Origin of the sequence: Ralstonia sp. AU12-08 (assembly GCF_000442475.1) — a bacterium.
Lineage (GTDB): Bacteria > Pseudomonadota > Gammaproteobacteria > Burkholderiales > Burkholderiaceae > Ralstonia > Ralstonia insidiosa.
Genome location: NZ_ASZV01000005.1, coordinates 57,672 through 112,932, shown reverse-complemented (window position 1 = coordinate 112,932; position 55,261 = coordinate 57,672). Strand labels below are relative to the sequence as shown.

General features: G+C 65.0%; 59 protein-coding genes and 1 riboswitch (2 of these 60 only partly in view). Of the genes, 36 read left to right on the top strand and 23 right to left on the bottom strand.

Going from position 1 to position 55,261, the window contains the following annotated elements:
* The 4 genes from C404_RS33490 to C404_RS33475 all read right to left on the bottom strand — a co-directional run.
* Window positions 1–506, bottom strand: the 5' portion of a protein-coding gene (locus C404_RS33490) for an alpha/beta hydrolase family protein (protein ID WP_021193061.1). It extends 505 nt beyond the left edge of the window; 506 of the gene's 1,011 nt are visible here — the first part of the coding sequence; its start codon is at window positions 504–506; the stop codon falls past the left edge of the window.
* Window positions 507–658: 152 nt separating this feature from the next.
* Entirely contained in the window at window positions 659–1,210 is a 552-nt protein-coding gene (locus tag C404_RS33485) for a hypothetical protein (RefSeq protein ID WP_021193060.1), read from the bottom strand.
* Window positions 1,211–1,289: 79 nt separating this feature from the next.
* Window positions 1,290–2,297: a serine hydrolase domain-containing protein gene (locus C404_RS33480; RefSeq protein ID WP_021193059.1), complete on the bottom strand. Its 1,008-nt coding sequence runs from the start codon at window positions 2,295–2,297 to the stop codon at window positions 1,290–1,292.
* Window positions 2,298–2,338: 41 nt separating this feature from the next.
* Window positions 2,339–3,082: an alpha/beta hydrolase family protein gene (locus C404_RS33475; RefSeq protein WP_031328787.1), complete on the bottom strand. Its 744-nt coding sequence runs from the start codon at window positions 3,080–3,082 to the stop codon at window positions 2,339–2,341.
* Between the two features lie 173 nt (window positions 3,083–3,255).
* On the opposite strand from C404_RS33475, the gene C404_RS33470 reads away from it, so the two are divergent.
* On the top strand, window positions 3,256–3,717 hold the full coding sequence (locus tag C404_RS33470; RefSeq protein ID WP_021193057.1) for a GFA family protein: 462 nt from the start codon (window positions 3,256–3,258) through the stop codon (window positions 3,715–3,717).
* A gap of 102 nt (window positions 3,718–3,819) precedes the next feature.
* Here C404_RS33470 and C404_RS33465 read toward each other — a convergent pair whose 3' ends face one another.
* Complete coding sequence (locus C404_RS33465; protein ID WP_232317435.1) at window positions 3,820–5,223, bottom strand: sensor domain-containing diguanylate cyclase; 1,404 nt, start codon at window positions 5,221–5,223, stop codon at window positions 3,820–3,822.
* A 274-nt stretch (window positions 5,224–5,497) separates the two neighbouring features.
* On the opposite strand from C404_RS33465, the gene C404_RS33460 reads away from it, so the two are divergent.
* The 3 genes from C404_RS33460 (at window position 5,498) to C404_RS33450 (ending at window position 8,433) form a co-directional block, all read left to right on the top strand.
* A complete protein-coding gene (locus C404_RS33460) occupies window positions 5,498–6,412 on the top strand; it encodes a DMT family transporter (protein ID WP_021193055.1) in 915 nt (304 codons plus the stop codon).
* A gap of 123 nt (window positions 6,413–6,535) precedes the next feature.
* Window positions 6,536–7,450, top strand: a complete 915-nt coding sequence (locus C404_RS33455; RefSeq protein ID WP_021193054.1) for an amino acid ABC transporter substrate-binding protein — start codon at window positions 6,536–6,538, stop codon at window positions 7,448–7,450.
* A gap of 5 nt (window positions 7,451–7,455) precedes the next feature.
* Complete coding sequence (locus C404_RS33450; RefSeq protein WP_031328784.1) at window positions 7,456–8,433, top strand: threo-3-hydroxy-L-aspartate ammonia-lyase; 978 nt, start codon at window positions 7,456–7,458, stop codon at window positions 8,431–8,433.
* Window positions 8,434–8,447: 14 nt separating this feature from the next.
* Here the strand turns inward: C404_RS33450 and C404_RS58720 are convergent, their stop codons facing one another.
* A complete protein-coding gene (locus tag C404_RS58720; RefSeq protein ID WP_021193052.1) occupies window positions 8,448–10,304 on the bottom strand; it encodes an alpha/beta fold hydrolase in 1,857 nt (618 codons plus the stop codon).
* A gap of 179 nt (window positions 10,305–10,483) precedes the next feature.
* Here C404_RS58720 and C404_RS0129500 point away from each other — a divergent pair, with 179 nt between their 5' ends.
* Window positions 10,484–11,143, top strand: coding sequence for a helix-turn-helix transcriptional regulator (locus C404_RS0129500; protein WP_232317436.1), 660 nt, complete (start codon window positions 10,484–10,486; stop codon window positions 11,141–11,143).
* Window positions 11,144–11,166: 23 nt separating this feature from the next.
* Here C404_RS0129500 and C404_RS33440 read toward each other — a convergent pair whose 3' ends face one another.
* On the bottom strand, window positions 11,167–11,349 hold the full coding sequence (locus tag C404_RS33440) for a hypothetical protein (RefSeq protein WP_152524396.1): 183 nt from the start codon (window positions 11,347–11,349) through the stop codon (window positions 11,167–11,169).
* Between the two features lie 110 nt (window positions 11,350–11,459).
* Complete coding sequence (locus C404_RS33435; RefSeq protein ID WP_031328781.1) at window positions 11,460–12,395, bottom strand: GlxA family transcriptional regulator; 936 nt, start codon at window positions 12,393–12,395, stop codon at window positions 11,460–11,462.
* Between the two features lie 144 nt (window positions 12,396–12,539).
* On the opposite strand from C404_RS33435, the gene C404_RS33430 reads away from it, so the two are divergent.
* On the top strand, window positions 12,540–13,226 hold the full coding sequence (locus tag C404_RS33430) for a DJ-1/PfpI family protein (RefSeq protein ID WP_021193048.1): 687 nt from the start codon (window positions 12,540–12,542) through the stop codon (window positions 13,224–13,226).
* Window positions 13,227–13,312: 86 nt separating this feature from the next.
* Window positions 13,313–14,122 carry a 5'-methylthioadenosine/adenosylhomocysteine nucleosidase gene (locus tag C404_RS33425; RefSeq protein WP_021193047.1) on the top strand — a complete coding sequence of 270 codons (810 nt, stop codon included), beginning with the start codon at window positions 13,313–13,315 and terminating at the stop codon, window positions 14,120–14,122.
* Between the two features lie 10 nt (window positions 14,123–14,132).
* Here the strand turns inward: C404_RS33425 and C404_RS33420 are convergent, their stop codons facing one another.
* Window positions 14,133–14,735, bottom strand: coding sequence for a DJ-1/PfpI family protein (locus tag C404_RS33420; RefSeq protein ID WP_021193046.1), 603 nt, complete (start codon window positions 14,733–14,735; stop codon window positions 14,133–14,135).
* A gap of 114 nt (window positions 14,736–14,849) precedes the next feature.
* On the opposite strand from C404_RS33420, the gene C404_RS33415 reads away from it, so the two are divergent.
* The gene (locus C404_RS33415; RefSeq protein WP_021193045.1) at window positions 14,850–16,187 is read left to right on the top strand and encodes an aminotransferase-like domain-containing protein; all 1,338 of its coding nucleotides are present in this window, start codon (window positions 14,850–14,852) and stop codon (window positions 16,185–16,187) included.
* Window positions 16,188–16,268: 81 nt separating this feature from the next.
* Window positions 16,269–17,120: a c-type cytochrome gene (locus tag C404_RS33410; protein WP_021193044.1), complete on the top strand. Its 852-nt coding sequence runs from the start codon at window positions 16,269–16,271 to the stop codon at window positions 17,118–17,120.
* A 4-nt stretch (window positions 17,121–17,124) separates the two neighbouring features.
* Here C404_RS33410 and C404_RS33405 read toward each other — a convergent pair whose 3' ends face one another.
* On the bottom strand, window positions 17,125–18,162 hold the full coding sequence (locus C404_RS33405) for a GlxA family transcriptional regulator (protein WP_232317437.1): 1,038 nt from the start codon (window positions 18,160–18,162) through the stop codon (window positions 17,125–17,127).
* A gap of 169 nt (window positions 18,163–18,331) precedes the next feature.
* On the opposite strand from C404_RS33405, the gene C404_RS33400 reads away from it, so the two are divergent.
* Window positions 18,332–19,459, top strand: a complete 1,128-nt coding sequence (locus C404_RS33400; protein ID WP_021193042.1) for a DJ-1/PfpI family protein — start codon at window positions 18,332–18,334, stop codon at window positions 19,457–19,459.
* Window positions 19,460–19,693: 234 nt separating this feature from the next.
* Window positions 19,694–20,827, top strand: a complete 1,134-nt coding sequence (locus C404_RS33395; RefSeq protein ID WP_021193041.1) for a helix-turn-helix transcriptional regulator — start codon at window positions 19,694–19,696, stop codon at window positions 20,825–20,827.
* A gap of 1 nt (window position 20,828) precedes the next feature.
* Here C404_RS33395 and C404_RS33390 read toward each other — a convergent pair whose 3' ends face one another.
* Complete coding sequence (locus tag C404_RS33390) at window positions 20,829–21,338, bottom strand: DUF1697 domain-containing protein (protein WP_021193040.1); 510 nt, start codon at window positions 21,336–21,338, stop codon at window positions 20,829–20,831.
* A gap of 205 nt (window positions 21,339–21,543) precedes the next feature.
* Here C404_RS33390 and C404_RS33385 point away from each other — a divergent pair, with 205 nt between their 5' ends.
* Both C404_RS33385 and C404_RS33380 read left to right on the top strand, forming a co-directional pair.
* A complete protein-coding gene (locus C404_RS33385; protein WP_021193039.1) occupies window positions 21,544–21,972 on the top strand; it encodes a hypothetical protein in 429 nt (142 codons plus the stop codon).
* A gap of 175 nt (window positions 21,973–22,147) precedes the next feature.
* Complete coding sequence (locus C404_RS33380; RefSeq protein ID WP_021193038.1) at window positions 22,148–23,527, top strand: FAD-containing oxidoreductase; 1,380 nt, start codon at window positions 22,148–22,150, stop codon at window positions 23,525–23,527.
* Window positions 23,528–23,546: 19 nt separating this feature from the next.
* Here C404_RS33380 and C404_RS33375 read toward each other — a convergent pair whose 3' ends face one another.
* Window positions 23,547–24,257 (bottom strand): SDR family NAD(P)-dependent oxidoreductase, encoded by a 711-nt coding sequence (locus C404_RS33375; protein WP_021193037.1) that lies wholly within the window; start codon window positions 24,255–24,257, stop codon window positions 23,547–23,549.
* Between the two features lie 191 nt (window positions 24,258–24,448).
* Here C404_RS33375 and C404_RS33370 point away from each other — a divergent pair, with 191 nt between their 5' ends.
* Window positions 24,449–25,360, top strand: coding sequence for a LysR family transcriptional regulator (locus C404_RS33370; protein WP_021193036.1), 912 nt, complete (start codon window positions 24,449–24,451; stop codon window positions 25,358–25,360).
* Between the two features lie 19 nt (window positions 25,361–25,379).
* Here C404_RS33370 and C404_RS33365 read toward each other — a convergent pair whose 3' ends face one another.
* Both C404_RS33365 and C404_RS33360 read right to left on the bottom strand, forming a co-directional pair.
* Window positions 25,380–25,844, bottom strand: coding sequence for a RidA family protein (locus C404_RS33365; RefSeq protein ID WP_021193035.1), 465 nt, complete (start codon window positions 25,842–25,844; stop codon window positions 25,380–25,382).
* Between the two features lie 142 nt (window positions 25,845–25,986).
* On the bottom strand, window positions 25,987–26,700 hold the full coding sequence (locus C404_RS33360; RefSeq protein WP_021193034.1) for a cytochrome c biogenesis CcdA family protein: 714 nt from the start codon (window positions 26,698–26,700) through the stop codon (window positions 25,987–25,989).
* Between the two features lie 383 nt (window positions 26,701–27,083).
* Between C404_RS33360 and C404_RS33355 the strand changes: the two genes are divergently transcribed.
* Window positions 27,084–27,824, top strand: a complete 741-nt coding sequence (locus C404_RS33355) for a response regulator (RefSeq protein ID WP_021193033.1) — start codon at window positions 27,084–27,086, stop codon at window positions 27,822–27,824.
* Complete coding sequence (locus C404_RS33350; protein ID WP_021193032.1) at window positions 27,821–29,134, top strand: sensor histidine kinase; 1,314 nt, start codon at window positions 27,821–27,823, stop codon at window positions 29,132–29,134. The genes C404_RS33355 and C404_RS33350 overlap by 4 nt, the downstream gene beginning before the upstream one ends.
* A gap of 18 nt (window positions 29,135–29,152) precedes the next feature.
* Here the strand turns inward: C404_RS33350 and C404_RS33345 are convergent, their stop codons facing one another.
* Window positions 29,153–30,235 carry a calcium:proton antiporter gene (locus C404_RS33345; protein WP_021193031.1) on the bottom strand — a complete coding sequence of 361 codons (1,083 nt, stop codon included), beginning with the start codon at window positions 30,233–30,235 and terminating at the stop codon, window positions 29,153–29,155.
* Window positions 30,236–30,458: 223 nt separating this feature from the next.
* Complete coding sequence (locus C404_RS33340) at window positions 30,459–31,301, bottom strand: spherulation-specific family 4 protein (RefSeq protein WP_021193030.1); 843 nt, start codon at window positions 31,299–31,301, stop codon at window positions 30,459–30,461.
* Window positions 31,302–31,364: 63 nt separating this feature from the next.
* Window positions 31,365–31,456, bottom strand: a riboswitch (cyclic di-GMP riboswitch).
* A gap of 268 nt (window positions 31,457–31,724) precedes the next feature.
* Here C404_RS33340 and C404_RS33335 point away from each other — a divergent pair.
* The gene (locus C404_RS33335; protein WP_021193029.1) at window positions 31,725–32,699 is read left to right on the top strand and encodes a D-2-hydroxyacid dehydrogenase family protein; all 975 of its coding nucleotides are present in this window, start codon (window positions 31,725–31,727) and stop codon (window positions 32,697–32,699) included.
* A 415-nt stretch (window positions 32,700–33,114) separates the two neighbouring features.
* Window positions 33,115–33,561 (top strand): GNAT family N-acetyltransferase, encoded by a 447-nt coding sequence (locus C404_RS33330; protein ID WP_021193028.1) that lies wholly within the window; start codon window positions 33,115–33,117, stop codon window positions 33,559–33,561.
* A gap of 15 nt (window positions 33,562–33,576) precedes the next feature.
* Here the strand turns inward: C404_RS33330 and C404_RS33325 are convergent, their stop codons facing one another.
* Window positions 33,577–34,083, bottom strand: a complete 507-nt coding sequence (locus tag C404_RS33325; protein ID WP_021193027.1) for a DUF2938 domain-containing protein — start codon at window positions 34,081–34,083, stop codon at window positions 33,577–33,579.
* Window positions 34,076–34,942 carry a class I SAM-dependent methyltransferase gene (locus tag C404_RS33320; protein ID WP_021193026.1) on the bottom strand — a complete coding sequence of 289 codons (867 nt, stop codon included), beginning with the start codon at window positions 34,940–34,942 and terminating at the stop codon, window positions 34,076–34,078. Before C404_RS33320 ends, C404_RS33325 begins: the two co-directional genes overlap by 8 nt.
* A gap of 74 nt (window positions 34,943–35,016) precedes the next feature.
* On the opposite strand from C404_RS33320, the gene C404_RS33315 reads away from it, so the two are divergent.
* Together C404_RS33315 and C404_RS33310 are read left to right on the top strand one after the other, a co-directional pair.
* A complete protein-coding gene (locus C404_RS33315; protein WP_021193025.1) occupies window positions 35,017–35,463 on the top strand; it encodes a helix-turn-helix domain-containing protein in 447 nt (148 codons plus the stop codon).
* Window positions 35,464–35,517: 54 nt separating this feature from the next.
* Window positions 35,518–36,156 (top strand): LysE family translocator, encoded by a 639-nt coding sequence (locus C404_RS33310; protein ID WP_021193024.1) that lies wholly within the window; start codon window positions 35,518–35,520, stop codon window positions 36,154–36,156.
* Window positions 36,157–36,184: 28 nt separating this feature from the next.
* On the opposite strand, the gene C404_RS33305 is transcribed toward C404_RS33310, so the two are convergent.
* Window positions 36,185–37,078 carry a LysR family transcriptional regulator gene (locus tag C404_RS33305; protein ID WP_021193023.1) on the bottom strand — a complete coding sequence of 298 codons (894 nt, stop codon included), beginning with the start codon at window positions 37,076–37,078 and terminating at the stop codon, window positions 36,185–36,187.
* 85 nt (window positions 37,079–37,163) lie between these two features.
* On the opposite strand from C404_RS33305, the gene C404_RS33300 reads away from it, so the two are divergent.
* The 5 genes from C404_RS33300 to C404_RS33280 all read left to right on the top strand — a co-directional run bounded on the left by C404_RS33300 (window position 37,164) and on the right by C404_RS33280 (window position 40,774).
* Window positions 37,164–37,940: an NAD(P)H-dependent oxidoreductase gene (locus tag C404_RS33300; RefSeq protein ID WP_021193022.1), complete on the top strand. Its 777-nt coding sequence runs from the start codon at window positions 37,164–37,166 to the stop codon at window positions 37,938–37,940.
* A 102-nt stretch (window positions 37,941–38,042) separates the two neighbouring features.
* Window positions 38,043–38,828, top strand: coding sequence for a sulfite exporter TauE/SafE family protein (locus C404_RS33295; protein ID WP_021193021.1), 786 nt, complete (start codon window positions 38,043–38,045; stop codon window positions 38,826–38,828).
* Between the two features lie 37 nt (window positions 38,829–38,865).
* Complete coding sequence (locus tag C404_RS33290) at window positions 38,866–39,261, top strand: carboxymuconolactone decarboxylase family protein (protein ID WP_021193020.1); 396 nt, start codon at window positions 38,866–38,868, stop codon at window positions 39,259–39,261.
* 145 nt (window positions 39,262–39,406) lie between these two features.
* Entirely contained in the window at window positions 39,407–40,222 is an 816-nt protein-coding gene (locus C404_RS33285) for an alpha/beta fold hydrolase (protein ID WP_021193019.1), read from the top strand.
* 6 nt (window positions 40,223–40,228) lie between these two features.
* The gene (locus C404_RS33280) at window positions 40,229–40,774 is read left to right on the top strand and encodes a cysteine hydrolase family protein (protein WP_021193018.1); all 546 of its coding nucleotides are present in this window, start codon (window positions 40,229–40,231) and stop codon (window positions 40,772–40,774) included.
* Window positions 40,775–40,923: 149 nt separating this feature from the next.
* Here the strand turns inward: C404_RS33280 and C404_RS33275 are convergent, their stop codons facing one another.
* The gene (locus tag C404_RS33275; protein ID WP_021193017.1) at window positions 40,924–41,436 is read right to left on the bottom strand and encodes an acyl-CoA thioesterase; all 513 of its coding nucleotides are present in this window, start codon (window positions 41,434–41,436) and stop codon (window positions 40,924–40,926) included.
* Window positions 41,437–41,442: 6 nt separating this feature from the next.
* On the opposite strand from C404_RS33275, the gene C404_RS33270 reads away from it, so the two are divergent.
* From C404_RS33270 to C404_RS33235, 10 genes are all read left to right on the top strand, one after another.
* A complete protein-coding gene (locus tag C404_RS33270) occupies window positions 41,443–42,030 on the top strand; it encodes a DUF2946 family protein (RefSeq protein ID WP_232317438.1) in 588 nt (195 codons plus the stop codon).
* A 98-nt stretch (window positions 42,031–42,128) separates the two neighbouring features.
* Complete coding sequence (locus tag C404_RS59050; protein ID WP_080981232.1) at window positions 42,129–42,503, top strand: hypothetical protein; 375 nt, start codon at window positions 42,129–42,131, stop codon at window positions 42,501–42,503.
* A gap of 10 nt (window positions 42,504–42,513) precedes the next feature.
* A complete protein-coding gene (locus C404_RS33265) occupies window positions 42,514–43,920 on the top strand; it encodes a TolC family protein (RefSeq protein ID WP_021193015.1) in 1,407 nt (468 codons plus the stop codon).
* A gap of 2 nt (window positions 43,921–43,922) precedes the next feature.
* Window positions 43,923–45,230 carry a multicopper oxidase family protein gene (locus tag C404_RS33260; RefSeq protein WP_031328775.1) on the top strand — a complete coding sequence of 436 codons (1,308 nt, stop codon included), beginning with the start codon at window positions 43,923–43,925 and terminating at the stop codon, window positions 45,228–45,230.
* 36 nt (window positions 45,231–45,266) lie between these two features.
* Window positions 45,267–45,764, top strand: coding sequence for a cupredoxin domain-containing protein (locus C404_RS33255; RefSeq protein WP_021193013.1), 498 nt, complete (start codon window positions 45,267–45,269; stop codon window positions 45,762–45,764).
* A gap of 34 nt (window positions 45,765–45,798) precedes the next feature.
* Complete coding sequence (locus C404_RS33250; protein WP_021193012.1) at window positions 45,799–46,125, top strand: copper-binding protein; 327 nt, start codon at window positions 45,799–45,801, stop codon at window positions 46,123–46,125.
* Window positions 46,126–46,546: 421 nt separating this feature from the next.
* Window positions 46,547–47,617, top strand: coding sequence for a glycosyltransferase family 90 protein (locus tag C404_RS0129495; RefSeq protein ID WP_232317439.1), 1,071 nt, complete (start codon window positions 46,547–46,549; stop codon window positions 47,615–47,617).
* A gap of 125 nt (window positions 47,618–47,742) precedes the next feature.
* The gene (locus tag C404_RS33245) at window positions 47,743–48,546 is read left to right on the top strand and encodes a phytanoyl-CoA dioxygenase family protein (protein ID WP_021193010.1); all 804 of its coding nucleotides are present in this window, start codon (window positions 47,743–47,745) and stop codon (window positions 48,544–48,546) included.
* Between the two features lie 219 nt (window positions 48,547–48,765).
* Entirely contained in the window at window positions 48,766–49,215 is a 450-nt protein-coding gene (locus C404_RS33240; protein ID WP_021193009.1) for a DUF2141 domain-containing protein, read from the top strand.
* Between the two features lie 20 nt (window positions 49,216–49,235).
* Window positions 49,236–50,768: a carotenoid oxygenase family protein gene (locus C404_RS33235; protein WP_021193008.1), complete on the top strand. Its 1,533-nt coding sequence runs from the start codon at window positions 49,236–49,238 to the stop codon at window positions 50,766–50,768.
* A gap of 16 nt (window positions 50,769–50,784) precedes the next feature.
* Here C404_RS33235 and C404_RS33230 read toward each other — a convergent pair whose 3' ends face one another.
* The gene (locus C404_RS33230) at window positions 50,785–52,356 is read right to left on the bottom strand and encodes a M20/M25/M40 family metallo-hydrolase (protein WP_232317440.1); all 1,572 of its coding nucleotides are present in this window, start codon (window positions 52,354–52,356) and stop codon (window positions 50,785–50,787) included.
* Between the two features lie 124 nt (window positions 52,357–52,480).
* On the opposite strand from C404_RS33230, the gene C404_RS33225 reads away from it, so the two are divergent.
* On the top strand, window positions 52,481–53,392 hold the full coding sequence (locus C404_RS33225) for a LysR family transcriptional regulator (RefSeq protein WP_031328772.1): 912 nt from the start codon (window positions 52,481–52,483) through the stop codon (window positions 53,390–53,392).
* Between the two features lie 9 nt (window positions 53,393–53,401).
* On the opposite strand, the gene C404_RS33220 is transcribed toward C404_RS33225, so the two are convergent.
* Both C404_RS33220 and C404_RS33215 read right to left on the bottom strand, forming a co-directional pair.
* A complete protein-coding gene (locus C404_RS33220) occupies window positions 53,402–54,883 on the bottom strand; it encodes an AMP nucleosidase (RefSeq protein ID WP_021193005.1) in 1,482 nt (493 codons plus the stop codon).
* A 58-nt stretch (window positions 54,884–54,941) separates the two neighbouring features.
* A protein-coding gene (locus tag C404_RS33215) for an amino acid ABC transporter permease (RefSeq protein WP_031328771.1) crosses the window boundary here: on the bottom strand, window positions 54,942–55,261 show its end. It continues 442 nt past the right edge of the window; the window shows 320 of its 762 coding nt (coding positions 443–762); its start codon lies off the right edge, out of view; its stop codon occupies window positions 54,942–54,944.

The following is a 55,261-nucleotide window of genomic DNA, read 5'->3' as shown; positions in this document are numbered from 1 at the left end:
GCGGTATAGCCACCGGCCGAGTATCCGATCATGCCAATGCGGCTGGTATCGGCGTGTGCGGAGAACCGTGGATCAGCAAGAACGGTATTGAGCGCGGCCTCTGCTTGCCGGGGGCGATCCATCAGTATCTGCGCCTGGGACTGCGCTCGGGGGAGGCCTGAAGCATCGCCAACGTGTGTTGGCAAGACGACGATCAATCCTGCCCGAGCCAGCGCCGTCGCCAATTCACGGTGGCTGAACGGGCTACCGGCTCGGCCGTGTGAAATCAATACGACGGGGAAGCGCTCGTCGGGTGCGGGGGCGGCATCGCGTGTTGCCTCGATCGTGAAGGGACCCGCTTGCCACGGCACCTCACGCGCACGCGTGGGGTAAAAGACCGCCGTGTCGAACGTAGCAGCCCCATCTGCCACCGTGAGGCGAACGACGCCCACGTTGAATGCGGCCGGTTCCGCCAGCGCGGGGCACGTGCATACGATTGCCATCACAAGGGGCACAATCCAACGCATGTCTTCACTCCTGGCTGGCTAGAACGCGCGGCGAGATTATCAGAGCGCTTGGGCATGTTTGATGACCGAGGGGTGTCGTTTGTCGATCGCCTGTAAACCCCCAAAACGGTGTGCGCTGCTGCAACTGCTCAATCCCCACCCTCAAAGCATCCCTAACCCCGGTACTTGCCGACAAAGTGCTCGCACTTGCCAACGCGCCTCACATTGGCCGCCCATTGGTACAGCGCTTCGACAAGGCCCTTGTTCACCGTCACCGGCTGGTCATCCACGCGACCAAGCAGTGCCGCTTGCTCCGAGTAGGGCTTCTCAAGCAAGAGCCGAATCTGGCCGCCGCCGCTCAGCGTCAGATAGATCGCTTCCCGTGGCTCGAACTGCGGCGAGAACGTGGCGTGGCGCAAGCCGGCGCTGTCCACGGCTTCCACGAGCTTGGCAATGAGCGCGGCATCTTCGGTGGTGTATTCGCAGCCAGCTTGCTTCAGGCGGTCTTCGTCCATGGCCCTGAGCGGCAGCATGCCGGGGTCGGTCAGGTACAGCGTGACGGCCGTCGCCTTGTGCATGCGCGCGCTTAGCCCATCGAGTGCCCAGTAGTCGTGGTTGGCCTTGATAACGGGCTCCGTGCTGGCCAGCTCGGTTGTGGTCTGCGCGAATGCCGCCTGGCTCATGGCGCAAGCGCAGGCCAAGACCAGAGAGATGATCTTTTGCATCAAGTTTCGCCCCCCGAAACGTGCAATGTTGTCGTGCCGTGGATCTTAGACCGACGACGCGAAGGATTGGGTTACGGACTCACAACTTCCCAATCTGCAGCCACTGCACAGAGGGGTGGTCTCCCGGCACTGCCTCCGGAAGCACGGTATGCGCCAGTCGCAAACCGCGTGCGGAATTGGCAAGCCACACCACCGCATCCCGAGTCGCGCGGTTGCCGACCACGTAAGCGCGGAAACCGGGGCTGTGCCCCCAATGGAAGAAGCACTGCTGCGCCGGCTCCAACCCCCAGCCCAGTCCCCAGGCCACGTTCGGGTCGGGTGGGTTGGCGCCCGACAAGTCTTCAGCGTTGTCGCCCTGGCGCACCTGCACCGCAGGTGAAAACCACTGCGCGTAAGAGCGGCCGGAGAGGCCCTCCGCATCCAGCACGGCGCAAACAAAGCGCAGGTAGTCCGATGCGGTGGTCAGCAGCGACCACGATGCCTGCGCGGCTTCCACACGGCGCTTGGGCACGGGTTCACCCTCCCACTCGTGCCCTTGGGCGTGATTGGCGGCAAAGCGGTCTTGCCATTCCAGGCTTGAGTACGCCATGCCAACCGGTGCAAAGACACGCTCCCGGGCCAGCGCTTCAAGCGGACGATCTGCGACGGTCTGCATCGCGCGCTGCAGCCAGGCGAATGCGCTGCTGCCATAGCTGAAACGCTCACCCGGCGCGAAATAGGTCTGCAAAGGCGCGGTTTCCCGCACGATGTTGGGCAGTCCGCTGGTGTGCGTCAGCACGTGCCGGCTCGTGATGCTGTGGGCGCGGGTGTCGTTGGGCACGTATTCGCCGCAGAGATCCTGCAGCGGCGCATCCAGATCCAGCAATCCCTCGTCAACAAGCTGCAAGGCAATGAAGGACACCAGCGGCTTGGTGAGTGAGGCGGCCTCGAACACGGTCTGCGCGTCGACGGGGCTTGGGTCGTGCGTGCCTCGAATCCCGAAGCAACGTTCCGTGATGACGTTGCCCGATCGCAGGGTGGCGATCGACACGCCGGGGATGGTGCCGGTAGCCGTCGTTGCTTCGAGCCATGCATCCAGGGTGGTCATTGCGGAGCCGGGGTTCGTGGGGACGGGGGCGTGCATTGTCGTTACGCCAGATGTTCTGCAAAGAACGCCGACAGCCGAGCATCGCGAACCATCGTGGCCTCTGCAGACAAGATGTGATCCTCTCCGGGAAACGCCAACAGCTCGGCAACGCGGCCCCCGGTGGCATACCGGTCGGCAAGTCGCCAGCTCATGGTGGAAGACCACGTGGTGTCGTTCCCGGCGGCACTGATGAGCAGCGGGCCAGGGTACCGTTCAATCTCGATGGGCTGCGTTGGGAGCAGAGTTTCCGATGTGCCTTTCCACGTCCAGGCGCGTCGTGCCGGGTCCCACGCTTGCCAGCCTGGGTCACCGGGGTCTCGCCATTCTTTTGCGTTGAACGCGCCACAGATGACGTCGGGCGCGGCATGGACTGCAACCGCGTCGGGCGCGTGCATGGTGCCGTCGGTGGCCATCAGCACCGCTAGCAAGAGCGCATGCTCTGCGCCGCGTGATGCGCCGTAAGCCCCGACCTTGCCGGTCGTTCTCGGGCGGCTGCGCAATGCATCCAACGCGGCGGCGGTTCTGTCGATGGGCACGTTCTCGATCTGGCCTGCGTTCCAGCCATTGCCGCCTACGCTGTACCCAAACGGCAGTGCCGCAATACCCCTGGCAGCAAAGCCGGCCGCTTGCAGGTGTGCAAAGCCGGACCACGCGCCTTCCGACCCGTGCAGCACCAGCACATGGGGCACGCGGGCATTGCCAGGGGGCTCGTAGAGGCGGCCAAGGCCGGGGAGGTCCACTATCATGAACGGCTGCGCTGCCATGAGATCGCCGGCGTTGTTGGGCGGTTGCAAGTGGGCCTCCCTATCTATTGGACATTGGATTGAAGCAATCGTGACCGATACGACCGATACGACCGATACGTTCGCGCGATTCTGCTGCCAGCCTGTGTCGATGTCACGCTCCACGTGAGTCCAACATGCACCCACCCTATCCAGGCAGTTGCCTGTGCGGCAGCGTCAAGTACCAGCTCCTTGCCGATCCGCTCACGTTCTACATCTGCCACTGCACCATGTGCCAGCGCCGGACCGGCGGTGCGGCGCTCCCGGTGATGTGGGTCCGGCGCACGGATCTGGAGATTCTGGAAGGCCTGGCACCGCTCGCCGAGTTCGACCTCGGCAACGGCCACACCCGGCGCGCCCGCATCTGCCCGCGTTGCGACACGCGCCTATGGGCCGAGCCGCTGGATAAACCGGATATCGCCCTGCTCAGGCCCGGCACGCTGGAGCATCAGCAAGCCTTTGAGCCGATCGCACACGTGTACACGCGCAGCAAGCAGCCGTGGTTTCTCATCCCGCCTGAGGTGGCGCAGTTTGAGACGTATCCGGCAGAGCAGGGGGAGTTGGTGCGGTTGTGGCGGGTGGCTCGGGGAGTGGCTTGACGTTGCCCAGAAGTCAGTCAGGCGAATCCAATTCGTAGTCGATCGTCGACCGTGATGGTGGGGCGGCCGGGGGTGGGCGTTGCGGTGGCAATCACGCTTGCCCTACACCGCCACAACCCCCCGCCCCAACTGCGCAGGCACCGGCACCACCACCACCCGGTTGCCTCCATCCCCCTTGGCCATCTGCAGCGCGCTGTCTGCCACCTTGGTGAGCACCTGCGGCAACACGCCTTCCTGCGCCCAACCGCTCGCCACCCCCACACTCACGGTCACGTAGCCTGCCACGCTGGAGCTTGCGTGCGGAATGGCCAGCGCGGCCACGGCGTCGCACAGGCGCTGTGCGGTCTTCGCTGCCGTTGCCATGTCGATGTTCGGCTGCAGCACGGCAAACGCATCGCCGTTGTAACGGGCGACGAGGTCGGCCTCGCGCCGCATCTGTTTGGCTAGACACTGCGCAACGGTGGTCAGGCATTGGTCGCCCAGGATCGGGCCGTAGTGCTCATTGAAGTCTTTGAAGGCGTCGATATCGATGGTCAGCAGAGACAGCGGTGCCTCCCAGTGCGCACCGCGCCGCCAGGCTTCGCTCAGGGCAGCTTCAAAGGCACGGCGGTTGGGGATGCCGGTGAGCGGGTCGGTGGCGGCCAGGCGTTTGAGTTCTGCGCGGGCGGCGGCCAGGCGCGAGTGCAGGACGCTGTTCTCGATCAGCAGCAGCAACAGGACGAAGCTCGCGCCCAGCAACCCGAACGCGCGCCCGACGTAGAAGCCGAGGTCATAGCGCCCGGCGTTGAGCACGGCGCTGAGCGCGACGTCGCAAAGCCACACGCACAGCACCACCATCAGCCAGACGTCGATGGTCAGGTGCGGCTTGCAACGCCACAGCACGATCAGAGCGGCCATGCAGATCAGCCATGTCGTGCCGGCCACCGCCATTTGCGCGGGTCCATAGCGATTGCCCGCCATGAAGGCCGGCAGCAGGTGTTCGCCCGCTGTGGCCAGAGCCACGCACGCGGCAGAGGCCGCCAGCACGGCAGTGATGACGAGCAGGACGGTCCCGCGCGTGAGCGGGGTTTCGATATACCGATCGGGCTCCCGGTCTTCACGCACTTTCAGCACGGCATACAGCATCACGAACAACGGAAAGCCCGCATGCCAGAACATGTAGATCCAGGCGGTGCTTTGCGGCCCTGCGCCCAGCAGGCCGCCGTGAGCAAACAGCCCGGGGAACGACAGCAGGTGGCCGACGGCAGTGGTTGCCGTAAACAGGTAGCCGCTGGCCAGCGCCAGCATGGCGCGTGAACGTGTGATGGCAAATTGCCCGAACAGCAGAACGGCTGTAATCAGGTCATTGAGAATGAGCGCTGATTCGTAGGTGGGGATGAACGAGGGCAACTGTGCCAACTGCACCTTGGCAAATGGCAGAGCAGAGATGAAGACCACCAGCGACAGCAAGGCCACTGCCTGTGCCGTCAGATAGGTCCTTCGCCCCGGTGACAGGCTCAGCAACAAGCCCGGCTGCACTTCAAGATGTCCCGATCTCAAAATGGCCCCCTTGCAGCGGTGACTGCGTCACTCGTCTTGTTGCATCGCGCGGCTATCGTTGTGCGGGGTGTCTGTTCCCCCAAGAGCCTTGCGTGTCGTTGATTCCCACTCATCGGTGATAGTCACGCGGGTGGCCGATGTCAACGCGCAGCGTGATGCACGCGCAAAGCGCATGAGGGTGGGGGTATGATGCGTCGCACCAGCGACACACCCACCCAGCCCGCTCTCGGAGTCGACCACCTTGCGTCGTGCCCAACACCCTCTGCAGGGGATCGCTTTTCTGATTGCAGCGGTCGCGTTCTTTGCCGCGTTCGACACGCTCACCAAATATGTCAGCACCACCGTGCCGGTGGCCATGGCGCTCTGGTTCCGCTACCTGTTCCAAACGGTCACGACGGGCGTGACACTGCTGCCCAGCAGGGGGCGCTCCTTGCTGCGTACGCGCCGGCCCCGGCTGCAGGTGCTGCGCGGGGTGCTGTTGCTGTCGGTCAGCCTGTTTGCGTTCCTCAGCCTGCGGCAGATGCCGGTGGGCGAGGTGACGGCCATCGTGATGCTGACCCCGCTGGTCATTACCCTGGTGGCAGCCCTGCTGTTGGGCGAGCAGGTCTCCGCCGTGCGCTGGGTATTCATGGCGGGCGGGTTTCTTGGCGCCATGATGGTGCTCCGGCCCGGCGGCGGCACCTTTGGCTGGAACATGTTGCTGCCGCTGGGTCTGGTGGCTGCCAATGCCGCCTTCCAGATTGTCACCAGCCGGCTGGCCAACGTGGACGAGGCGGGTACCACCCACTTCTATACGGGCGCCGTCGGCACGCTGTGCCTGACCTTTGCGCTGCCGTTCGGCTGGCAGGCGCTGGGGTGGACGTGGTGGCTGCTGCTGATCCTGATGGGCGTTGTCAGTTCGGCCGGCCATGCCCTGCTCATCCTGGCGTACACCCGCGCGCCGGTGGCAATGCTCACGCCTTACCTGTACATGCAGATCGGCTTTGCCATGATTGGCGGCTGGCTGGTCTTCTCGCATGTGCCAGATGGCTGGTCGGTGGCGGGCATCCTAGCCATTGCGATGTGCGGGGCGGCGGGCACCTGGGTGGCGGCGCGGGAGCGGCGCATGGCGATGGCGCTGTCGTCCGCTGCATCGCCGTCATCGTCGGGCGGCTAGCGCCACGCGCATATGCGAACGACGTATATGCACATGCCCTGCCACGGGATGCTCATATAGCCAATCGATCGTTCGCCCCCACGGGGCCGGTGACTATCCTTGCCGCTTTCGTCAAGGATCACCATGTCGTCTTCCGCATTGCCGATCGTTTCGCGCGCACTTGCCGCGCTGCTGCTGCAGCTGTCGATTGCGGTGGCCACACCGGCGCAGGCCCAGAGCCCGACGCCCGTTCTCGACCAGATCCGCCAGTCCGGCACCATCACCCTGGGTTACCGCGAAGGCGCGGTGCCGTTCTCGTTCTCTGACGCCAAGGGCCAGCCCGCCGGCTATGCGGTGGACCTGTGCCTGCGCGTGGCCGAAGCGGCGCAGCGCCGCCTCAATCTGCCGGAACTGAAAGTGCGCTGGTTGCCGTTGACCGCGCAGAGCCGCGTGCCGGCGGTGGTCAATGGGCTGGTCGCCATTGACTGCGCGCCCAACACCATTACGGCCGAGCGCAAGAAGCAGGTGGATTTCAGCCTGGCGTACTACGTCTCGGCAGTGCGCATGCTGGTGCGTACGGATTCGGGCATTCAGTCGTTTGACGACATGCGCGGCAAGACCGTGGTGACCAGTGCCGGCTCCACCAGCGATCGCCACGTGCGTCGCCTCAAGGATCAGTACGGCTATCGCGAGGTCTACGCCAAGGACCACGTTGAATCGTTCCTGATGCTCGACACGGGGCGTGCGCAGGCGTTCGTGCTTGACGATGTGGTGCTCTATGGCCTGCGCGCCAACGCAAAGACGCCGGCGCAATACGAGGTGGTCGGCCCCACGCTGTCGGTGGAGCGGAACGCGCTGATGCTGTCCAGGGCCGATGCGCAATGGAAGGCACTGGTCGATCAGACACTGGCCGCGCTGTTCGCCAGCCCAGACGTGCTTGCGCTGCAGAAGCGCTGGTTCCAGCAGCCGATTGGCGCGCGCGGTATTGTTCTGGGTTTGACACCGTCGCCGGAAGTGCTGGCCGCATGGAAGCATCCGTCGGACGAGGCCGTTGAGTGACGGCAATTGCAGCGGCAGCCCCCGTGCTGCCGGATTGGAACGATGTGGAAGCCGCCAGCACACGCCTGGCTGGCCATGCGCTGCGCACCCCGGTGCTGCGCTCCCCCGAGATGGATGCCTGGGTTGGGGCGCAGGTCTACTTCAAGTGCGAGAACCTGCAGCGCACCGGGGCGTTCAAGTTTCGGGGCGCGTTCAACGCATTGGCGCGCTTTGACGCCGGGCAGCGCAAGCGTGGCGCGGTGGCGTTCTCAGGGGGCAACCATGCATTGGGCATGGCGCTGGCCGGGCAGATGCTTGGCATTCCCGTCACCGTGGTCATGCCGCACGATGCCCAGGCCAGCAAGGTGGATGCGGCGCGGCATTACGGTGCGCACATCGTCTTCTACGATCGGCGTATCGATGACCGCGAAGCCATCACGCGTGAACTGTCTGAAGCGCACGGCCTGACGCTCATTCCGCCCTATGACCATGCCGACGTCATTGCCGGCCAGGCCACCGTCACGCGCGAGCTGATCGACGAGGTGGGGCCGCTGGATGCCATCTTTGCGAGCCAGGGCGGTGGTGGGTTGCTCGGCGGCGCAACACTGGTGACCGCTGCGTTGGCGCCCGCCTGCAAGCTGTACGGGGCGGAGCCGGTGACGGGCAACCATGGCAGACAGTCGCTGCAGGCCGGCCACATCGTGCATATCGACCCGCCGGACACGATTGCGGACGGTGCGCGCGCACAGCATCTCGGTGCGCTGACGTTCGCGCTGTTGCAGCGCGGTGTGACAGAGATCGTTTCCGTGGAAGACGCGATGCTGGTGGCGTGCATGCGCCGCTTTGCGCAGGCCATGAAGCTGGTGGTGGAGCCCACCGCATGTCTTGGCCTAGCTGCTGCCCGCTATGGCGGATTGCCCATCAAGGGGGCGCGCATTGGCGTGATCGTGACGGGCGGCAACATTGATCTGCCGCGCTACCTCGGCCTGCTGCAGGAAGCTTAGGCACTGCAGCGGCATCAGGCGATGCAGGACAGCCGCGCCTGCATGGCGCGCAGGATGTTCCGCCAATGTGAGTAGATCAAAAAGTGGCCACCATCCTCCACCTCATGTAACTGCGCCCCCGGAATGCGCTGGACCAGCCTGCGCGCGGCGTTGACGGACACGTGCCAATCCAGCGCGCCGTGAAAGAATTCAACCGGCATGGCAAAGCGGTGGCCATCGACTTGCCAGCCATGCACGTTCAATAGCGTCTCGACCACAAAATGCTGGCCGCCGTGTTTGACGCCGGCCAGCAACTCTTGCGCGTAGTTTTCGCGAAACGCGGCTTGCCGGAAGACTTGCTGGTCCACGTCGGGCATGGATTTCAAGATGGATTCGATGTAACGGTAGACATCCTTGCGGATGCTGCGCACCACCACGTGCAGCAGCGGCGGCAACAGGTTCGGCATGTAGCGCGCCACCATGAGCGCCATGCGGAAGTGTGCGGAATAGGCCTTGATGTCGTCCACGCGTTCAACCGGGGGCGTGGCTGCCACGATGAAGACGGCGCTCACGCGTTCGGGAAGCGCCTGTGCGGTGGCAAACGCATAGGGCATGCCGGCTGAATACCCCAGCACGGCAAAGCGATCGAGCTTGAGGTGATCGGCCAGCGCTTGCACGTCGGCCGGCCAGTCGGCCACCTTGCGCCCGGGCTTGGGGTCGGAGTCGCCCGTGCCCGGCCGCTCGGGGATGATGAGGCGGATGGATGCCTCCCGCAGCAAGGCATCGTCCGGATGTCGCAAGTGCCGCGAGCATGACAGGCCGTGCATCTGGATCACGGGCAACCCATCCGGATCGCCGCTGTCTGACCACGCCAGCGTGCGGCCATCGGGCAGGACCATGCGGCCGTCTCCTGCAGATGTGCGGGGTGTGGGCGCGGGTGTGGCGTGCTTGCCCAGCGGCAAGCGATTGGGTTGGCCGCCGCCCTGGTCCAGCCACAGCGGTGTTGACCAGATGGCCTGCACCAGCTCCGGTTGGCGGCGTACGCCCACCTTGGCAAAGATGGCTTTGAGCTGCGTCTTGGCAGTGTTGGTGGTGGTGCCCAGGTCCTGCGCGGATTCTTCCAGCGTCAGCCCGCGCACCAGCCGCTGGGCAAGCCGTGCTTCTGCGGCAGTCAGGCCAAACAGTTCGCGCAGGCCGCCTTCGGGCACCAGCGGCACATCGGCGCTCGCCACCCACAGCATTGCCAGCGGGGTGCTCTCGTTGGTCGGCTGCAGCTTGCTGACGAGCACGGACAGCGGCCCGGCGGCCTGCTCCAGGCGGAATGCCGTGCGGGTGCCTGCGTGTGCGGCGGCCGATGCCACCGATGCCACCGAGGCCACCGCGGCCATTTCACGCAGCGCATCTTCCAACAGCTTTCTCGGGCGGGATTCCATGCGCCCGGCAACGAGTACCAGGCCGTCGTTGTTGTCCAGAATCAGCCGCAGCGCGCGGTTCATGCTGACCACGGCACCGGTGTCTTCCACCAGCGCCACGCCCACCGGCAGGCGGTCCAATACGGAGTCACTGATCTGGCGATGCGTTTCTGCATCGGCCTGGGTCTGGCGCATGTCCCACGCGCGCACGAAATGCGGCGCGAGCAGTTGGAACACCTGCTGTTCCGTCGCGCTGGCAGTGCTCGGCAGCGGGCTGCTGGTGTCACCAAACCAGCTGGCGACGATGGCATCGGTTTCTGCGGTTGAGACGGGCCGTGCATCTTGCGCGCCGCTCTGCATCAGGAAGTCGGCCATGGCCTGTAGCAGGCTGGGCCAGAGGTCGTCGTCGCTGGCGGCGCCGTAGATCAGGCCAATGAGCCTGGAAAGCGTTTCCGCCGGAATATCCACTGTCTCGCCCATCGGCGCCTCCCGCGTGGCATGACCAACACCCAGCAATACCCATACCGAGCGCCGATCATGACACGGCCCAGGCAAGCAACGCATACCCCGAAAGGGTGATGCAACTAGCGAGTGCACCGTCCACCATGAGCCTCAACCGAATGCACAACGGCATGCACGACAGGGTCTGGGGAGGCCACATGACGAATCTGTTGGTGGGCGGTGCCACGCCCAGCACGCAAGCGCCGCAGCGCGGCGGCTGGCCAATGCCCGCGTGGGCCGATTCGCCCGCCACGCAGATGCTCCGCCTGCTGGAAGACGCGTTTTCTGCCATGGATGAGGCGGTGCTGCTGTTGTCGGAAGGCGGCGCGGTCGTGCATGCATCCGCATTGGCCAGGTCATTGCTCGACAACCGGTGTGGCCTGCGGGTCCGGCACGATAGGCTCTGGCACCCGAGCCCGTCGGTGCTGGATCACCTGGCCAAGGTGATGGCGACCACCTTGCACACCGGGTGTCGCGCAAAGATGACGGTCTCACTCGCCTGGGGTGAGACCCTGAGCCTGGACATGGCCCCCGCCAATCCCCAGCTGTTTCCGTCGGATGCGCCGCTTGTGTTCGTGCGGATGCGCCGCAACAGCGCGCTCAAGCAGGCCGATGCTGACAACCTGATCACCGCATTCGAGATCACGAAAACCGAGGCGAAGGTGCTGGCCGGGCTGGTGGCCGGGCTGGCACCGTCAGAACTTGCTGCGCAGAACGGCGTGTCGGAGCACACCGTGCGATCGCACATCACCAGCATGAAAGGGAAGATGCAGTGCAACCGGATCGTGGATCTGGTGAAGCTGGCGGTGCTGGTGTAGGGCGTAGGTTGGCCGGCGCGCCGTCAGGCGAGCGGCGTTGCCGTATAAGCAGGGTCCGCGGTTGCCAGCGCTTGTGGCGTCGGCAGCGTCTTGTGCTCGCCTAGCTGCACAGCCTTCACACGGTTGCGTCCGTACTTCTTGGCGGCGTAGAGATCCGTCTCGGCCGCGCGGTGGGGCAGCAACGCGGTGACATCGCGGACACCCACGATCAGCACCTGGATCACCAGCGCAAGGAACTACGCATTGAAATGCCGTTGCCCTGTGGCGCACGACCTGTACGAGCTGCGCGCCATATTTCTTCTCGCCTCAGACGGTGCTACCGCGCCCGCAACACCGACGGCGGCATGCCCAACAAGCGCTGAAAGCTGCGGCGCATCCGTTCCGTATCGCCAAATCCGCATTCGGTCGCCACGCGCTGCATGGATGTGGCGCCGCTTTCCAGCGCGGCGCGGGCGGCCTCCACGCGCAGCTTCTCGACAGCCTTGGCTGGGGTGAGGCCCGTCTCGGCCTGGAAGGCGCGTGCGAAGTGGCGCGGGCTCATGCATGCGTGTTCGGCCAGGTCGCCCACGCGGTGCGGCGCCCCCAGGTTGCGGCGCACGTGGTCCAGCAGCGGTTTGAAGCGGCCGCGGGCGGAGTCCATTTCGTTGAGCGCCGAGAACTGCGATTGCCCGCCGGGGCGCCGGTAGTAGACGACCAACTGCCGTGCCACCGCGCGGGCCACGCGCTCACCCAGATCGTCAGCAATCACCGCGAGTGCGAGGTCGATACCGGCGCTGATGCCCGCGCTGGTCCAGAAGCGGCCGTCGTTCACGTAGATGTGGTCGGCTTCCAGTTGCACCTGCGGGAAGTCGCGCGCGAACTGCTCGCTGCGGCACCAGTGCGTGGTGGCGCGCCGGCCGTCCAGCAAGCCCGTGGAGGCCAGCAGCAGGCTGCCTGAGCACACGCTGGCCATGCGTGCGCCACGTGCCGCGCAGCGCTGCACGAAACGGCGCGTGCGCGCATCCAGCATGGCGGCGTCCACACCGTCGCCGCCGGCCACGAGCAGGGTGTCGACCTGGCTTGCTGGCGGCAGGGCCTCGGCCGCCCAGAGCGCGCCCGACGAACTGCGCACCAGGCCGGGCTGTGCGGCTACGACCCGCAGGGCGTAGTGGTCATCCCGGTAGCGGCTGGCCACCTCGAATGCGGCCACCGGCCCGGCGGCGTCGAGCACCTGGAAGTCAGGAAACACAAGAACGGCAATGCGATGGGACATGGCGGCGGGTGGGTAGCAGGCGGGTAGCAGGTGGATGCGGATGGCAGGAAATGCGGGAAGCATGACATTGCTGCCAACACGATAGAGCGCGATGCTGTGAACCGTCAACCCAAGCGTCAACTCACCCAACAGGAGATTCGTGCCATGAGTGCTTCCCCCTTTGTCGTTGTGTTTGCTCTGTTCGATCGCGTTACCCAGCTGGATTTCACCGGCCCCGACGAGGTGTTCTGGCGCCTGCCCGGCGCGCAGTGCGTGATGGCATCGGCGCGTGGCGGAGAGATCCGCGCAGATGGCGGGCTCACCATCACGAATGTGCAGCGTCTGGCTGATATTGAGCGTGCCGATCTCATCTGCGTACCCGGCGGCTTTGGCGTGATCGAAGCCATGGCCGATGCCGACTTCGTGCGTGAAGTGCGCCGGCTGGCGGATGGCGCGCGCTATGTCACCTCGGTGTGTAGCGGCTCGCTCGTGCTGGGTGCGGCTGGTTTGTTGCAAGGCAAGCGTGCGGCCTGCCATTGGGCGTGGCGTGATCTGCTGCCGCCCTTCGGTGCCACTGTGGACGAGAGCCGCGTGGTGCGTGACGGCAACCTCATCACCGGTGGTGGCGTGACGGCGGGCATCGACATGGCACTCACTGTCATGGCCGACATTGCCGGCGCCGAGTATGCGCAGTCAGTGCAACTCGGCATCGAGTACGCACCGGCGCCGCCGTTCGAGTGTGGACGCCCCGAGCTGGCCGCGCCGCAAGTTCTCACAGCTGTGAAGGCGCGCCTGAATACCCTGCGTGCGGATCGCCACGCAGCGGTGCAGAAGGCAGCCCAACTGCTCTGAATGTGTGAGGCGTGCGCGCCGATTGCGGCGACAATGGCGTCCTTTCCCGATGTCATTGCCGCCCGAATCGGCGCGCCGCACCGCACATGAATACACCGTCCCTCAACCTGAACGCCAACGGCCCCGGTGGCCCCGGTGGCCCCATTGGCATCGTGGCCGCGCTGCATGAAGAGATCAACGAGTTGCTGACGCTGCTGTCTGGCGCGCGCGCCGTACATGTCGGCAGCCGGAATTTCTGGACGGGCGAGCTGGATGGCCAGGCCGTGGTGGTGGTGCTGTCGCGCGTTGGCAAGGTGGCGGCGGCGTCCACGGCAACCATGTTGGTCGCGCAGTTTGGTGTGCAGGCCGTGGTGTTTGCCGGCGTGGCCGGTGCGCTGGCACCCGGGGTGGCGGTGGGCGATGTGGTGGTGTCGTCCGAACTGCTGCAGCACGACGTGGATGCCTCGCCGCTCTTCCCGCGTTGGGAGATTCCGCTGACGGGTGTGGCGCGCTTTCAGGCCGACGCTGCGCTGGCCCAAGGGTTGCTCGACAGTGCTCGGGCCGTGCTGGCCGATCCGCTCGGTTTGCTGGGGCAGCCGGTCATGGAGGCGTTCGGCATTGTCGCGCCGCAGGCATACGCCGGTCTCATCATCAGCGGAGACCGCTTCGTTTCCACCTCGGCCGAAAGCGCCGCGTTGCGGGCAGCCTTGCCCGACGCGCTGGCCGTTGAAATGGAAGGCGCCGCAGTCGCGCAGATCTGCCACGAGTGGGGCGTGCCGTTTGCCGCCATCCGCACGATCTCTGACCGCGCAGACGACGCGGCCAGCGTGGACTTTGCACAGTTCATTGCGGAGGTGGATTCGCGCTACAGCGTGGCGGTTCTGCGCCAATGGCTGGCTGGGGTGGCGCGCCGCTGAGTTACACGGACTACCCGTGCAAGTACGGCACGAGGTTCTTCAAAGCGTTTTCCACATAGGCCTCTTTCTCACCCACAGGCGCCACGTAGTGCAGCGCTGCAGTGGCGGCTTCCAGGCCTTCGGTGCGCGCAATGACCCACGCCGCCAGGTACGGTGAAGCAAAACACCCGCCAGCCGTCGCCACATTGCCGTTTGCATAGAACGGCTGGTTCAACACTTCCACCCCCGCCTCCTGCACCCAGGGTTTGGTCGTCAAGTCCGTGCATGCTGGCACGTTGCCGACCAGGCCCAGCTTGGCAAGGACCAACGTGCCCGAACACTGTGCGCCAATCAGCTGACGCGCGGGGTCGAGCGCCAGGCGCGCCATCAACCCCGCATCGGCGACAACCTCACGCGTGCGCACGCCGCTGCCGACCAGGACGGCATCTGCCGTGTGCGCCTCTTCCAGCAGCGACTGCGCATGAACCGTCACACCGTTCATCGACGTGACCTGCGCCTGCGGACAGCACAGCGTCACGCGCCAGTCGGGCTTCTTGATGCGGTTGAGCACGCCCAGGGCGATGAGTGAGTCCAGCTCGTTGAATCCGTCAAAGGTGAGGATGGCGATGTGCATGGCAGTCCTGAATGTGCGGGCCAGGGCCCGATTAGGTGGGGTATGTCGGGCATGCTATGGTGCGATGGCAATACAATCAAAAAATTGTCCTTAGTACATCCGGTACTCCCAGCAATGACGCAAGCCCGCTATCAGCCATTGGTCGATGCATTGGCCGCACAGATCCGTTCGGGTGATCTGCCGCCCGGCACGCGCCTGCCTACGCACCGCCAGCTGGCGGAACACCACGGCATTGCACTGGTGACGGCCACGCGCGTGTATGCCGAACTTGAAGCGATGGGGCTGGTGAGCGGCGAGGTGGGCCGCGGCACCTTTGTGCGCGAAGCCGTGCTGCCGCGTGGCCTGGGGGTCGATCAGCAGGCCGTGGCGGCGGGGGTGGTGGATCTGAACTTCAACTACCCGTCGCTGCCGGGGCAGGCCCAACTGTTGAGCCGTGCGTTGCGGCAACTGGCGGCCCAGGGCGATCTTGAAGCGCTGTTGCGCTATGCCCCGCACGGCGGCCGTCCGCACGAGCGTGCTTGTGTTGCGCGGCACCTTGCAAGCAAGGGCCTGACGGTTGAGCCGGACAACGTGCTGATCGTCGATGGTGCGCAGCACGGGCTGGCCGTGACAGTCATGGCGCTGCTGAAGCCGGGCGACGTGGTGGCCGTGGACGCGTTGACCTACCCCGGCTTCAAGGTGCTGGCCGAGATGCTGCATCTGGAGCTGGCGCCGGTTCCCGCAGCGGGGCAGGGCATGGATCTGGATGCGCTGGAGCGCGTGTGCACGCGTCGCCGTGTTCGCGCCGTTTATGTCATGCCCACGCTGCACAATCCGCTCGGCTGGGTCAGCGGCATTGCCTGGCGGCGCCGGCTGGCCGCCATCGTGCGTCGACACGGGCTGCTGGCAATTGAGGATGCCGCCTACGCCTTCCTCGCAGACGATGCACCCGCACCCCTGGCTGCGCTTGCGCCGGAGGCGACGGTCTACGTATCGGGGCTGTCCAAGAGCGTGGCCACGGGGCTGCGCTTTGGTTTTGTTGCGGCACCGGCGGCCTGGGTGCACAAGCTCGAACGCGCCATTCGCGCCACCACCTGGAACACGCCTGCAATCGTCACGGCCCTGGCGTGCGCGTGGTTGGACGACGGAACGGTCACCCGCCTGGAGGCTGAGAAGCGGCACGATGCGGTCGAACGTCAGGCCATCGCACGCAAGGCTCTGGCCGGGCTGACGCTCATCAGCCATCCGGCGTCGTATTTTGTCTGGCTTGTCTTGCCGCCGGAGGTGCGCGCAGACCATGTTGCGGCAGTTCTGCAGGCAGACGGCATTTCCGTCTCCACGGCAGAACCCTTTGCGACATCGAAGCAGGTGCCGCATGCCGTGCGTCTGGCGCTGGGTTCTGTGGCGCTTGAGCGGTTGCAGGCCGTGCTGCACGTCGTCAGGCAGCGCATTGAGGAACAGATTGACCGATGAAAGTGCGCAACCCATGTCTGTCAGCTTGAATACACTCACACCCCACAACGACATCCAAATGCTTTACCGATGGGAGAACACATGAAGCACTGGCTTGTGACACTGGCAGGATGGGCGATCTGCGCCTGCGCAACGCTGAGCGGCACGGCGTACGCGGCCGAGTTTGCTACGTTGACGGTTGCCGTTGGCGCGCAGCCGCGCATGTGGACGCGCGAAGCACTGCTGCACAACCCGCACCTGACCGACGTCACGGTGGAAGACCAAAACCTGAAGCGCCGCCTGACCTTCAAGGCGGTCCCCGTGACGGAATTCTTCAAGGGCCAGCCGACCAGCCCGGATGCCAGCGCCACCACCGTCGCCAGCGACGGCTACGTATCGCATCTGCCGATGCGCCTGCTGCAGGCTGACCGCCCCGACGGGCCGCGCGCCTGGCTCGCCGTGGAAGACCCGGACACCCCGTGGCCGACGCTCAAGGGCCAGGACATCGGGCCGTTCCGCCTGATCTGGACGGCGCCGCCGGCCAAGGCCGCCGTGGTGAATGAAAGCCTGTGGACGTACAACATCGTGCGCATTGACGTGGCCGCGCAGCCGCAGGAGCGCTTTGCGGCCATCCGCCCCGCAGCCGGGTTGCCTGCCGATGGCCCCGTCATGCGCGGCTTTGCCACCTTCCAGCGCGTCTGTTTTTCCTGTCACACACTCAATCGCGCGGGCGATGCTCAACTGGGCCCCGATCTGAACGTGCCCTACAGCCCGGTGGAGTATCTCGGTGACGAGAAGCTGCGCCACCTCATCCGCGATCCGCAGTCGCTACGCTGGTGGCCGAATGCGCGCATGTCGTCCATTGATGAGAAGACGCTGTCCGAGGCGCAGCTCAATGATCTGCTGGCGTACTTCCACCACATGGCGCATCGCAAGGCAGCTGCCGCGCATTGAAGCGTTAGCCGCCGTGCCCGAACTGCGCCTGGTATTGCGACGGGGTGAGATCAAACCGGCGCCGGAACGCCTTAGCCAGATGGGCCTCTGAACCGAAGCCGGCATCGCGGGCGGCGCGCTTGACGGAGTCGCCCGCCTCCAGATGCGCGCGGGCGGCTTGCAGCCGCAGCGTTTCCAGAAAGGCGCGCGGTGTCATGCCGGTTTCCTTGGTGAAGCGGCGGTGGAAGGTGCGGGGCGCCTCACCGGCCGCCGCCGCCATCTGCTCCACGTCGATCGGTTCGCGCAGGCGCGTGCGCAGCCAGTCGACCAGTGCAGCGTACTGCCCAGATTGGGTTTCCAGCGCCAGCGAGTACTGCGACTGGTTGCCCATCCGCCGCACGGCCAGAATCAACTGCTTGGCCACCCGCGCCGCCACCCAGCGGCCGAGATCCTGCTCGACCATCGACAGGCACATGTCGATGCCCGCCGTGACACCGCCTGACGTCCACGCCTTACCGTCTTGCACGTAGAGCGCGTCGGGCTCGACCGCAACGTTCGCAAACACCTGCGCGAGCAACTGTGCGGATGCCCAGTGCGTGGTGGCGCGGTGCGCATCGAGCAGGCCCCAGTGCGCCAGCACAAACGCGCCGGTGCAGACCGACCCGAACCGCCTTGCCGAAACGCATACCTCGCGGGCCCACTGCGCTAGTGGTGCATCGGCACCCGTCGCCAGCAAGCCTTCGCGCTCGCCGCCGGCAACGATCAGCGTGTCGATGGTGGCGGGTGCCAGCGAGGCGATCGATTCCGTATCGATGGCAATGCCATTCGACGCTCGCACCAGCCCACCCTGCGATGAGACCGGCACGACGCGGTAGGCCGGCTCCACGTTGAACGCATTCGCCATGGCAAACACATCGGCGGGGCCTGCCACGTCCAGCATCTGCACCGCTGGGTAGGCGACCAGCGCGACCACGCGCGGGCCTGTCGGGCAGTGGCTTGTATCGGAGCGGGGCGCAGCGGAAGCGCGTGGCACGGGGAGCGAGGTATTGGCAGAAATCGACAAATCATTGTCATTGCTGCCAATGGGAGCGTCAAGCTACGCTGGATTTCCCAAGACTGCGGATACACCTGACCATGAACCTGCCCTTCTTCTCAACGTTCAACTGCCTGCTCACCCGGGAGGGGCGTTGATCGTGCGGCGCGCTCTGCTCATCGGCTGGAGTGTGTGCGTGATGGCTGTCTGCCTGGCCGGCTGCTTTGCGGTGCAGGTGCATCAGGACCCCGGTGGTGTGCCCGCTGCCGTGCAGCATGCAGACGCATCTGCCATGCAGTCTGAGATTCCCGCCAACCATGCGCACCCGTTGCGCGCACGGCCGCTCGTGGCTGTGGTCGGGCATAACGCCAATACGGAGTTGACCGATTTCGTGGTCCCCTATGGCGTGCTCAAGCGTGCTGACGTGGCGGATGTGATCGCCCTCGGCACCCAGCCGGGGCCGATGCAGATGTTTCCCGCGTTTCGGCTGGAACCCGATGCCACCATCGACGCATTCGACGCGCGCTTTCCCGATGGTGCGGACTACGTGGTGGTGCCTGCTGTGCATGAGGATGACGATCCGCGTTTGCTGGCCTGGGTGCGCCAGCAGTGGGCCAAGGGCGCGACGGTCATCGGCGTATGTGACGGTGCATGGGTGCTCGCGCGTGCCGGCCTGCTGGCAGGCCGCCGCGCCACCTCCCACTGGTATGCGCGCGATGCGCTTGCGAAGCAGTTTCCGCAGACGCAATGGGTATCCGGCCGCCGTTACGTGGCCGATGGCCGTGTTGTGACGACGACGGGCGTAACCGCCTCGGTGCCCGTCTCACTGGCGTTGATCCAGACGATTGGCGGGGCGGAGCGTGCCCGCGCGGTGGCCGATGCCATCGGCGCGCCGGACTGGTCAGCCGAACATGCAAGTGCAGGCTTCAGGCTGAGCCCACGGCATCTGTACACGGCGGCCAGCAACATGCTGTCGCTGTGGCGGCGCGAAACGCTCGGTGCTGCCTTGCAACCCGGTGGTGATGATGTTGCGCTGGCTTTGGTGGCCGATGCACACGCCCGTACCTATTTCACGCGCGTGTTGGCAACGGCAGATACCTCGGGCGGTGTGCGTATGGGCAGCGGCTTGGTGTTTCTTCCCGACCGGGTTGGGGCGGCAGCAAATGCACTACCGCCGCTATCCAGCGCGCCGCAGCCGCTTCGCGCAGTGGTCGCGCTGGATCGGGCGCTGGAAGACATTGCACAACGCCACGGTGGCGATACTGCAGCGTTCGTCGCGCTTCAGATGGAATATCCGATGCCTCGTGGGACGCGGTCAGCGCGCTAGGCTGGGTGCATCGGGGCGGCATCCAGACCGTGTGCTGACCCGCAAACGTTTTCCAATACGTACTGGTGATGCTGCCAGACGACATCTCCCCAAATTTGGGGATAGCCCGGACAAACGACTTCTGCCAAACATGACGGCATGACACCAAGCGTGCAGCGTAGGGTCGCGATTGCATGGAGCCCCCGCCGCAGCGCTGGTGTGTGCAGCGCTGTCACGAGGAAGGGGAGAATCGGCATGGCATCCGAGCGTTCGGCCGACAACGTCATTGCGGCGCTGTATTCCGCCGCAGTCGATCCGAAGGGGTGGAATACCGCGCTGGAAGCACTGCGGCACCTGGCCGATGCCCGCGCGGCAAACTGCTTCGTGCATGACGCGATCACGGAGCGCTTTCTCGAGTACCGCTTCGTCGGCTACAGCACCCAGTGGGCAGACGACTACGCGAAGCACTATCACAGCCTTGATCTTGCACGCGGGGTGCTGCTGCGCCAGCCGGCGGGAACGATGTACCCCATGCACCGCTACGTGTCGGACAACGTCGTGGCACGCAGCGAGTACTACCAGGATTTCTACGTCCCGGAAGGGCTCCGGTACTCATGCGGCGGCACGCTGTTCGACGGCAATCGGCGCTTGATTCTGGCGGTGCATCGCCCAGTGGGCCACCGGCCGTATGAACAGCACACCGTGCGAGAACTCCAGCGGGTTCTGCGCCATCTGCCGCATGTGTTTCGCGTGAAGGACATGGCTATGCGCGGGCATGGCAGTGCAACACTGTCGAGCGCGGCACTCGCTGCACTGCCACGCGGCGTGGTTATCGTGGACGCGGGCATGGGCATCCACTACGCCAACCCCGCCGCCGAGGCCCTGCTGAACCAGTCGACGGGTCTTCGGGTCAGCGCAAACCGCCTGGGCTGCACTGTTCCGGCGCTCGCACCGCTGCTGGTGCGCCGGGTGAGAGCGGCATGTGATGCGATGCCGCAGGTCGAACCGGTTCCGCTGTATATGACGGACGAGAGCGGTCGGGCCTCCATCGAGATGCACGTCGTTCCCTTGCAGCCGCATCTTGCTGCCGACGTCATGCCGGCACAGCCGATGGCGATGGTTCTTTTGCGATGTCCCTTCTACCGGACGGAATGGCCGCGTTCTGCGCATCGCCCCTACGGTTTGACCCATGCAGAAATGGCAGCGCTGGCTGCCATGATCGAAGGCCTGACGCCCGGGGAGCACGCCGAGAGAAGCGGCATACGGATCAGCACCGTACGCAGCCAGATCAAGGCCATCTTGGCAAAGACCGGCTGCCGCCGGATCGCCGAGGTCGTCGCGCTGTTTGCGGCGGTCGACGTGCCTCACCCGGATCAGTCGGCTGCCTGAGCTACGCCGCCACCCACGCAACCAGCGTGGCGACGGTGTTCATATTGCGCGCCGTCCCCGTCTTGGCAGCAGGAATCTTCAGCTTGGAATGCGCCATGCCGTCGCCGTAGTACACGTAGATCTCACGTGCGCCCAGGGCGACTTCTTCCGCTTGCTGACCGCTCAGGGTTGCCAACGTATCGGCGGGCGGTGGCGCATCCAGAAAGATGGCGACCGTCCGATTGGCTGCCTGGCCTTTGAACGGATTGCCCTCCAGCACCGCCCCCAATTCCGCACCCGTGCGCACGAGCACACCCACGGGCTTGCCGGCGTAGTCCTCCAGGCAGCGCTCCAGCTTGGCCTTGACCGACGCTTCCGACAGCCGGCTCTGAAAGACCACATTGCCGCTCGCAATGTAGGTGCGCACGTTGGTCAGGCCAATGGATTCGCACATCGCCCGCAGGTCGGCCATGGGCAGCTTGCCGGTACCGCCAACATTCACGGCCCGCAGGAAGGCGACATAAGTCGTCATGGGGGAGGTTTCTCCTGAGTCTGTCGGTCAACTTAGCAACGCGAGGGGCTTGCGTACATTTTGTTACTCGTGTGACGGGAATGTATAACCCGCCACGCCGCACGCCCGGTATTCTGCGCCGCGAATTGATTGACCCAGGAGCAGCCCGCCAACGGGGGTGTGGCGCATCCTGCATTTGAGCATGTGCAAACAAGGAGAACCCAGCATGTGGAAGAAGATTGCCCCGACGTTGATCGTTGCCGCGCTCGCCGGTCTGACGGCTTTGCCGGCGGCGGCCGATGATTTGCGCAACGCGCTTGGTGGCGCACTGGGCGGCGCGGGTGGTGCAGCCGTGGGTGGTGCAATCGGCGGCCAGACGGGTTCGGTGATTGGCGGTGCGATTGGCGGTGGTGCCGGCGGCGCTTTGACGGCCAACGGCCGGGAGCGCAAGGGCGCGATTGTTGGCGGCGCACTGGGCGGTGGCGTGGGCGCTGCTGCGGGCAACGCCATGGGCGGCCGCACGGGCGGCATCGTCGGCGCGGGCCTTGGTGGCGGCGCGGGTGCGGCGCTGGGCGGCAACGTGCAGCGCAACTCATACTCCGACCACGACGATCATGGCCGCCGTCGCCACGGCAAGCATCACCATCACCACTGATGGGATGTCCACCCGGGGGGCTTGCACTCCCGGGTGCCCAGATTTTCCTGCCTTCCATCCGCCGTTCTGGCTGGTGGCACCCCTTCCCAAGACATATCGCTGACGCCGGGTCGCCGTTGACGCCTGTGCGGTCTACCATACCGTGGCAATCGATGCCGCCACGCAGGAGACCGCCATGACGCAACGCTTCGACGCCATCATCATCGGTACCGGGCAAGCTGGCCCGGCGCTGGCCGCGCGGTTGTCCGGCGCCGGCATGCAGGTTGCCATCATCGAGCGCGGGCGTTTTGGCGGCACATGCGTCAACACCGGCTGCATTCCCACCAAGACACTGGTGGCCAGCGCATATGCCGCGCGCCTCGCGCAGCGGGCTGGCGAGTACGGCGTGATGATCGATGGGCCGGTCAACGTCGACATGGCGCGTGTGAAGGCGCGCAAGGACGAAATTTCCGGGCGCTCCAGCCACGGCGTGGAGCAGTGGGTCCGCGGCCTGGAGCACTGCACCGTCTTCCAGGGGCATGCTCGCTTTGAGAGCGCGCAAACCGTGCGCGTCGGCAACGATCTGCTCGAGGCCGAACGCATCTTCATCAACGTTGGCGGGCGCGCGCTGATCCCCCCGATGCCGGGGCTCGACCAGGTGCCCTACCTGACCAACGCCACCATGATGGACGTGGACTTCCTGCCCGAGCACCTGATCGTGATCGGTGGCAGTTACGTGGGGCTGGAGTTCGGCCAGATGTACCGGCGCTTCGGCGCGCGTGTGACGATCGTGGAGAAAGGTCCGCGCCTGATCGCCCGTGAAGACGAAGACGTGTCGCAGGCGGTGCGCGAGATTCTGGAAGCCGAGGGCATCGACGTGCAACTGGCCGCCACCTGCCTGAGCGTGCGCGGCGAAGCAGGCAACGTGGTGGTTGGGCTGGATTGCACGGGCGGCGCGCGTGAAGTGTCGGGCTCGCATCTGCTGCTGGCCGTGGGGCGCGTGCCCAATACCGATGATCTTGGCCTGGACAAGGCAGGCGTCGAAACCGATGCACGCGGATATATCCGCGTCGACGAGCAACTACGCACCAACGTCTCCGGCATCTGGGCCCTGGGCGATTGCAACGGGCGCGGCGCCTTCACGCATACGTCCTACAACGACTACGAGATCGTCGCGGCCAATCTGCTGGACGACGATCCGCGCAGGGTGTCGGACCGCATCCAGGCGTACGCCATGTACATCGACCCACCGCTTGGTCGCGTTGGCATGACGCTGACCGAGGCCAAGCAATCGGGCCGCAAGCTGCTGGTCGGCAACCGCCCCATGACGCGCGTCGGGCGTGCGGTGGAGAAGGGAGAAAGCCAAGGCTTCATGCGGGTGGTGGTTGATGCGCAGAGCCACGAGATTCTCGGCGCGGCGATCCTGGGCGTGACCGGCGACGAGGTCGTGCATGCATTGCTCGACGTGATGTACGCCAAGGCGCCGTACACCACCATCAGCCGTGCCATGCACATCCACCCGACCGTGTCGGAACTGGTGCCGACACTGCTGCAGGAGATGCAGCCGGTGGTATAGCAACCGGCCGCAGGCGGGCTCAATGCCCAGCGCTCTGGCCGCCATCCACGTGCAGGATCTCGCCTGTCACAAAGGGGGCGGACTCCAGAAACTGTACAGCCTGTGCGATATCGCGCATCTCGCCCATGTGGCCAACCGGATGCAGCGCGCCAAGAAAGTCGTGCGTTTCCGGTGCGTGCATTGGCGACTTGATGACGCCCGGCGACACCGCATTCACGCGGATACCGCGCTTCGCATATTCAATCGCCAGCGACTTCGTCGCCGCGTTCAAACCGCCCTTGGTGAGCGAGGCAAGCACCGACGGCACACCGCTGATGGCATGGTCCGTCAGGGTGGTCGTGATGCTGACCACGTGGCCGCCGCCGTTCTTCTCCATCTCGGCAATGGCGAGCTGCGTGATGTGGAAGAAGCCGGTCAGGTTCACGCCAATGTTGGCTGCGTAGTCTTCCGCCGTATAGCTGGTGAAGGGCTTGGCCATGAAGATGCCGGCGTTGTTGACGAGCGTGTCGATGCGGCCGAATTTCGCCACACCCTCGGCAATCACGCGGCGTGCCGTTGCCGGGTCGGCAATGTCACCGGCAACGGCCAGGATGCCAGCGTCATCCACCGGCTTGATGCTGCGCGCCGTTGCCACCACGCGGTAGCCGCGTTCGCGATACGACTTGACCAGTTCTGCGCCGATGCCTTGCGATGCGCCGGTGATGACGGCGACTTTTTGAGTGGTGCTCATTTGGGAACCTCATGTTTGGTGGATGGCTGTGAAGCCGGTCGATCCGACGGGATCGATTGAGGTCCAATGTAGGCCGCAGGCTTGTGCTGAAGAATGCCCATCGCGCACAAACACTTATGCGCAGCGGGAACAAATGCGATGCATCACATCCCGCACTATGATGGGGCCTTTGCATTGATGCGGTAGGCGCCATGACGCGACAGTTCGATGATCTCCAGCTCGGCAGCATCGAGCTGTTTTGCCTGGCGGCAGAGCTTGGCAGTTTTACGGCCGCCGCAGTCGCTGCAGGCGTGACACCGCCGGCGGTCAGCCGCACCGTGTTCCGGTTGGAGGAGCGATTGGGTGTGCGCCTGTTCGTGCGCACCACGCGGCAGATCCGGTTGACTGAAGAGGGCCGGATCTACTTCGAGCAGAGCCGCCGCGCATTGGCGCAATTGGTGGAAGCGGAACGGCAGATCAGCGGCCAGCGCGCAGCGCCCTCGGGCTTACTGCGCATCAGCCTGCCGACGCCCTATGCGCACTATCGCGTGCTGCCCATCCTGCCCGCGTTCCGGGCGCAATACCCGGATGTCGAAGTCGACGTGCACATCAGCAACCGCAATGTCGATTTTGCGGACGACACGTATGACCTGTCCGTGCGCGGGCGCGCACCGGATGACTCCAACCTCATCGCCCGCAAGCTGGAAGATGCCGAGATGGTGGTGGTGGCCGCGCCCGACTATCTACGTCGCGCCGGCACGCCACGCACGCCGGAAAACCTGCAGCAGCACGAATGCATTCAGTTCGATGTGCCCAGCAGCGGCCGCAAGCTGCCGTGGGTGTTCCAAGTGAATGGCGAAGAGACGAATCTGCTGACGTCGGGTACCTATGGCACATCGGAAGACGCGCTCGGCGGCGCCACGTTGGCGCGCGCCGGGGCAGGCTTGTTTCAGACGTACCGCTTCGTGGTCGAGCAGGATTTGCGCGACGGCACGCTGGTCGAGGTGTTGCAGGACTACGGCGGCAGTACGCGGCCGTTCGTCCTGCTCTATCCGTCGGCCCGGCACGTGACGCGCCGGGTGCGGGTGTTCGTCGACTTCCTGGTGGAGAAGTGCTCCCCCTGAGTGGGCAGGGACAGGGCAATCAGGCGGGTTTGATCTGTGCGATCACCAGCAGGATGACGGCAGCATTGGCCGGCTGCTGGAAGTGCGAGATCACCATGCGCGCATGCCCGGCCTTCTCGGCTAGCACATCCGCGAAGAAGTCCGATGCGCCATCCACCACCGCAGGCTGCTGCAGCCAGCCGGGTGCACTGGTGACATGTCCCTCGACACGGACAATGTGATCCAACCGCTCGAAGCTACCCAGATGCGCGTGGATCTGCGCGAGCACGTTGAGTGCGGCAAGTTCTGCGGCACGCTGGCCATCTTCCAGGGTCAGGTCCTTGCCGACCTGGCCTTGCCAGACCACCTTGCCGTTGGCCAGCGGCAACTGCCCTGACACGAACAGTAGATCGCCCGCCTGACTGACAGCGGTATAGCTGCCCAGCGGCTGCGGGGGAGGGGGCAGCACGAGGCCGCGTGCGGCAAGGCGTTCTTCGATGGTCATGGCGGCTCCAGGTTTCAAGCGGTTGTGAGGATGGAACCGACTCTAGGCGCGGCCGCCGCCCGGATGAAGGTACGGGCGGGAACAGGACTCAATACATCAAGGAACAAATCCCCCGGCGGCCGTTTCAGGCGCGACGCATGCTTCACACCCCCAGGTGAATCGACGGAAGCACCGTACTCAACCGCGCCACCACCAGCGTGTCGACCTGGAAAAGCATCGCCACGGCGGTAACAACGACGGCAGCGCCAAACACTTGCTGCAGGCGCTGCGCATACCGTGACACCTTGCGGACTTGCGCGGTGACATAGCGGCCGCCATAGGCGATGACGAGCAACGGAATCGCGGCACCCGCAGAGAACAGCGCCAGCAGCACCCCGGCGCGGCCCAGGTCCTGTGCCTTGGCCACCAGCGCCAGAATGGCGGCCAGCGTGGGGCCGGCACATGGCGTCCAGACCACGCCCAGCGTCATGCCCAGCACGAACCCGCCCGCCAGGCCCGTGCCGGTGCCAGATGTGATACCTGCGGCCACCCCCGCAAAGCGATCGATGATGCCGCCCAGTGGTGCCACAAGCCGCTCGAACGCGCTGGGCCACAGACGGGCCAGCCCTGACAGCAGCAGAATCACAATCGCCACGGTGCGCACGGCGTCCTGCGCCCAGGCAAGCGAGCTGGAGAGCGCGCCAAATGCCACGCCCAGCGCAGAAAACGCGAGCACGAAGCCCAATGCAATCGCTACCGGGCGCAGCGCGCTGGACTCGTCGCTGGACGCACTCAGCACCATGGGCAGCACCGGCAGCACGCACGGCGATGCAATCGTCAATACGCCGGCCAGTGCGGCAAGAATGAGGTCAATCATCGGGCGTCTCCTGGTTGATCCGATGACTGCATTGCATGCCCCGCACGTATCGCCGCTGTTTCCGCAGGCCTGCGCAAGTGCAATGTTTCTTGTTCAAGAGCCCGCCAGATACAGAGCGATACAAAAGGCCCCCACATGGTCCCCCAGCCGCCGCACAATGCGTCCATCGCCTGCCGTCGGTGTTACGGTGCGACTGCTGAAAGGATGCGTGCCATGAGGGGTCTGCTGCTGCTTGCCACCATGATGTTTTCTGCGTTGACCTGTGAACTGGGCGGTGCGGGCGTGTGCCGCTGGGCGGCGCCCGGGCCGGCCAGCACGTCTGACCGGCGCCGGCACGCCACCCCCCTTCCTACGCCACGTTCCACCCCCATCGAGCGCAAACCATGAGCCAGCCCGATCACATCCTCATCGTTGATGACGACCGCGAGATCCGCGAGTTGGTGGGCACCTACCTGGAACGCAACGAGATGCGCGTGACGCTGGTGGCCAATGGGCGCGAGATGCGCGCCGCGCTCGACAAGGGCTCGGTCGACCTCATCGTGCTCGACCTCATGCTGCCCGGTGAAGATGGCCTGGCCCTGTGCCGTGATCTGCGTGCCGGCCCGCGCAAGAACCTGCCGATCCTCATGCTGACTGCCCGCAACGAAGAGGCCGACCGCATTCTCGGCCTGGAGATGGGCGCCGACGACTACCTCGTGAAGCCGTTTGCCGCGCGTGAGCTGCTGGCCCGCGTGCGTTCCGTGCTGCGCCGCACGCGCATGCTGCCGCCCAACCTGCAGATCACCGAGGCGGCTACGCTGCTGGCCTTTGGCGACTGGCGGCTCGATACCACGGCGCGGCACCTGCTGGATGCCCAGGACGTGGTCGTTGCCCTGAGCGGTGCGGAATACAAGCTGCTGCGCGTGTTTCTCGACCACCCGCAGCGCGTGCTCAGCCGTGACCAGCTGCTCAACCTCACGCAAGGCCGTGATGCCGAATTGTTCGAGCGCTCCATCGACCTGATGGTGAGCCGCCTGCGGCAACGCCTGGGCGACGACGCGCGCGAGCCCAAGTACATCAAGACCGTGCGCAATGGCGGTTATGTGTTTGCCTCGACGGTGGAGATTCGCGAGGAGCGCGCATGACTGCGTTGCGTACCCTGCGTCTATGGCCGCGCACGTTGTTTGCGCGCCTGATGGTCATCCTGCTGGTGGGGTTGGCGCTGGCGCAGGGGCTGGCCTTCAGCCTTGTGCTGCACGAGCGCGCCGATGCGGCAGACCGGCTGATGCTCGGCAACCTGGAAACCGACGTCGCCAGTTCCGTCGCCATGCTCGACATGCTGCCCGCAGCCAAGCGCGCGCTTTGGGCCGACCGGCTGAGCCGACGCACCTATCGCTACGAACTCGACGCCGGCATTCGCAGCGATATGCCGCCGCGCGATGCCCTGTCCCGCGAGGCGGCGGCCACCATCGGTCGCGCGCTGGAGGGGCGGTACAACGTTACCGCCAACGCAGTGCCCGGCGGCGGCAATCAGTACCAGGTGCACCTGACACTCAGTGACGGCAGCCCGCTCACCATCGACGTGCATCCGAATCCCATGGGGCTGTCGACCTGGCTGCCGGTGCTGCTGGTTGTGCAGCTCGTCTTGCTGGGCGGATGCGCGTGGCTGGCCGTGCGCCTGGTCACCCGTCCGCTCAAGCAGTTGGCCACCGCCGCAGAAAGCCTCGGCCCCGATCTCAAGAGCGAGGTGATTCCCGAACACGGCCCTGTGGAGGTAGCGCACGCAGCGGCGGCCTTCAACGCCATGCAGCAGCGCATTGCTGGCTATCTGGCCGAGCGCGTGCAGATCCTGGCGGCGATCTCGCATGACCTGCAGACGCCCATCACCCGCATGCGCCTGCGGCTGGATCTGATGGACCCTTCTGAAACGCAGGAGCGGCTGGTGCAGGATCTGCGCGCGATGGAGCATCTCGTGCGCGAAGGCGTGACCTACGCCCGCACGCTGCACGGCAGTGCAGAGGCCCCCGCCCGTGTGGACATCGACGCGTTGCTCGACAGCCTGAGCTACGACTACCGGGACGGCGGCACGCCCATCATGGTGGAAGGCAAGGTTGGGGCGCCCGTTGAGACCCGACCGCAGGCGCTGCGGCGCATCCTGACCAACCTGATCGACAACGCCATCAAGTTTGGCGGCGATGCGGAAGTGATGGTATCGCGCGAGTCCGGCAACCTGGCCATCGTGGTGATGGACCGTGGCCCCGGCATTCCCGAGGCGGAACTGGAGCGGGTGATGCAGCCGTTCCACCGGCTGGAGACGTCACGCAACCGGGGGACGGGCGGTACGGGTCTGGGCTTGGCGATTGCGCAGCAGTTGGCGCAGGCCATGGGTGGACGTCTGGCGCTGGCCAACCGTCAAGGGGGCGGGCTGCAGGCAACGCTGACGTTGCCTGCGTGAGTGATGATCGTGCCGCCGTCAGGGCACGATCGAGAGGAACAGGTAGGCAGCAAAGATTGCAAGGTGAACCACACCCTGCAGGATCGTCGTGCGGCCCTTGCCCAGCGTGAGCGCTGACACGATCAGGGTCAGGAACAGCAAGACCATCTCTTTCGGCCCCAGGCCCAGTTCCAGCGGCCGGCCGATCCAGATGAACACGGCGGCTACCGTGGGGATGGTCAGCCCGATACTCGCCAGTGCCGAGCCCAGCGCGAGGTTCAGGCTGGTCTGGATGCGGTCGGCGTTGGCGGCGCGTGCGGCAGCCAGCCCTTCGGGCAGCAGCACCAGGGCGGCAATGACGATCCCCACCGTTGCCGCCGGTGCGCCCGCGTTCAGAATGGCCGCTTCAACGAAGGGGGACAGCACCTTGGCCAAGCCCACCACCGCCACCAGGGACACCATCAGCAGTACGGCGCTGGCCACGGCCACACGGGTCGGCGGGGGTGGGGCGTGCACGTCTTCGTCTGAGCTGTCGACCAGGAAGTAATCGCGGTGGCGGATGGTCTGCACGATCACGAAGCAGCCGTACAGCACCAGCGATGTCACACCGGCAAAGCCGAGCTGCGAAGAGGTCAGGACCGGGCCAGGCGTGGAGCTGGTGTAGTTGGGCAGCACCATGGTCAACGTGACCAGCGCGGCCAATACGGCCAGCGCAGCGTTGGCGCCCGGCGCCTGGAAGGCTTGCTCGCGGTGCCGCAGGCCGCCTACGAACAGGCACAGGCCGACGATGCCGTTACAGATGATCATGACCGCCGCGAATACCGTATCGCGCGCCAACCCGGCTTTCTCGGGCCCGGATGACAGCATGACCGACACGATCAGCGCCACCTCGATCACGGTCACGGCAATGGCCAGCACCAGGGTGCCGAACGGTTCGCCCACCTTGTGCGCGACTACTTCGGCATGGTGCACGGCGGCAAAGACGGCACCGGCCAGTGCCAGTGCCATCAGCGCGATCAACCAGCCGGGGGGTGTCATGAGCGTGCCAACCACCAGCACCACCCACGCGAGTATCGGGGCGGCGATGGTCCAATGCGGCAGCTTGTTGGAGGTGACGGCCATGGAGGGTTCCTTGTTGTTGTCTCAACGCCAGTGGGCGGCGAAGGGCGCGGATTCGGGGTGCCCCAAATATATAGCATGCGCCGCTACCGACCGGTCATCGCCTGTCACTGTCTGTGACGGCACGGCGCCGCCTTCTCCCGCGCGCTGGCCGTCAGGGCACGCGCCGTGGGGTGGTCAGCCCTGACGCGCCAGCACAACTGCCGGGCGCGTCAACCTGCCAGGATCACTTTGCAGCGGCCGCAGCCGAGACTTCCTGGCTCCAGTAGCTTGGTAGTGCGCCATACGGGTTCGGTAGCGTCTTGGACGTGAAATACACGCTGCCTACATCCTTGGCAGACGCGCCGCGCATGAAGGTCTGCATTTGCGTGGCCGATGCGGCGTACACGATATGCGCGAAGCGGCTGGCCGGGTAGTTGGCCTGCCAGGCCAGCGGCGCGTACTTGGTGTAGTGGTGCGCGCTGTCTTCAAACGTGACGATCTGGTCCGCCACCGGCAGGCTGGCGTAGATTTCCGGCACGTTGGTGCCCGGGTTGCCAACGACCGTGTACGCGGGGGACAGACCCTTGATGTAGTTGTAGACCGATTGGTAGAACTGCACGTGTGCGGTCACGCTGTCGGCAGTCATCTCGTCGATGAAGAAGCCGTCGACCTGGTACAGCGCCAGGTAGGTGTGGATGTCCTGCACCACGGCCGACAACGCCCGCTTTGCATAGGAAGTCGACACGTAGCCGATCACCTTGCCGCCCGCGGCGTGCACCTTTGCCACCGCGGCAACGTAATTCGGGTCTTGCGTGGTGTCCGGGCCGCTATTGGGATTGAGGATGACGATGGTCGGTACCGACCGCGCCGTGTTGGCGAGCGTGTTCCACTGCGTTGCACCGCTGCCGGATGGGTAGATGTAGGCCGGTACCAGCAGGCCCTCTGCCCTGGCGTGCGATGCGCCTGCCAGTGCGCATGCCGCAAAGGCAACGGCTGATCCGAAGACCCGCGCCGAACGTGCTACCAAACGCGCCACGATACGCGTGGCGAATGCGGGCGTGCGCCCCCCCGTGACTGTCTTTTTCATTGTGTGCCTCCTAACGGCGCAGAAATCTGCGTCCGTCAATTGGCCCGCCGCCATTGCGGGTCGGCGGGCAACTGGCTGACTTCCTGGCGGTTCACCGTCTGGAAGTCCCTATAGCTTTGCGTCGCCGGATCACTCCGGTTTTGCCAAAGTTCTGGGCGCTCGCCCATTGGCTGAAAACTCTACCGGGGCGCCGTGCCGCCGGCAAATACAGATTGCGCAAATGCGCTGGGATTGCCGGAGAGCGTTGTCGGAAACCGACGCAGCGCGCGCTTACGCGAAACAGAGCATTGACGCCGTGCGTGGATTCATAGATTTCGTGCATCAACCGGCGCCTCGAATTCATTTCACAGCGGGGGAGGCGCGGCGCAAGATTCCCGAGAACGTTTTCCGTTGCCCGCTTTTGCCACGTCTCCTGCGCCCGCGATGCACATCACCATCCTCGACGACTGGTTCGATACCCTCCGCCGGCTGCCTTGCTATGCCCTGCTAGAAGGTCACGAGGTGACCGTCTGGACGGATCACGTGGAGGACACCGATGTGCTTGCACAACGGTTGGCCGACACCGACGCCCTGGTCCTGATTCGCGAGCGCACGACCATCCGCCGTGAGTTGATTGCGCGTTTGCCCAGGCTCTGCCTCATCAGCCAGCGCAGCGTCTACCCGCATATCGATATCAACGCCTGTACCGAGCACGGTGTGCTTGTCTGCTCAGACCTGCATGCCGGCACGCCGTCGTATGCGGCGGCCGAGCTGACCTGGGCGCTGGTGCTGGCCGCCATGCGGCAGTTGCCGCAGCAGGTGGAGTCGATGCGGCAGGGGCGCTGGCAGTGTGGTGTCGGTCATACCTTGCGTGGCAAGACGTTCGGCATTTTTGGCTATGGGCGCATCGGCCGGGAGGTGGCAGGGTATGCGCGCGCCTTCGGGATGCGCGTGCTGGTCTGGGCGCGCCCGGAATCGTTGGAGCGTGCGCGTCAGGATGGCTACGAGACGGCCGCTTCGAAGGGCGAGTTCTTCTCGGCCTGTGATGTTGTCTCGCTGCACATGCGGCTGGTGGACGCCACCCGCAATATCGTGACTGCCGCGGATCTGGCAGCCATGAAGCGCGGGTCTCTGCTGGTCAATACCAGCCGTGCCGGTCTGATTGAACCCAACGCCCTGGTGCCCGCACTCCAGGCTGGCCGCCCCGGCATGGCGGCGCTCGATGTCTTCGAGCAGGAGCCGCTGACCGACACCACGCATCCGCTGCTGACAATGCCCAACGTCGTGTGCACACCGCACATCGGCTATGTCACCTACGAAGAGTGGGACTTGCAGTTCACCGACGTCTTCCGGCAGATCCTCGCGTACGAGGCCGGCGCCCCGGTGAACATGATCAATCCGCAGGTGCTGACGCGCTAACGTGCGGGCGCAATGCGGGTCATGACGGGCAGGTCAAGGGGGCTCGATGCATGGTGGAAGTTCCAGCGGCGTGATGTTGTTGCTGCAATGCTATCCAGATGGTGGACGGGATTGCCCTGATTGCCTGGGGCCGCGTTCCCGGAACCCGCCTGCCAAGCCAGCAAGAACGCGTTTGCGTGACGCGTGCGGGCAACCCGGCTGATGCGCCGGGACCGATCGATGTCCGTAGACGGCGCACGGGTTTCTTTTTTCCTGCCGGGTCTGGATGCTAGTCTGGACGCGCACCTATTCGACGGTGGCCTCATACCCCAGAAGGCTTGAAGAAGGGCGCGGCAAAACAGTTTGCCGCATGACGATAGAAGCGCGCCGCAGGTAGTGCATTGCCGGCGAGCGCGCTCCCGGAGACCACGTCCACATGCAGACCGACGACATTCATCTGCGCCAGGCTTCGCTCGATGATTGGAGCGATGTCGCCGCGCTCCTCAGGCGCTGCGGGCTGCCCGCAGAAGACACCCAGGGCAGCATCGACGCCTTTCACGTGGCCCTGGACAAGGGCCGCATCATCGGCTGCGTGGCGGGAGAGCAAGGCGGCCGCGCCATCGTGGTCCGCTCGGCGGCGGTCGACCCCATCTACCGGGACCGCGGTATCGCCAGCCGGCTGATCGAGACGCTGCTGCTACGCGCACGCGGTACCGGCGCCCGTGAAGCGTATCTCCTGTCGACGACTGCGCCGTCTTACTTCGCACGCTGGGGTTTCTCGCTGTTTCCGGCGGAAAAGGTGCCGGCAGAAGTGCGCGCGTCGATGGTCTTCCGCAGTGCGGAGCGCACTAAGGCGTTGTGCATGCGGTGTGACTTGCGATAGCGCGGGATCGGGTGGTTAGCAGACACGCATCGCCACGCTGATCACCAACGCCGTCGCATACAACCCCAGACCGAACACCGTGTGCGTCACCACGCTATGCAGCCGCGCCGCCGCAGGGCGTGGCGTGCGGCTGGCAGCAATGCCGGCACCCATGGCAGGCTGCATCACGAAGAAGGGCGCCGCCACGCTGCCGATACCGACGATGAGCGCAGGGCCGATCGTTGGATGACACGCCCAGTCGAGCCCCCAACCCGCCAGCAGCACGCCCGCGAAGGCGATGCCGATGATGTAGTGCGCCGTCCAGCCGATCACGTGTTCGCCCGCGATGGGCGCTGAATCGCTGATGGGATGGTGTCGGACACGCCCCCGGAACAGATGGCCAAGCCAACGCCCGACCAGGCGATAGTCCAACGGCGGCACACCAAGCAGTCGTTGCCGGATGATGGCCCAGATGTCCATGACGACCGTGGCTCCGGTGCCGATCAGCAGCGCGCAGAGCAGTGTGCGTGTGGTCTCAGTCATGTGCCGCCTCCACTCGCGTGGCGCGCGCACGGGCGATCCAGCACGCAGCAGTGAAGCGGACTTCTGTGCCGTGCACATAAGGCTCGAACGCCGTGCGCATTGCATCGATGACACGCGTACGCGTCTGCGAGTCGGCCTCTTGCAGGGCCAGCCCGACAGGGCCGAGCCGGCTGAGGTAAGGCACCAGTTCTCGCTCGGGCAGGGTGCATGCAACGTCGACAGGCTGGATGTCGATATCGGTCCAGCCGCTGGCGGCCAGGGTGCAGGTCACCCGGCTGCGGTCCGCAAAGGCGAACTGCCCAGGTGCGCCGGGTTTGCGCGGTGGCAGGTTTGGCAGCAGTGGCGCTGCCGCACGTTCTGCCGCGGTCATGAACGGGTTGTCGGCGGGGCCGCGCCACGCAATGAAACAGAGCGCTGCGCCATCGCGTGCGGCACCCCGCAGGTTGGTGAAGGCCGCGACCGGATCGTCGAAGAACATCACGCCCAGGCGCGAGACGATCATGTCGAAGGCGGCAGGTTGGAAGGCATAGGTCTGTGCGTCGGCACAAACGAAGCGCGCGGGTGTCGTTTCGCGTTGGGCGCGCTCGCGGGCGGTCTGCAGCATGGGCGCTGAGATGTCGATACCGAGGCAGCTACCGTTGGCACCAAGCTGGCGCGCAATGGCGAGCGTCGTGCTGCCGGTGCCGCAGCCGACATCGAGCACGTGCTGCGCCCGCTGGGTGCTCACCGCTTCAACAAGCTGGTCTTCAAGCGGCTGGAACATCTGGTCGAGCGCCGTCTGGCTGGCAACCCAGGCGTGTCCGGCGTGGCCGTTCCAGAGGGCGGCCTGGTTGACGTCGGTTGGGGGCGTGGTCTTCATGATGGGTGTCCTGTGCGCGCTCTCCAGGCGCGAGGACTACACTGTGCAAGTTCAAGTCAACTTGAGGTCAAGCGGTGAGCGCACTGGACATTGCCGAGGTGACGCAGCACGCGGGTGTGCCCGCATCAACGCTGCGGTATTACGAAGAAAAAGGGCTGATTGTGTCGACCGGCCGACGCGGGCTGCGACGCCAGTACCGCGCCGATGTACTGGAGCGCCTGGCGCTGATTGCGCTGGGGCGTGCGGCTGGCTTTTCGCTGGACGAGATCGCCCACATGTTCGCGCCCGGCGGGCAGTTACAGGTCGACCGGCCGATGCTGGCCGCCAAGGCCGACGAGCTGGACCGGACGATCCGCCGGCTCACTGCCATGCGCGACGGCTTGCGGCACGCAGCGGTCTGCCCTGCGCCAAGCCACATGGAATGCCCGACGTTCCAGCGGATCGTGCGGGCGGCCACGTCGGGCGCAATCGCACCGACCGCAACCCCTGGGCCGCTTACCCGGCGCCAGCGGGCGCGCTAGCGGCATGCGAGAATTCGGCACCCCAAGTTGCGCATGACCAACCAGGAGACCCCGATGACCGCCTCTGCTGCTGTATGCGCCATTCTTGTTGCGCTGCTGCTTGGGGCGATGATCCCGGGGCCGAGCTTTGTGCTGGTGGCGCGCAACGCCATCGGGTTGTCGCGTCGCGATGGCCTGGCCACTGCGCTGGGGATGGGCGCGGGTGCGCTCTTCTTTGGCGGTCTGGCGCTGGCCGGGCTCTACACGTTGCTGCAAGCTGTCGAGTGGCTCTATATCGGCCTGAAGATGGCCGGTGGCGCTTACCTGACCTATATGGCGTGGAAGATCTGGCGCGGCGCCAAGCATCCCATCGCCATGGACGAGCGCGTAGCACCGCAGGCCGGCAGCGCGCGCAAGTCGTTCTGGACGGGCATCACCACGCAGATGAGCAACCCCAAGACGGCGATCTGGTACGGCAGTATCTTTGCCGCACTGCTGCCGCAGCATCCGCCGGTGTGGTGCTATTTCGTATTGCCGCCGCTGGTGTTCCTGGTGGAATTCGGCTGGTACACGATCGTCGCACTGTGCTTTTCGAGCCGCGTGCCGCGCGAGATGTATCTGCGCGCCAAGGCCTGGGTAGACCGCGTGGCCGCCGTTGCGATTGCCGCGCTTGGGCTGCGCCTGATCCTGACGGCGCCGAAGGTCGGGCTGTAACGCCTCGGCTGAGAGACCCCGGGGCGGATTACACCGACCTGGCCACGGTCTCCCGCAGCCACTGATGCGCCGGGTCTCGATGCACCCGTTCGTGCCACAGCATCGACATCTCATACCCGGGCACTTCCACCGGTGGCTCGACCACCTGTAGCGCGCTGGCGCCGCGCACCAGCCGCTCGGGCAGCATCGCCACCATGTCGGTGCTGGCCACCGCCGTCATCACAAACAGGAAGTGCGGCACCGACAGCACCACGCGTCGCGTGGCACCGGCAGCCTTGAGCGCTTCGTCCGTCACGCCGAAGAACCCGCCGCCATCAGGCGACACGATCACATGGTCGAGCGCGCAGAACTGCGCCAATGTCGGCTTGCGCTTGAGGCGCGGGTGCCCGGCTCGGCTGACCAAGACATAACGCTCGGTGAACAACGCGCGGCGGCGCAGGCCGGGTGGCGCGCCGTCGGTGGTGTGGAAGGCGAGGTCGATCTCGCCGTGCTCGGCCTGCTTTTCAATGCGCGGTGGCACCAGTTCGAGAATGGCCAGCCGTGTGCCCGGTGCAGCGTCGCGCAGGGTGTTGAGCGCTGGCAGCACGATGGTCGATTCACCGTAGTCGGTAGCGGCCACGCGCCAGGTGTTGGTGGCGTGCGCCGGATCAAACGGGCTGGCGGGCGCAACGGCCTGCTCCAACGCCTCCAGTGCTTGCCGCAGTGGTTCGCGCAGTGCCTCTGCGCGAGCGGTCGGGCGCATGCCGCGCGGGCCGGGCAGCAGCAACGGGTCTCCCAAGATGTCGCGCAGCTTGGCCAGATGCACGCTCACGGAGGGCTGCGAGAAGTTCAGCCGTTCTGCCGCGCGCGTGACGTTGTGCTCGGTCAGCAGTACGTCCAACGTCACCAGAAGATTGAGGTCCAGCCGTCTGAGATTATTCATGACTATGCCTGGAATATGGATTATTCATTTCCAATATACCTTGGTGGCCACCATGCTTGAGCCTTCTCAGATTGGAGTTGCTGCCATGAATGTCCTGATCGTCTACGCCCACCCCGAACCCAAATCACTCAACGGTGCCCTCAAGGACTTCGCCGTTCAGCGCCTGGAAGCCGCCGGTCACGAGGTGCAGGTGTCGGACCTGTACGCCATGCGGTGGAAGGCCCCGCTCGACGCAGGCGACAGCACCGTTGCGCCGATCGGCCAGCACTTTCACCCATCGTTGGACTCCAGGCACGCGTTTGAGAACGGCCTGCAGACGGCCGACATTGCCGCAGAGCAAGCGAAGCTGCAGTGGGCTGATGCCGTGATCCTGCAGTTCCCGCTCTGGTGGTTCTCCATGCCGGCCATCCTCAAGGGTTGGGTTGAGCGCGTCTATGCATACGGATTTGCCTACGGCGTGGGCGAGCACTCCGATACGCATTGGGGCGATCGCTATGGCGAGGGCACGCTCGCTGGCAAGCGCGCCATGCTGATCGTCACCACGGGCGGCTGGGAGTCGCACTACGGCCCACGTGGCATCAATGGTCCGATCGACGATGTGCTGTTCCCGATCCAGCACGGCATCCTGCATTACCCCGGCTTTGATGTGTTGCCACCGTTCGTCACCCACCGCGCCGGCCGCATGGACGATGCGCGTTTTGCGCAGACCACCCTGGCGCTTGGTGACCGGCTCGATACGCTGTTCACCGCCGATCCGATCCCATTCCGCCAGCAGAACGCGGGCGACTACGAGATCCCAGCCCTCACGCTGCGCGCAGAGATCGCGCCCGACAAATCCGGCTTTGCCGCGCACATCGCTTGAGACGCTGACGCTACAATTTCCCGCTCGACCTTCCGGCGGCGCGCTGTGTTCATCACGGCGCGCCGCCGTGTTTGCTTTTCTCCTCTTCCTTTCCTTGCGCGCATGACGTCCCACGCTGTTCTCATCGGCCTGTTCAACCTGCTGCTCGGTATGGGCCTGGGTGTGGCAGGTGGGCTGCTGGGCATTGGCGGGGGGCTGATCGCCATTCCCGTGCTCGGCTATTTGTACGGTATGGACCAGCACCTGGCGCAGGGCACTGCGTTGGTGATGATTGCGCCCAATGTGCTGATCGGCTTCCTGCGGTATCACCAACGGCATCCGGTGCATCTGCGCTCGGTGGGGTTGATCTGCGTGTTCTCGATGGCGGCAACGTATGTTGCGGCGCGCTTCGCAGCGGGGCTGGATGCGCACCATCTGCACACCGCGTTTGCGGTGTTCCTGATCGCGCTGGCGGTGTACTTTGCTTCACGGCTCAAGGACAAGCCGGACGCGGCCAAGGATGCTGAGCACGCTCCTCCACGCGCCATGCCAGCCGCGGCTATGCCGCTGATGGGAATCGCCAGCGGGGCGATGTCGGGCATCTTTACCGTGGGCGGCGGGCTGGTGGTTGTGCCGGCGCTGGTGACCTTCTTCGGCATGCCACAGACACGCGCACAAGGCATGGCGCTGGCACTGGTGGTGCCAGGCACGCTGATCGCGCTGGCAACGTATGCGCACGCGGGGCATGTGAACTGGGGCACGGGCATTCCGCTGGCGGTAGGCGGCATGGTTAGCGTGTCGTGGGGTGTGACGCTCGCGCACAAGTTCTCGCCGTTGCGCTTGCGGCTCGCGTTCTGCGCAGTGCTGCTGGGTACCGCGTTGATGATGTTGCTGGTCAAGCCAGCATGATCGGCCTGCAACGGGTTTTCAGAACGGAGGAGGGATCGTGGCAGAACAGGACAAGGAAGCCGGGCGCGCACGCCGCGCACAGGTGATGGGCGATGCGTTTGTGGAGCGGGCGATGAGCGGGCTCGATGCTTTCTCCGCGCCACTGCAGGATTGGCTCAATGAGCACGCATGGGGCAGCACCTGGCAGCGGGATGGCATCGACCTCAAGACCCGCAGCCTCTGCACCTGCGCCATGCTCGCCGCGCTGGGCCGCGGCACCGAGCTCAAGGGCCACGTGCGCGGCGCCATCAACAACGGCGCAACAGCAGTGGAGATTCGCGAAGTACTGCTGCACAGTGCCATCTATGCGGGTGCTCCAGCGGCCATCGAGGCATTCCGCTGCGCGCGTGAGGTTCTCAACGAATTGGGCGTGCGCATCGAAGACGGCAGCTAGTGCCAAGTGTTAACGCGCTTAACACAACTTGCGTGGCGAGGATGGTCTCCCTATGCTCGCGAAATCCTGCTGGCGGCAATGTTCTACTCGTGGTTCAAGCAGCAGTTTGCGGCGCAGGGATACGGCACCTGACAGGGAGGCTGATGTGGACATCACCGACGACGACCTCACGCGTTTTGCCGCGCAAGGTGCAGCGCCTTTGCCGGCAGCAGCAGAGCAAGGCCATGTGACGCATGACGGCGCCAGCATCTGGTACGCGACGTTTGGCGCCGGCACACCGGTGATCCTGCTGCACGGTGGGCTCGGCCACGGCGGCAACTGGGGGCATCAGGTGCCGGCGTTGGTGGCTGCGGGCTATCGTGCGCTTCTCATCGACAGCCGTGGGCACGGTCGTAGCACGCGCGATACACGGCCTTACACGTACGAGTGCATGGCCTCGGACGTGCGCGCCGTCATGGACGCGTTAGGCATGGAACGCGCTGCTTTCGTCGGCTGGAGCGATGGCGCCTGCATTGCACTCACGCTCGCTATGCAAGCGCCCGAGCGTGTGGCTGGCGTGTTCTTCTTCGGCTGCAATATGGACCCGAGCGGTGCCAAGCCTTTCCAGCCGACGCCGACGATCGACCGCTGCTTCAGCCGCCACCGGCAGGACTACGCCGCGCTGTCCGCCACACCTGGCGACTTCGACGCGTTCGTTGCCGCCGTCACCGAGATGATGCAGACACAGCCGAACGCCAAGGCCGATGAACTGGCTGCGATTCGTGTGCCCGTGACCATTGTGCAGAGCGCGCACGACGAGTTCATCCAGCCCGAGCACGCGCAGTATCTGGCGCAGACGATTCCTGGTGCGCGGTTTGTGATGCTGCCCGGCGTGAGCCATTTCGCACCGTTGCAGCGCCCCGAGTTGTTCAATGAAGCGGTGCTGGCCTTTCTGGGGCGGCTCTCCCAACAACAGACATAGAACCGTATGACGACCGCCTTGATTGTGATCGACGTGCAGACCGGCTTGTTCACGCCGCCGCCTGCGCAGGCCGAGTGTGTGCTGGTTGCCATCAACCAACTGATTGCCCGTGCGCGTGAAGAGCATGTGCCGGTGATCTTCGTGCAGCACGAGACGGCCAACGATGAGTTGCCTTACGGCGCGCCTGCATGGCGCCTCGTCGACACCTTGCAGGCACGCCCCAACGATCCGGTGATCCGCAAGACGACACCGAATTCGTTTCTACGCACAGGGTTGGCGGCATTGCTTGCTGGCCTCGGCGTCGAGCACCTGATTGTCTGCGGATACGCCACCGAGTTCTGCGTGGACACCACCATTCGCCAGGCTGCCGCCCTGGGTTATGCCATCACGTTAGCGGCCGATGCGCATACGACGCATGACAAACCGCACGCCAGCGGTGAACTGATTCGGCGCCACCACAACGCGACGCTGTCGTCGATTGAGAGCTTCGGGGTGCCGATCGTGGCCCAGTCTACCGAGGCCATCGTGTCGGCAGGGCTTGCGCACGCTTAATGTGCGTTTGCGCAAGCGTGTTCAGTCACCATGATTTATCCACAGAAACAGTGGGTAAGCCTGTGGATAACGATGGGAGTGCCCGGCGCCATGCGGTTTGCAGTGCATTGCCGCCTGCGTAGGCAGGCAGGCGTGCCGCCGATGGTGCCTTAGCTGACCGTGTCCGACGTACCCGGCGTGCCGTACGCGGCCTTGATGGCCTTGTGGCGCGCTTCCATTTCCTGGCGCAGCGCACGACGCTGCTGGGCCGCTTCAAAGCGTTCCTTCTCTTCCGCATTGGCGGGCGTGAGTGGTGGCACGTCGGCGGGTTTGCCGTCATCGTCCACCGCCACCATCGTGAAGTAACAGCTATTGGTATGGCGCACGACCTGGTTGCGGATGTTCTCCGTCACCACCTTGATGCCGATCTCCATGGACGTGCGGCCGGTGTAGTTGACCGACGCGAGGAATGTCACCAGTTCGCCCACGTGGATCGGCTGGCGAAACACCACCTGATCGACCGACAGCGTAACCACGTAGCGGCCGGCATAGCGGCTGGCGCATGCATACGCCACCTGATCGAGCAGCTTGAGGATGTGGCCGCCGTGCACGTTGCCGGAGAAATTGGCCATGTCGGGCGTCATCAGCACGGTCATGCTGAGCTGGTGGGATTGCGTATTCATGGGGCGTTGAAACTGGAAAAAATGGGGAAAAGCGGCGCGCAGAAACGGGTACGCTGTGGCGTGCCATTGTGCCGCGCCGGGGCCATTTTGTGCGCTGTCTTGTCCGCCGCTGGGCAAAAATTGATGGCATCGCGCTACACTACCCGCTTTCGTGGCCGCCTTTTTGGTCGACATTCTTCTTCCATGCATCGCTTGCTGACCCGCCTCCTGCTCTGGCTGGTTGTCCTGGCGCTCCCCCTGCAGGGGATGGCCGCGACAACCATGATGGTGCGCGCCGGCACGATGGACGAGGCGGCCGTTGCCATGGCAATGCCTGCGCACGACAGCGCCGCTATGGCAGATGCCTGCCAAGAACACGAAGAGGCGATGGCCGCCGACGGCGACGCAAAAGCGCCCACGCAATCGCCCACACAATCGCACTGCAAGACTTGCCCGATCTGCGCGGCCTGTTCGCTCGGTTCGGTCATCCCCCTGGCCGCCAGCCTTGGCGTGCCGCTGCTCAAGTTGCCGGCCGATGCGCCGCGCGAGCTCTCCACCGCCTTCCACAGCTTCATTCCCGAAGCGCTGCAACGCCCACCCTCGATTCGCGTTTGACGCCACCAGTCCGTTCATAGAACGGATCTGGCCTCTGGTTTCACGGCACCGTGCATGACTGCGCGGCCGTGTGTCATTACGCTTGATCGAGGTTTCTCATGTTTCTCACACGATGGTTCATGGCCACAGCGCCGCTGCTGGCATGGACGGCACTCGCGTCGCCATGGGTATTGGCACAGGGTGCGGCTTCCGCGCCGGCTACGGCTCCACCTGACCCACTGAATGCGGAGGCGGTGGTGCCCGCCGTGTCCGCACCCCGGACGTTCGATAGCTATCACGCATACCGCGACGTTGGCCCCGCGCCGTGGCGCGAGACCAATGCGGCTGTCAGCCCAAAGCCGGGCGCTACTTCCGGACACGACGCACATGGCGCTCACGCTGGGCCTGCAGGGCATGCAATGCCCGCGAGCGAGCCCGTGGTCTCCCCAGTCAAGCCTGCCGGCGACGCCACGCCCGGCATGCATCACCACTGAGGAGGCCGCCATGTTGAATCACTCCACGCGTCGCCTTGTACCAGGTGCGCTGGGCGCGCTGGCTGCGGTGCTGCTGCTGGGCGGCTGCGCCACCGTCACACAGGACAGCGGCTTCAAGACCGTTGCCGATGTGGCGCGAGACCGGCTCGGCAAGGACGCGACCTGGCAGCGCTCACCCGAAGCCCGCGACAGCGCCGCCCAGCGTACGCGCGAACTGCTGGCCCAGCCGCTGACGATGGACAACGCCGTGCAGATCGCGCTGCTGAATAACCGCGGGCTGCAGGCGTCGTACGCGGAGCTTGGCCTGTCCGAAGCGGCGCTCGTGCAGGCCAGCCGCTTGCCGAATCCGGGCTTCAGCTTCAAGCGCACGCGCAGCGGCGATGACTTGTCGATCGAGCGCACGTTCTCGCTGTCGTTCCTGAGCCTGCTGACGCTGCCGGTGGCCGCGCGTATCGAAGGGCGCTACTTCGAGCAGACCAAGCTGCTGGTCGCCAACCAGATGCTGCAGGTCGTGGCCGATACGCGCCGTGCGTACGTCAACGCCGTGGCGGCGGAGCAGTCTGCGCGTTACGCCGAGCAGGTCCAGCAAGCGGCAGAAGCCGGTGCCGAATTTGCAAAGCGTCTGGCCGCTGCCGGCAACTTCAGCAAGCTCGACCGCGCGCGCGAACAGGCCTTCTATGCCGAAGCCACCGCCAACCTCGCGCGCATGCGCCAACAAGCCCAAGCCGAACGCGAAGCGCTCATCCGTCACCTCGGCGTGTGGGGTGCGGACACGAGTTTCAAGCTGCCCGAGCGTCTGCCTGACCTACCGAAGGAGCGTCCGGAACTCCCGCAGATCGAGGCCTATGCGCTGCACAACCGGCTCGACATCCAGGCCGGCAAGCTGCAGGTCGATGGTCTGGCCTCGTCACTGGGGCTGACGAAAGCCACGCGCTTCATCAATGTGCTGGACCTCGGCTACGTGCGCAATAGCAAGACTGGCGAACCACGCGAGACGGGCTACGAAATCGGCATCGAGATCCCCTTGTTCGACTGGGGCGGTGCACGCGTGGCGCGTGCGCAGGCGATCTACATGCAGGCTGCCGATCAACTTGCCGACACGGCCGTGCGGGCACGCTCCGAGGTGCGTGAGTCGTACGTGCGTTACCAGACCGCGTATGACCTGACACGCCACTACCGCGACGAGGTGGTGCCGGTACGCAAGACCATCTCCGACGAGATGCTGCTGCGCTACAACGGCATGCTCGTGAGCGTGTTCGAGCTGCTGGCCGATGCACGCGAGCAGGTCAATGCCGTCAATGGCTACATCGACGCGCTGCGCGGCTACTGGCTCGCGCAGACCGATCTGCAGATGGCGCTGGGCGGCAAGCTCCCGCCGGTCGAGGCCGACGCCTCCTCTCAACCCCAAGGACACTGAACATGGTTTCCCGACGTCAATTTCTCGGCAGTCTTAGTGGCGGGGGCGCGGCCATGCTGGGCGCGGCGATGGTCTCGCGCGCCGGCGCTGCGTCATTGCCCGAAGCGCCGTTGCAATCGAAGGCGGCCACGCAGCCGCCGCTCGCGCCGCCGAATGGCCGGCCCTACAACCCCGTTGTCACGCTCAATGGCTGGACATTGCCGTGGCGCATGCGTGGCGGCTGGAAGGAGTTCCACCTCGTGGCCGAACCCGTCGAGCGCGAATTTGCGCCCGGCATGACGGGCCACCTGTGGGGCTACAACGGCCAGAGCCCTGGCCCCACGATTGAATGCGTAGAAGGCGACCGCGTGCGCATCTTCGTCACCAACAAGCTGCCCGAGCACACCACGGTGCACTGGCACGGCATGATCCTGCCCGCCGGCATGGACGGCGTGGGCGGCCTGTCGCAGCCGCACATCCCGCCCGGCAAGACCTTCGTCTACGAGTTCGAGATGAAGAAGTCCGGCACCTTTATGTACCACCCGCATTCCGACGAGATGGTGCAGATGGCAATGGGCATGATGGGCTTTATCGTCGTGCATCCGAAAGACCCGGCGCAGCATCGCGTCGATCGCGATTTCGTCTTCCTGCTCGCTGCATACGACATCGACCCGGGCTCGTACACCCCGCGCGTGGCCGAGATGACCGACTTCAACATGTGGACGTGGAACAGCCGCGTCTTTCCCGGCATTGACCCGCTGCCCGTGCGCCTGGGTGACCGCGTGCGTATCCGCATGGGCAACCTCACGATGACGAATCACCCGATGCACGTGCACGGCCACACGTTTGAAGTGGCCGGCACCGATGGCGGCTGGGTCCCGCCCAGCGCGCGCTGGCCGGAGGTGACAACCGACATCGCCGTCGGCCAGATGCGTGCCATCGAGTTCATTGCCGACAACCCGGGCGACTGGGCCTTCCACTGCCACAAGTCGCACCACACGATGAACGCCATGGGGCACAACGTGCCGACCATGATCGGCGTGCCGCAGAAAGACCTCGCCAAGAAGATGAGCGCGCTGGTGCCCGACTACATGGGCATGGGCGAGGCCGGCATGGCCGACATGGGCGAGATGGAAATGCCCCTGCCCGACAACACGCTGCCGATGATGACCGGCCAAGGCCCGTTCGGCGCCATCGAGATGGGTGGCATGTTCACGGTGATGAAGGTGCGTCGCGACCTGCCGCGCAACAGCTACGCCGACCCCGGTTGGTACAAGCACCCCAAAGGCACCGTCGCCTACGAATACACCGGCAACGGCATCGATGAATGAGCGACAACTGAACCGCATTCGAATACGAGACCACACATGCAACGCAATCTGATCCGTTCCACCTTCCTGGCCGCGCTCCTCTCAATGGTGGCCATTGCGCACGCATCCGGCAATCACGCCGGGGGCCATGACCACGGCGATGCCGCCATCGGCGAGCCGGGCGACGCCGCGCGCGTCACGCGCACCGTGCGCGTCGACATGGCCGACACCATGCGCTTCACCCCTGCGCAGATCACCGTGCAGCGTGGCGAGACGATCCGCTTCCAGGTCAGCAACAGCGGCCGCGTGCGGCACGAGATGACGCTTGGCTCGCCGGCCGACCTGATCGCCCACGCTGAGCAGATGCGCAAACACCCCGAGATGGAGCACGCCGACGCCAACGCCGTCACTGTGGACCCCGGCCAGACCGGTGAGATCGTCTGGCGCTTCACGCAGGCCGGTACGGTCGAGTTTGGTTGCCTACAGGCTGGGCATTTCGAAGCCGGCATGCGCGGTGCCGTACAGGTGCAGCAGGCACGAGCCAGCAAGTCCTGATCGCGCTCTATCTCTTGCTTATAAGGAGTCCAACATGTCGTTTCGTCATGCCCTGATGCTGGTCGCGCTGCTGGCCGGTGCCCCATTTGCCAACGCCGCGGATGACGCTGCGCCTGCACCGGCTGCTGTTGCGGCAGCCGCACCGCTGTCTGAAGGCGAGGTCAAGAAAGTTGATACCGCCGCCGGCAAGCTGACCATCAAGCATGGCCCGCTGGTCAATCTCGACATGGAGCCGATGACGATGATCTTCCGTGTTCAGGACCCGGCCATGCTTAGCAAGGTGCAGGTTGGCAGCAAGATCCGCTTTACCGCCGAGAAGGTGGGCGGTGCGCTGATGGTGACAGCGCTGGAAGTGCAGTAATCGGGCGATGGGGAGGCTGGGCTGGTCGGCAGAGATGGCCCAGGCCTCCTGCCCGGTTGTGCGGCGCAAGCCGCATCCCCGAGGTGATTGACCGACCACCTGCTGAAACTGGATGCGCAGCCGGTCCTGCGCACGGGTGTCGAAGTGTGACGTCATGGCAACAGTCACTGGACCGTGGATTGGGCCTGGTGCTGGCGCGGGTGACATTACCCCAAGAAACAGAAGGCGCTGCAAGCGACTTACGGTAGAGTAAGGCCCGCCGCAGATGCGAATGGCGACTGGGGCTGAAACGCTGCCCGATGGGGAGCGCGATCAGTGGCGCGGCGCGTCAGTGGGATATGAAAAGTGGCTCATGTGCCACGTGTAGTCATGCGTGAGTTGGCGACTTCCACTCGAAAACAACGTCCTGCCATCACACCTGTTGAAGAAGCGCGTCGGCGCGCTTCATCTTTGGGAACCATCTCCGCAATTGCTTGTTTGCTTCATGCCGCATTTCAAATATCGCCTGAGCCGGGTCTCCGCAAAAAAAATCTGGTACTACTTCTCGAATGCATCGAGTCATTTTCTGGCTCGCGCGACCAAGCACGGAAGAGCTGAGGCGTTTCTGAAGAGAAAAGGTCATCACTGCAGCCGTCAGGATGTGCTGGATCGCCTGAATTACTACAACTCCATTTCGGAAACATTCGGTCCAAGCGGAAATGCAGTTGAATATTCCAACTTCCTGTTGGAGTCCTCAACGAGCACCATTCAGAGAAAAGATCGGAATATCGGTAGCACGTATTTTTATGATCTGGTCGATCTGATGGACTATTTTGGTCCGGGCTACAACTTCGACTATGACTGCGGAGATGTAACCACCGAGCCGACCGCTCCCGCTTTCGTAAAAAGCCGTCCAATCAAAGATTCCTCCCACAACGGGATTCTTTTGAAGCTGGATGCAATCCGGCATTTTTCCTTTGCGCGTGACAACATTGATTTTGCTGATAAAAAATCAGTGGCTGTTTTCAGAGGGCCGTGTCATCAGGAGCATCGCCAGGCGTTCGTTGAGCGTTGCCATGACCTGCCGAACGTTGATATCGGTGATATTCGAAAATCCGTGCAGGGCAAGGCGTTCTACAAGGCGCCGATGACGATTGCTGAGCAGTTGCAATACAAGTACATCGTCAGCGTTGAAGGGAATGACGTTGCCACCAATCTGAAATGGATCATGTCATCCAATTCGCTGTGCTTCATGCGGCGGCCCCGGTATGAGACGTGGTTTATGGAGGGGAGGCTGATTCCCGATGTGCACTATGTCCTGCTGAAGGATGATTTCTCCGATCTCCAGGAGAAAATGGAGCATTACCAAAAATTCCCGGGAGATGCGCTGGCGATCATTCGCAACGCCAACCAGTGGGTGGCGCAGTTCTTGAACCGCGACCAGGAGCGCCTGCTCGGTTTGATGGTCATCGCGAAGTATTTCCGCCTGTCGGGTCAACAGGCCTTTTGGTAAGGCGCGGCCGGGTCGACGCGTATAACGTTTGATCCAGGGCAGGGTTGGCGTAAGGGTTGATCGGCAGGCAGTGCGGCGGCGCGCTACACTCTTTCTCTTTCGCCGTCTCCGTACCATTCCCTGCCATGACCGCGTCTGTCGACACGCGCACCCCTGCGCCCACTTCCGCGCAATCGCTTTCCCCCGAGCAACAGGCATTTTTCAACGAGCACGGCTACCTCGTCCTGCGTGGTCTGGCCAGTCAGCATGAGTGCGCCACACTGCTGGCGGCCGCCCAGGATGCCCTGGCGCGCGCCATCCCGCCCGTAGAACTGGAAACCGATGTCGGCTATGCCGGCGCACCCACCTCGCGCGAGGCGGAGGGCGGCCACACCGTGCGCCGCCTGCTCGACGCCGATTCACGCGGCACGCCTTACACGGAATGGGCACGCGATGCGCGTGTTGCCGGGCCGATCGCGCAGTTGATCGGCAGCCCCGTGCATCTCTCGCTCGCGCACCACAACTGCGTGATGACCAAGCACCCGGCCTTCGGCACGGCCACGCACTGGCATCGCGACAGCCGCTATTGGTCGTTTGCGCGCAATGCGCTGGTGTCGTCGTGGCTGGCACTGGTGGAAGAGACCGTCGACAACGGCTGCCTGTGGGTCATTCCCGGTAGCCACACGCTCGAATTGCCCGCCGAGCGTTTCGACGCCAAGCTGTTCCTGCGCCAGGAGCTGCCCGAGAACCGGGATCTGATCGACACCGCGCGCCCCGTGCCGCTGCTGCCCGGCGACGTACTGCTCTTCCACTGCAACACCTTCCACGCGGCACGCGCCAACCAGACCGGCACGGTCAAGTTCTCCGCGGTCTTCACGTACTACGGCCCTGACAACTACCCGCTACCGGGCACGCGGTCGTCTGCGCGGCCGGATCCACTGGTTGGTTGATCAGAACGCCCGCCGTGCAGCGGGCGTTTTTTCATGTACGTTCCTGCGCTTGCTGCGGGTGCGCAATTCCTGGGATGCCCCATTCATCGCACGCGAGCGACCGTTTGCACCCAGCAGCCTGCACTTCGTCGCACCGCGGGCGACGCCCCCCTGGCATGTTCCTAGACTGCCTCCTGACCGCCGGAGCCCAATCCGGCCATGCCAATTCAGGAGACTTCCATGACCGCAGATTTCTCGGTGCCGATGATGTCCCGCGCGGGCGCCGCCTTGTTGTTGATGCTGGCCGCAGCTGGCGCATCCGCCGCCACGCTCACTGTTGTCGTTGAAGGCGCGCAGGGTCGCCAGGGCGCGGTGCGCGCTGCGATGTTCCGCGATGCTGCCGGCTGGCTCAAGCCCGATGCCGCCGTCCGCGCAGACATTGCCGTGCTCGACAGCGTGTCCGGCAACAGCGTCACCTTCGTCTATCCGGATCTGCCGGCGGGGCGCTACGCGCTGTCGGTCTTTCATGACGTCAACAACGACGGCAAGCTCGGCACCAATCTGGCCGGCATTCCCGTCGAGCCCTACGGCTTCAGCCGCGACGCAAAAGGCCGCTTCGGCGCGCCGTCCTTTGACGATGCTGCGATCGACGTACAAGCCGACCAGCGCGTGACCATCCACCTGCACTGACATTGAACCGGGGGCTTGCCATGCAACGCCGATCGTTTGTTGGGGCTGCTCTGGCGGCCTTGGGTGCCGCACCGTTTGGGCTGACGCTGCAAGATGTGATGGCGGCCAGCATGGACCCGTGGGCCGCCGGGTTTGCTGCCGCCCGCGCGCAGTACCCGTGGCTGGCGGGTTACCAGGGCGCCAGCACGGACATGCCAACCAGCGCGCTCAAGGTGGAGGGCACGTTCCCGCCCGCGCTACGCGGTGCGTTCTACCGCAACGGCCCCGCGCGGCACGAGATTGGTGGGGTGCGCTACCACCACCTGTTTGACGGCGACGGCATGATCCAGCGCTACGACATCAGCGAGCAGGGTGTCACGCATCGCGGCGTGTTCGTGCGCACCGACAAGTTTGTCGCCGACACTGCCGCCGGTAAGCCGCTGCGCGCGACCTTCGGCACCGCCAACCCCGACATGGAGCCCGTCAGTACGCCCGACAGCATCAACGTGGCCAACACCAGCCTTGTGATGCACGGCAATGAGATGCTCGCGCTGTGGGAAGGCGGCTCGGCCACGCGCGTCGATCCGGATTCGCTGCGCACGCTGGGTGTGCAGACCTGGCGCGACGACTACAAAGGCATGCCGTTCTCGGCCCACCCCAAGGTGGAGCCCGATGGCACGCTGTGGAACTTTGGCGTGAGCAGCGCGGCGGGTCTGCTGACGGTGTACTGCGTGGGCGCGGATGGTGCGCTCAAGCGTGTGCAATCGGTCAAGGTGCCCGATGTGGCGATGGTGCATGACTTTGCCGTAACGCAGCACCATCTGGTGTTCCTGCTGCCGTCGTTCATCTATGACGTGGAGCGTTCGCGTGAGGGGATGTCGTTTCTCGACGCGCACGTGTGGCGACCTGAGCTTGGCATGCGCGTGCTCGTGCTCGACAAGAACGACGTCACACGCATGCGCTGGCTGCAGCTGCCTGCTGGCTTTGTGTTCCACCTCGGCAATGCGTGGTCGTCACCCGATGGGCAGGAAATCCAGCTGGACTACGTACGCTCGGACGACGCCACCATCGTCACCACCACGTTGCGTGAGCTGATGCGCGGGCAGATTCGCCCAGCACCCGGCGCGCGTCTGACGCAACTCCATCTGAACCTGCGCACAGGCCGTGCTGACCAGGTCGTGACGGAGCACGTGGCGGAGTTCCCTAAGATCGACGCGCGGCGCACGGCCTTGCGCCATCGTGCGTTGTTTACCGTGGCCCACACGGCGCCGTCCGGCAATGCGCAGGCGCTGCATGGGTTCGACACGATCATGCGTTTCGATACGGATTCAGGGCAGGCACAGCAGTACCGCTTCGGGCACCGTGTGATGGTGGAAGAGCACCTGTTTGTGCCGGCCTCGACCAACGCGCGTGAGGGCGAGGGCTGGCTGATCGGTACCGTGTTTGATGTGGATGCCGGTCGCACCAAGCTGACGGCGTTCGATGCGCGCAACTTGTCTGCAGGGCCGGTGGCCGTGGCAAGCCTGAACGGCGTGGCGCCGCTCGGCTTGCACGGGCTGTTTCGCGCGGCTTAGCCGGTGTGCCTGGCCATCAAAGCGGGTGGGTCAGCAGGCTGTAGATCGTGCGTACGCCGCTCACGTAGTTGCCCATGCGCAGGTTCTCGTTGGCAGCGTGCTGGTTGTTGTCGGCATTGACCAGCGGAATGATCACAAAGGGCACTTGCAGCACATGCACGATTTCTGCGGTGGGCACCGTCCCACCCATCATGCGGATGCGCACGGGCGCAGGGTTGGTGCCAAAGCTGTCGGTCAGCGACTGGTAGGCCCACTTGCCCACCACGGAGTCGATCGGTGAGCCGGCGGCGTCTGCGCCCTCGCTCTGATACGAGAAGCTGGCGAGCTTGTCGTAGCGGCTGCGCTCTTCGTCGGTCGGTGCGTCCTTCACGAGGTGATAGCCCTGCCGCACGATGTGCTGTTCGATCAGCTTGCCGAGGTAGGCCGCGCTGGAGTCCGGCGTGGTGCGCAGGTCCAGCTCAGCGACAGCCTTGTCGGGCACGATGTTCGCCACCTTGTCGCCCACGGCGGCGGAGGCCATGCCGCGCACGTTCAATGACGGGTACTGCATGGCTTCCTGGTAGTTGGCCCCGACCTTGTCTGCGTGGGCAATGCCCAGGCGCCGGTTGAGCGCAGCCTCGTCGTCGGGTACGGCCGCCATGATCTTGCGATCGGCTTCGCTGATCTTGACGTGGTCGTAGTAGCCCGGCACGGTCACCCGGCCCTGGTCGTTCTTCATCGACGCCAGCAGGCTGGCCAGTTGCTGCGCCGGGTTGCGGGCGTAGTTGCCGTAGTGCCCACTGTGCAGCGGCACCTTGCCGCCATAGACGGTGAGTCTGGCTTCGGCCGCGCCACGGTTGCCGAACACCAGTGTCGGCAGGTTGCTCGCGTGCATGGGGCCGTCGTGGATCACGATGGCATCGGTGCGCAGGAGATCGCGGTTTGCCTGCATGACCTGACTGATCGAGGGCGAACCTTTTTCTTCCTCGCTGTCGAGGATCACCTTGACGTTGACCGCCGGCCGGTCACCACTTGCCTTCAGCGCGTCGATGGCGGCCAGCATCATCATGATCGGGCCCTTGTCGTCGGCAGATGAGCGGCCAAACACCCGCCACTCGGGGTCGAGCGGGCCGCTGAAGAGCTGGGCCGAGTCGATCTCTTCCCAGCCGCCCTGTGCGGTCTTGCGCTTGAGCACCGGCGTCCATGGACTCTTTTGCGCCCACTGTGCGGGGATCACCGGCTGGCCATCGAGGTGCATGTAGAACAACACGGTCTTGCGCTTGGGATCGCTGTCCGGCAGTTCCGCATAGAGCATCGGCTTGCCGTTGTTTGCCAACTGCTGTGTCGTGAAACCCCGATTGCGGAAGGCCCGCTCCAGCCAATCGGCGTTCTTGCGGATGTCCTCCGGAGCAATGGCATCGTTGGGTAGAGACAGCAGGTCGAAGTATTCGCGGTAGGTTGCCTGCGCGCGGTGCTCGGCGTCTGCCGTCGAGAGTTCGGCGGCGCCAGCCAGCCCGGCGGCGCCGAGCACAAGGGCGGGGAGCAAGGCCAGCAGCCGGTGCTGACTCTGGGACGTGGGCGTATGGCGGACTGTGCAGTGGCGGGGCATGTGGTACCTCGGCTGGTCAATGTTCGGTGGCAGTCTGGGTAGGCGCGACCTTTTTGACAATCGAAATTTTTTCGGGATACCTTTGCGTTTTACGCAAAGCTCGGCATTCCTGCCGACATCGCCCATGACGCCTCATCGCCTGCAGGAAACATCCTTGCGCTATTTCCTTGAAGTCGTTCGCAGTGGTTCGCTGACGGATGCGGCGGCGCGTCTGCATGTCAGTGCGTCAGCCATCAGCCGGCAAGTGGCGATGCTCGAAGAACTGCTGGGTGTGCCGTTGTTCGAGCGTCAGCCGCGCGGCATGCGGCCCAGCGCAGCGGGCGAACTGCTCGCCGCGCACGCGCTGCGCGAGGCGCTGGAGGCCGAGCGCGTGGTCTCCGATATTCAGGGCTTGCAAGGGCTGCAACGCGGGCGGGTGCGCCTTGCCTGCTCCGATGGTTTTGCGATCGAGTTTGTGCCGCGCGTCATCGCGGCGTTTCGTGAGCAGCATCCGGGCATCCAGTTTGACCTTCGGGCCGAGGAGCCCATGCGCGTAACGGAGGCGGTGCTGCGTGGCGATGCGGACATCGGCTTGACCTATAGCCGCGCAGCCGTTCAGGGCATTCGCGTGGAGTATCAGCAGCGTGCCACGGTGTTCGCCATCATGCGGCCTGACCACGCGCTGGCGAAGTTCTCCAGCGTGACACTGGCGCAGATGCATCCGTTTCCGATTGCGCTCTCGGGGCCTGACAACACGGTGCGCCAACTCTTTGACATGAGCTGCAGCGACCGTGGCTTGGTGTTCGAGCCGGTGTTGATCAGTAACCGTTTCGACGGGCTATTGAGTTTCGTGCAGCACGGGGGTGGATTGGCCATCGCGGGGGAGATCACGGTGCGCGACCGTGTCCAGCGTGGCGAGTTGCATGCCGCAGAGATTCGTGAGCGCGGCATGCGGGGGCGGGCGGTTGAACTCCAGACACTGGCGGGCCGCACTTTGCCCGAGGTGGTGCGGGCCTTTCTGGACTTCCTGCGCCAGGCGTTGCCGGCGCAGGACTAGTGCCAGGGCTTATCGGAACGCCGGTTCGTCAAAGCTGCGCAGCTTGCGCGAGTGCAGCGCCTCAACGCCGTTCTCGCGCAGCAGCCGCACGGTTTCCATGCCGATGGCCAAATGCTGGCTCACGCGCTGACGGTAGAACAGGTTGGCCATGCCGCGCAGCTTCAGCTCGCCGTGCAGCGGCTTGTCCGACACGCACAGCAGGGTGCCGTATGGCACGCGCAGGCGGAAGCCGTTGGCGGCAATCGTGGCGCTTTCCATGTCGATGGCAATCGCGCGCGACTGGTTGAAGCGGCTGTACAGCGCTTGGTACTTCAGCTCCCAGTTGCGGTCATCCGTGGAGACCACCGTGCCGGTGCGCATGCGCGATTTCATGTCGGCGCCGGACAGCCCGGTGATGCGCGCGACGGATTCCTGCAGCGCCACCTGAATCTCGGCGATGGGCGGCACGGGCACCCACGGCGGCAGATCCTGATCGAGCACGTGGTCGTCGCGCACATAGGCGTGGGCGAGCACGTAGTCGCCCAACTGTTGCGAACGGCGCAGGCCGCCGCAGTGGCCGATCATCATCCAGCAATGCGGGCGCAGCACGGCCAGGTGGTCGGTGATGGTCTTGGCATTGGACGGCCCCACGCCAATGTTGACCAGCGTCACGCCCAGGCGGTCTTCGCGCACAAGGTGGTAGGCGGGCATCTGCGGCAGGCCCTTGATGCGGTGCGCATCGTCGGGCGCTGGCGTGCCGAGTTCGTGCACCGTGTCGCCGGGTTCGACAAAGCGGATATAGCCCTCGTCGTTGCCGTCTTCCATCAGCTTGCGGCCGAGCGCGGCAAACTCATCGACGTAGCGCTGGTAGTTGGTGAACAGCACGAAGCGCTGGAAGTGCTTCGGGTGCGTGGCGGTGTAGTGGTACAGGCGCTGCAGTGCCAGGTCGACGCGCTCGGCGGTGAACATCGACAGCGGCTGCGGCTCGTCGCCCTCGGGGCGGAAGGTGCCGTTGGCGATGGAGTCGTCGATCTGCGCGAGGTCGGGCAGCGTGAACGCGCCACCCAGTGCGCGCGCCTGTTCGGGCGTGATGTCTACCGTGGAGGCTTCCACCACGAACGGCAGCGGAATCGGCCGGTTGCTCACGCCCACGACCACCGGGCTGTTGTGATAGTGCAGCAGGCGCTCGATCTGCGTGCGGTAGTACTCGCGGAAGAGATCCGGCCGCGTGAGCGTGGTGCCGTACACCCCCGGATACGCCACCGTGCCCCAGGCCGGCCGCGCATCGCTCACCAGCGTTTTCGGGTCGACGGTGATGCCGAGGTACGGGTAGCAGGCGGAGCCGTCTTCGCTACAGTCTTCACCGCGGGCGAAGGCGAGGAAGCGATCGCGAATCGTCTGTGCGGAGCGCTCGTAGATGGCGGTGATGCGCTCGACGGCGGTGTTGGCGTCGGTGCAGATCGCCAGGTCGTGCGCGGGATAGAGATGGGCGGTGGCGCGGGTATCGGTCATGTTTCGATGATACCGGCGTTTTGTGAACGCAAGATAGCCACTTACCTACGCAACTGCGCTACGTCACCGCATCTGCAGCGGGGCGGGCCCGCCAGCGCAGGAAGCGCTTCCAGGTCGACATTTCCACCTGCGGCGTGGAGGTTGCCCGCAACCAATTGGGCAACGCCTCAATCCCGCTGCACAGCAGGAAGTACAGCACGGCAACCGCGCCAAACACTTCGGCCGGATACGCCACCGTGCGGCTGTTGACCTGGCCTGCGGCGGTGGACAGTTCCACCACGCCCACGATGTACGCGAGCGACGTGTCCTTGACCGTCGACACCCATTGATTGGCCAGCGACGGCAGCATGATGCGCCACGCCTGCGGCAGCACGATCG

Bases quoted from the DNA above. Each gene is read 5' to 3' on its own strand.
- C404_RS33485 (WP_021193060.1), bottom strand. From the start codon at position 1,210: ATGCAAAAGATCATCTCTCTGGTCTTGGCCTGCGCTTGCGCCATGAGC.
- C404_RS33480 (WP_021193059.1), bottom strand. From the start codon at position 2,297: ATGACCACCCTGGATGCATGGCTCGAAGCAACGACGGCTACCGGCACC.
- C404_RS33475 (WP_031328787.1), bottom strand. From the start codon at position 3,082: ATGATAGTGGACCTCCCCGGCCTTGGCCGCCTCTACGAGCCCCCTGGC.
- C404_RS33470 (WP_021193057.1), top strand. From the start codon at position 3,256: ATGCACCCACCCTATCCAGGCAGTTGCCTGTGCGGCAGCGTCAAGTAC.
- C404_RS33455 (WP_021193054.1), top strand. From the start codon at position 6,536: ATGTCGTCTTCCGCATTGCCGATCGTTTCGCGCGCACTTGCCGCGCTG.
- C404_RS58720 (WP_021193052.1), bottom strand. From the start codon at position 10,304: ATGGGCGAGACAGTGGATATTCCGGCGGAAACGCTTTCCAGGCTCATT.
- C404_RS0129500 (WP_232317436.1), top strand. From the start codon at position 10,484: ATGACGAATCTGTTGGTGGGCGGTGCCACGCCCAGCACGCAAGCGCCG.
- C404_RS33435 (WP_031328781.1), bottom strand. From the start codon at position 12,395: ATGTCCCATCGCATTGCCGTTCTTGTGTTTCCTGACTTCCAGGTGCTC.
- C404_RS33430 (WP_021193048.1), top strand. From the start codon at position 12,540: ATGAGTGCTTCCCCCTTTGTCGTTGTGTTTGCTCTGTTCGATCGCGTT.
- C404_RS33425 (WP_021193047.1), top strand. From the start codon at position 13,313: ATGAATACACCGTCCCTCAACCTGAACGCCAACGGCCCCGGTGGCCCC.
- C404_RS33420 (WP_021193046.1), bottom strand. From the start codon at position 14,735: ATGCACATCGCCATCCTCACCTTTGACGGATTCAACGAGCTGGACTCA.
- C404_RS33415 (WP_021193045.1), top strand. From the start codon at position 14,850: ATGACGCAAGCCCGCTATCAGCCATTGGTCGATGCATTGGCCGCACAG.
- C404_RS33410 (WP_021193044.1), top strand. From the start codon at position 16,269: ATGAAGCACTGGCTTGTGACACTGGCAGGATGGGCGATCTGCGCCTGC.
- C404_RS33400 (WP_021193042.1), top strand. From the start codon at position 18,332: ATGGCTGTCTGCCTGGCCGGCTGCTTTGCGGTGCAGGTGCATCAGGAC.
- C404_RS33395 (WP_021193041.1), top strand. From the start codon at position 19,694: ATGGCATCCGAGCGTTCGGCCGACAACGTCATTGCGGCGCTGTATTCC.
- C404_RS33390 (WP_021193040.1), bottom strand. From the start codon at position 21,338: ATGACGACTTATGTCGCCTTCCTGCGGGCCGTGAATGTTGGCGGTACC.
- C404_RS33385 (WP_021193039.1), top strand. From the start codon at position 21,544: ATGTGGAAGAAGATTGCCCCGACGTTGATCGTTGCCGCGCTCGCCGGT.
- C404_RS33380 (WP_021193038.1), top strand. From the start codon at position 22,148: ATGACGCAACGCTTCGACGCCATCATCATCGGTACCGGGCAAGCTGGC.
- C404_RS33375 (WP_021193037.1), bottom strand. From the start codon at position 24,257: ATGAGCACCACTCAAAAAGTCGCCGTCATCACCGGCGCATCGCAAGGC.
- C404_RS33370 (WP_021193036.1), top strand. From the start codon at position 24,449: ATGACGCGACAGTTCGATGATCTCCAGCTCGGCAGCATCGAGCTGTTT.
- C404_RS33365 (WP_021193035.1), bottom strand. From the start codon at position 25,844: ATGACCATCGAAGAACGCCTTGCCGCACGCGGCCTCGTGCTGCCCCCT.
- C404_RS33360 (WP_021193034.1), bottom strand. From the start codon at position 26,700: ATGATTGACCTCATTCTTGCCGCACTGGCCGGCGTATTGACGATTGCA.
- C404_RS33355 (WP_021193033.1), top strand. From the start codon at position 27,084: ATGAGCCAGCCCGATCACATCCTCATCGTTGATGACGACCGCGAGATC.
- C404_RS33350 (WP_021193032.1), top strand. From the start codon at position 27,821: ATGACTGCGTTGCGTACCCTGCGTCTATGGCCGCGCACGTTGTTTGCG.
- C404_RS33345 (WP_021193031.1), bottom strand. From the start codon at position 30,235: ATGGCCGTCACCTCCAACAAGCTGCCGCATTGGACCATCGCCGCCCCG.
- C404_RS33340 (WP_021193030.1), bottom strand. From the start codon at position 31,301: ATGAAAAAGACAGTCACGGGGGGGCGCACGCCCGCATTCGCCACGCGT.
- C404_RS33335 (WP_021193029.1), top strand. From the start codon at position 31,725: ATGCACATCACCATCCTCGACGACTGGTTCGATACCCTCCGCCGGCTG.
- C404_RS33330 (WP_021193028.1), top strand. From the start codon at position 33,115: ATGCAGACCGACGACATTCATCTGCGCCAGGCTTCGCTCGATGATTGG.
- C404_RS33325 (WP_021193027.1), bottom strand. From the start codon at position 34,083: ATGACTGAGACCACACGCACACTGCTCTGCGCGCTGCTGATCGGCACC.
- C404_RS33320 (WP_021193026.1), bottom strand. From the start codon at position 34,942: ATGAAGACCACGCCCCCAACCGACGTCAACCAGGCCGCCCTCTGGAAC.
- C404_RS33310 (WP_021193024.1), top strand. From the start codon at position 35,518: ATGACCGCCTCTGCTGCTGTATGCGCCATTCTTGTTGCGCTGCTGCTT.
- C404_RS33305 (WP_021193023.1), bottom strand. From the start codon at position 37,078: ATGAATAATCTCAGACGGCTGGACCTCAATCTTCTGGTGACGTTGGAC.
- C404_RS33300 (WP_021193022.1), top strand. From the start codon at position 37,164: ATGAATGTCCTGATCGTCTACGCCCACCCCGAACCCAAATCACTCAAC.
- C404_RS33295 (WP_021193021.1), top strand. From the start codon at position 38,043: ATGACGTCCCACGCTGTTCTCATCGGCCTGTTCAACCTGCTGCTCGGT.
- C404_RS33280 (WP_021193018.1), top strand. From the start codon at position 40,229: ATGACGACCGCCTTGATTGTGATCGACGTGCAGACCGGCTTGTTCACG.
- C404_RS33275 (WP_021193017.1), bottom strand. From the start codon at position 41,436: ATGAATACGCAATCCCACCAGCTCAGCATGACCGTGCTGATGACGCCC.
- C404_RS59050 (WP_080981232.1), top strand. From the start codon at position 42,129: ATGTTTCTCACACGATGGTTCATGGCCACAGCGCCGCTGCTGGCATGG.
- C404_RS33265 (WP_021193015.1), top strand. From the start codon at position 42,514: ATGTTGAATCACTCCACGCGTCGCCTTGTACCAGGTGCGCTGGGCGCG.
- C404_RS33260 (WP_031328775.1), top strand. From the start codon at position 43,923: ATGGTTTCCCGACGTCAATTTCTCGGCAGTCTTAGTGGCGGGGGCGCG.
- C404_RS33255 (WP_021193013.1), top strand. From the start codon at position 45,267: ATGCAACGCAATCTGATCCGTTCCACCTTCCTGGCCGCGCTCCTCTCA.
- C404_RS33250 (WP_021193012.1), top strand. From the start codon at position 45,799: ATGTCGTTTCGTCATGCCCTGATGCTGGTCGCGCTGCTGGCCGGTGCC.
- C404_RS33245 (WP_021193010.1), top strand. From the start codon at position 47,743: ATGACCGCGTCTGTCGACACGCGCACCCCTGCGCCCACTTCCGCGCAA.
- C404_RS33240 (WP_021193009.1), top strand. From the start codon at position 48,766: ATGACCGCAGATTTCTCGGTGCCGATGATGTCCCGCGCGGGCGCCGCC.
- C404_RS33235 (WP_021193008.1), top strand. From the start codon at position 49,236: ATGCAACGCCGATCGTTTGTTGGGGCTGCTCTGGCGGCCTTGGGTGCC.
- C404_RS33230 (WP_232317440.1), bottom strand. From the start codon at position 52,356: ATGCCCCGCCACTGCACAGTCCGCCATACGCCCACGTCCCAGAGTCAG.
- C404_RS33225 (WP_031328772.1), top strand. From the start codon at position 52,481: ATGACGCCTCATCGCCTGCAGGAAACATCCTTGCGCTATTTCCTTGAA.
- C404_RS33220 (WP_021193005.1), bottom strand. From the start codon at position 54,883: ATGACCGATACCCGCGCCACCGCCCATCTCTATCCCGCGCACGACCTG.